The 57,671-nt window shown below is 38.9% G+C and carries 52 protein-coding genes and 1 pseudogene (2 of these 53 running past the window's edge); 34 read left to right on the forward strand and 19 right to left on the reverse strand.

Annotation, left to right across the window (positions count from 1 at the left end; all coding sequences use genetic code 11):
* Positions 1-853 carry the 3' portion of a Dyp-type peroxidase gene (locus I6F43_RS10170; protein WP_197102117.1) on the forward strand. It extends 47 nt beyond the left edge of the window, so the window shows 853 of its 900 coding nt (coding positions 48-900); its start codon lies beyond the left edge, outside the window; its stop codon occupies positions 851-853.
* Between the two features lie 7 nt (positions 854-860).
* Here I6F43_RS10170 and argR read toward each other — a convergent pair whose 3' ends face one another.
* Complete coding sequence (argR, locus tag I6F43_RS10175) at positions 861-1,328, reverse strand: transcriptional regulator ArgR (RefSeq protein WP_002957753.1); 468 nt, start codon at positions 1,326-1,328, stop codon at positions 861-863.
* A gap of 225 nt (positions 1,329-1,553) precedes the next feature.
* Between argR and mdh the strand changes: the two genes are divergently transcribed.
* The gene (gene mdh, locus I6F43_RS10180; RefSeq protein ID WP_007586102.1) at positions 1,554-2,486 is read left to right on the forward strand and encodes a malate dehydrogenase; all 933 of its coding nucleotides are present in this window, start codon (positions 1,554-1,556) and stop codon (positions 2,484-2,486) included.
* A gap of 86 nt (positions 2,487-2,572) precedes the next feature.
* Here mdh and ispB read toward each other — a convergent pair whose 3' ends face one another.
* The gene (gene ispB / locus I6F43_RS10185; RefSeq protein WP_007586099.1) at positions 2,573-3,544 is read right to left on the reverse strand and encodes an octaprenyl diphosphate synthase; all 972 of its coding nucleotides are present in this window, start codon (positions 3,542-3,544) and stop codon (positions 2,573-2,575) included.
* Positions 3,545-3,966: 422 nt separating this feature from the next.
* Between ispB and rplU the strand changes: the two genes are divergently transcribed.
* The 7 genes from rplU (at position 3,967) to I6F43_RS10220 (ending at position 8,712) form a co-directional block, all read left to right on the forward strand.
* Positions 3,967-4,278, forward strand: coding sequence for a 50S ribosomal protein L21 (gene rplU, locus I6F43_RS10190; protein WP_002957748.1), 312 nt, complete (start codon positions 3,967-3,969; stop codon positions 4,276-4,278).
* 16 nt (positions 4,279-4,294) lie between these two features.
* Positions 4,295-4,552: a 50S ribosomal protein L27 gene (gene rpmA / locus I6F43_RS10195; RefSeq protein ID WP_002957747.1), complete on the forward strand. Its 258-nt coding sequence runs from the start codon at positions 4,295-4,297 to the stop codon at positions 4,550-4,552.
* 140 nt (positions 4,553-4,692) lie between these two features.
* Entirely contained in the window at positions 4,693-5,850 is a 1,158-nt protein-coding gene (gene cgtA / locus I6F43_RS10200; RefSeq protein ID WP_007586086.1) for an Obg family GTPase CgtA, read from the forward strand.
* 73 nt (positions 5,851-5,923) lie between these two features.
* Complete coding sequence (folA, locus tag I6F43_RS10205; RefSeq protein ID WP_197102119.1) at positions 5,924-6,415, forward strand: type 3 dihydrofolate reductase; 492 nt, start codon at positions 5,924-5,926, stop codon at positions 6,413-6,415.
* 78 nt (positions 6,416-6,493) lie between these two features.
* Entirely contained in the window at positions 6,494-6,871 is a 378-nt protein-coding gene (locus I6F43_RS10210; RefSeq protein WP_007586082.1) for a DUF3718 domain-containing protein, read from the forward strand.
* 294 nt (positions 6,872-7,165) lie between these two features.
* Entirely contained in the window at positions 7,166-8,050 is an 885-nt protein-coding gene (gene galU / locus I6F43_RS10215) for a UTP--glucose-1-phosphate uridylyltransferase GalU (RefSeq protein ID WP_024593607.1), read from the forward strand.
* A gap of 188 nt (positions 8,051-8,238) precedes the next feature.
* Positions 8,239-8,712: a peroxiredoxin gene (locus I6F43_RS10220; RefSeq protein ID WP_007586078.1), complete on the forward strand. Its 474-nt coding sequence runs from the start codon at positions 8,239-8,241 to the stop codon at positions 8,710-8,712.
* A gap of 104 nt (positions 8,713-8,816) precedes the next feature.
* Here the strand turns inward: I6F43_RS10220 and I6F43_RS10225 are convergent, their stop codons facing one another.
* Positions 8,817-10,943 carry a S8 family peptidase gene (locus tag I6F43_RS10225; RefSeq protein ID WP_197102121.1) on the reverse strand — a complete coding sequence of 709 codons (2,127 nt, stop codon included), beginning with the start codon at positions 10,941-10,943 and terminating at the stop codon, positions 8,817-8,819.
* Positions 10,944-11,271: 328 nt separating this feature from the next.
* Here I6F43_RS10225 and I6F43_RS10230 point away from each other — a divergent pair, with 328 nt between their 5' ends.
* Positions 11,272-12,456: an NAD(P)/FAD-dependent oxidoreductase gene (locus tag I6F43_RS10230; RefSeq protein ID WP_024592809.1), complete on the forward strand. Its 1,185-nt coding sequence runs from the start codon at positions 11,272-11,274 to the stop codon at positions 12,454-12,456.
* Between the two features lie 661 nt (positions 12,457-13,117).
* Positions 13,118-14,298, forward strand: a protein-coding gene (locus I6F43_RS10235) for an IS3 family transposase (RefSeq protein ID WP_152995679.1) whose coding sequence is annotated in 2 segments (ribosomal slippage) — positions 13,118-13,376 and positions 13,376-14,298 — 1,182 coding nt in all. Because the reading frame shifts where the segments join, the coding sequence is not laid out codon by codon here.
* Here the strand turns inward: I6F43_RS10235 and I6F43_RS10240 are convergent.
* Entirely contained in the window at positions 14,291-15,016 is a 726-nt protein-coding gene (locus I6F43_RS10240; RefSeq protein WP_197102122.1) for a hypothetical protein, read from the reverse strand. The genes I6F43_RS10235 and I6F43_RS10240 overlap by 8 nt on opposite strands.
* 276 nt (positions 15,017-15,292) lie before the next feature.
* Here I6F43_RS10240 and I6F43_RS10245 point away from each other — a divergent pair.
* Positions 15,293-15,565 (forward strand): annotated as a pseudogene (locus tag I6F43_RS10245) (MarR family transcriptional regulator); the annotation flags it as partial.
* Between the two features lie 239 nt (positions 15,566-15,804).
* On the opposite strand, the gene I6F43_RS10250 reads toward I6F43_RS10245, so the two are convergent.
* From I6F43_RS10250 to coaBC, 3 genes are all read right to left on the reverse strand, one after another.
* Positions 15,805-18,573: a S9 family peptidase gene (locus I6F43_RS10250; protein ID WP_197102124.1), complete on the reverse strand. Its 2,769-nt coding sequence runs from the start codon at positions 18,571-18,573 to the stop codon at positions 15,805-15,807.
* A 140-nt stretch (positions 18,574-18,713) separates the two neighbouring features.
* Positions 18,714-19,301: a nucleoid occlusion factor SlmA gene (gene slmA / locus I6F43_RS10255; RefSeq protein WP_007581932.1), complete on the reverse strand. Its 588-nt coding sequence runs from the start codon at positions 19,299-19,301 to the stop codon at positions 18,714-18,716.
* Positions 19,302-19,412: 111 nt separating this feature from the next.
* Positions 19,413-20,606 carry a bifunctional phosphopantothenoylcysteine decarboxylase/phosphopantothenate--cysteine ligase CoaBC gene (coaBC, locus tag I6F43_RS10260; RefSeq protein WP_165725159.1) on the reverse strand — a complete coding sequence of 398 codons (1,194 nt, stop codon included), beginning with the start codon at positions 20,604-20,606 and terminating at the stop codon, positions 19,413-19,415.
* A 144-nt stretch (positions 20,607-20,750) separates the two neighbouring features.
* Here coaBC and radC point away from each other — a divergent pair, with 144 nt between their 5' ends.
* The 3 genes from radC (at position 20,751) to rpmG (ending at position 22,103) form a co-directional block, all read left to right on the forward strand.
* Complete coding sequence (gene radC / locus I6F43_RS10265) at positions 20,751-21,425, forward strand: RadC family protein (RefSeq protein WP_007581936.1); 675 nt, start codon at positions 20,751-20,753, stop codon at positions 21,423-21,425.
* A 274-nt stretch (positions 21,426-21,699) separates the two neighbouring features.
* Positions 21,700-21,936, forward strand: coding sequence for a 50S ribosomal protein L28 (gene rpmB / locus I6F43_RS10270; protein WP_004335549.1), 237 nt, complete (start codon positions 21,700-21,702; stop codon positions 21,934-21,936).
* Between the two features lie 11 nt (positions 21,937-21,947).
* Positions 21,948-22,103 (forward strand): 50S ribosomal protein L33, encoded by a 156-nt coding sequence (rpmG, locus tag I6F43_RS10275; protein ID WP_004335545.1) that lies wholly within the window; start codon positions 21,948-21,950, stop codon positions 22,101-22,103.
* A gap of 135 nt (positions 22,104-22,238) precedes the next feature.
* Here the strand turns inward: rpmG and I6F43_RS10280 are convergent, their stop codons facing one another.
* The gene (locus I6F43_RS10280) at positions 22,239-23,165 is read right to left on the reverse strand and encodes a manganese-dependent inorganic pyrophosphatase (protein ID WP_007581938.1); all 927 of its coding nucleotides are present in this window, start codon (positions 23,163-23,165) and stop codon (positions 22,239-22,241) included.
* Between the two features lie 118 nt (positions 23,166-23,283).
* On the opposite strand from I6F43_RS10280, the gene I6F43_RS10285 reads away from it, so the two are divergent.
* The gene (locus tag I6F43_RS10285) at positions 23,284-23,799 is read left to right on the forward strand and encodes a hypothetical protein (RefSeq protein WP_007581940.1); all 516 of its coding nucleotides are present in this window, start codon (positions 23,284-23,286) and stop codon (positions 23,797-23,799) included.
* Complete coding sequence (gene mutM / locus I6F43_RS10290; protein WP_197102126.1) at positions 23,799-24,608, forward strand: bifunctional DNA-formamidopyrimidine glycosylase/DNA-(apurinic or apyrimidinic site) lyase; 810 nt, start codon at positions 23,799-23,801, stop codon at positions 24,606-24,608. The genes I6F43_RS10285 and mutM overlap by 1 nt, the downstream gene beginning before the upstream one ends.
* A 359-nt stretch (positions 24,609-24,967) precedes the next feature.
* Here the strand turns inward: mutM and I6F43_RS10295 are convergent, their stop codons facing one another.
* The 4 genes from I6F43_RS10295 to I6F43_RS10310 are packed head-to-tail and all read right to left on the reverse strand — an operon-like array spanning position 24,968 to position 28,515.
* Positions 24,968-25,468 carry a DUF3299 domain-containing protein gene (locus I6F43_RS10295; RefSeq protein WP_197102128.1) on the reverse strand — a complete coding sequence of 167 codons (501 nt, stop codon included), beginning with the start codon at positions 25,466-25,468 and terminating at the stop codon, positions 24,968-24,970.
* A 14-nt stretch (positions 25,469-25,482) separates the two neighbouring features.
* On the reverse strand, positions 25,483-26,742 hold the full coding sequence (locus tag I6F43_RS10300; RefSeq protein ID WP_197102130.1) for an ABC transporter permease: 1,260 nt from the start codon (positions 26,740-26,742) through the stop codon (positions 25,483-25,485).
* Positions 26,739-27,437: an ABC transporter ATP-binding protein gene (locus tag I6F43_RS10305; protein WP_197102132.1), complete on the reverse strand. Its 699-nt coding sequence runs from the start codon at positions 27,435-27,437 to the stop codon at positions 26,739-26,741. Before I6F43_RS10305 ends, I6F43_RS10300 begins: the two co-directional genes overlap by 4 nt.
* A gap of 7 nt (positions 27,438-27,444) precedes the next feature.
* A complete protein-coding gene (locus I6F43_RS10310; protein WP_197102134.1) occupies positions 27,445-28,515 on the reverse strand; it encodes a CDP-glycerol glycerophosphotransferase family protein in 1,071 nt (356 codons plus the stop codon).
* A gap of 178 nt (positions 28,516-28,693) precedes the next feature.
* Between I6F43_RS10310 and I6F43_RS10315 the strand changes: the two genes are divergently transcribed.
* The 7 genes from I6F43_RS10315 to I6F43_RS10345 all read left to right on the forward strand — a co-directional run bounded on the left by I6F43_RS10315 (position 28,694) and on the right by I6F43_RS10345 (position 36,231).
* A complete protein-coding gene (locus I6F43_RS10315; protein ID WP_010553317.1) occupies positions 28,694-29,797 on the forward strand; it encodes a phosphoribosylaminoimidazolesuccinocarboxamide synthase in 1,104 nt (367 codons plus the stop codon).
* Between the two features lie 122 nt (positions 29,798-29,919).
* Positions 29,920-30,582: a methylamine utilization protein gene (locus I6F43_RS10320; protein WP_197102136.1), complete on the forward strand. Its 663-nt coding sequence runs from the start codon at positions 29,920-29,922 to the stop codon at positions 30,580-30,582.
* Entirely contained in the window at positions 30,575-32,890 is a 2,316-nt protein-coding gene (locus tag I6F43_RS10325; RefSeq protein WP_197102138.1) for a bifunctional diguanylate cyclase/phosphodiesterase, read from the forward strand. The genes I6F43_RS10320 and I6F43_RS10325 overlap by 8 nt, the downstream gene beginning before the upstream one ends.
* Positions 32,877-33,710 carry a DUF3034 family protein gene (locus I6F43_RS10330; protein ID WP_197102140.1) on the forward strand — a complete coding sequence of 278 codons (834 nt, stop codon included), beginning with the start codon at positions 32,877-32,879 and terminating at the stop codon, positions 33,708-33,710. The genes I6F43_RS10325 and I6F43_RS10330 overlap by 14 nt, the downstream gene beginning before the upstream one ends.
* On the forward strand, positions 33,710-34,129 hold the full coding sequence (locus I6F43_RS10335; RefSeq protein ID WP_007581961.1) for a group I truncated hemoglobin: 420 nt from the start codon (positions 33,710-33,712) through the stop codon (positions 34,127-34,129). Before I6F43_RS10330 ends, I6F43_RS10335 begins: the two co-directional genes overlap by 1 nt.
* 198 nt (positions 34,130-34,327) lie before the next feature.
* Complete coding sequence (locus I6F43_RS10340) at positions 34,328-35,401, forward strand: capsular polysaccharide export protein, LipB/KpsS family (protein ID WP_225913214.1); 1,074 nt, start codon at positions 34,328-34,330, stop codon at positions 35,399-35,401.
* Positions 35,401-36,231 carry a sulfurtransferase gene (locus I6F43_RS10345; RefSeq protein WP_197102142.1) on the forward strand — a complete coding sequence of 277 codons (831 nt, stop codon included), beginning with the start codon at positions 35,401-35,403 and terminating at the stop codon, positions 36,229-36,231. Before I6F43_RS10340 ends, I6F43_RS10345 begins: the two co-directional genes overlap by 1 nt.
* Before the next feature lie 259 nt (positions 36,232-36,490).
* On the opposite strand, the gene I6F43_RS10350 is transcribed toward I6F43_RS10345, so the two are convergent.
* Positions 36,491-36,850: a DUF5522 domain-containing protein gene (locus I6F43_RS10350; protein ID WP_197102144.1), complete on the reverse strand. Its 360-nt coding sequence runs from the start codon at positions 36,848-36,850 to the stop codon at positions 36,491-36,493.
* A 43-nt stretch (positions 36,851-36,893) separates the two neighbouring features.
* Between I6F43_RS10350 and I6F43_RS10355 the strand changes: the two genes are divergently transcribed.
* Entirely contained in the window at positions 36,894-37,217 is a 324-nt protein-coding gene (locus I6F43_RS10355; RefSeq protein WP_197102146.1) for a hypothetical protein, read from the forward strand.
* Between the two features lie 69 nt (positions 37,218-37,286).
* On the opposite strand, the gene I6F43_RS10360 is transcribed toward I6F43_RS10355, so the two are convergent.
* The gene (locus I6F43_RS10360) at positions 37,287-38,255 is read right to left on the reverse strand and encodes a class 1 fructose-bisphosphatase (RefSeq protein ID WP_197102148.1); all 969 of its coding nucleotides are present in this window, start codon (positions 38,253-38,255) and stop codon (positions 37,287-37,289) included.
* Positions 38,256-38,409: 154 nt separating this feature from the next.
* Between I6F43_RS10360 and I6F43_RS10365 the strand changes: the two genes are divergently transcribed.
* Positions 38,410-40,839, forward strand: coding sequence for a zinc-dependent metalloprotease (locus tag I6F43_RS10365; RefSeq protein ID WP_197102150.1), 2,430 nt, complete (start codon positions 38,410-38,412; stop codon positions 40,837-40,839).
* Between the two features lie 98 nt (positions 40,840-40,937).
* On the opposite strand, the gene I6F43_RS10370 is transcribed toward I6F43_RS10365, so the two are convergent.
* Entirely contained in the window at positions 40,938-41,711 is a 774-nt protein-coding gene (locus tag I6F43_RS10370) for a YggN family protein (RefSeq protein WP_007581974.1), read from the reverse strand.
* A gap of 335 nt (positions 41,712-42,046) precedes the next feature.
* Entirely contained in the window at positions 42,047-44,941 is a 2,895-nt protein-coding gene (gene rapA / locus I6F43_RS10375; RefSeq protein WP_197102152.1) for an RNA polymerase-associated protein RapA, read from the reverse strand.
* A 305-nt stretch (positions 44,942-45,246) separates the two neighbouring features.
* On the opposite strand from rapA, the gene I6F43_RS10380 reads away from it, so the two are divergent.
* The 3 genes from I6F43_RS10380 to I6F43_RS10390 are packed head-to-tail and all read left to right on the forward strand — an operon-like array spanning position 45,247 to position 51,388.
* Positions 45,247-46,644 (forward strand): PhoH family protein, encoded by a 1,398-nt coding sequence (locus I6F43_RS10380; RefSeq protein WP_197102154.1) that lies wholly within the window; start codon positions 45,247-45,249, stop codon positions 46,642-46,644.
* Positions 46,645-46,695: 51 nt separating this feature from the next.
* A complete protein-coding gene (locus I6F43_RS10385) occupies positions 46,696-50,505 on the forward strand; it encodes a PAS domain-containing hybrid sensor histidine kinase/response regulator (RefSeq protein WP_197102156.1) in 3,810 nt (1,269 codons plus the stop codon).
* A complete protein-coding gene (locus I6F43_RS10390; protein WP_007581985.1) occupies positions 50,489-51,388 on the forward strand; it encodes a diguanylate cyclase in 900 nt (299 codons plus the stop codon). Before I6F43_RS10385 ends, I6F43_RS10390 begins: the two co-directional genes overlap by 17 nt.
* Before the next feature lie 66 nt (positions 51,389-51,454).
* On the opposite strand, the gene I6F43_RS10395 is transcribed toward I6F43_RS10390, so the two are convergent.
* Together I6F43_RS10395 and I6F43_RS10400 are read right to left on the reverse strand one after the other, a co-directional pair.
* Positions 51,455-51,835 carry a DUF3192 domain-containing protein gene (locus tag I6F43_RS10395; protein WP_007586943.1) on the reverse strand — a complete coding sequence of 127 codons (381 nt, stop codon included), beginning with the start codon at positions 51,833-51,835 and terminating at the stop codon, positions 51,455-51,457.
* Between the two features lie 184 nt (positions 51,836-52,019).
* Positions 52,020-52,964, reverse strand: coding sequence for a D-2-hydroxyacid dehydrogenase (locus tag I6F43_RS10400; protein WP_007586942.1), 945 nt, complete (start codon positions 52,962-52,964; stop codon positions 52,020-52,022).
* A 387-nt stretch (positions 52,965-53,351) separates the two neighbouring features.
* On the opposite strand from I6F43_RS10400, the gene I6F43_RS10405 reads away from it, so the two are divergent.
* Together I6F43_RS10405 and I6F43_RS10410 are read left to right on the forward strand one after the other, a co-directional pair.
* Positions 53,352-54,485, forward strand: a complete 1,134-nt coding sequence (locus I6F43_RS10405) for a 1-acyl-sn-glycerol-3-phosphate acyltransferase (RefSeq protein WP_024590668.1) — start codon at positions 53,352-53,354, stop codon at positions 54,483-54,485.
* Positions 54,486-54,590: 105 nt separating this feature from the next.
* The gene (locus I6F43_RS10410; RefSeq protein WP_007586940.1) at positions 54,591-54,836 is read left to right on the forward strand and encodes a DUF1289 domain-containing protein; all 246 of its coding nucleotides are present in this window, start codon (positions 54,591-54,593) and stop codon (positions 54,834-54,836) included.
* Here I6F43_RS10410 and I6F43_RS10415 read toward each other — a convergent pair.
* The gene (locus tag I6F43_RS10415) at positions 54,833-55,531 is read right to left on the reverse strand and encodes a substrate-binding periplasmic protein (protein WP_165722137.1); all 699 of its coding nucleotides are present in this window, start codon (positions 55,529-55,531) and stop codon (positions 54,833-54,835) included. The genes I6F43_RS10410 and I6F43_RS10415 overlap by 4 nt on opposite strands.
* Positions 55,532-55,649: 118 nt before the next feature.
* Here I6F43_RS10415 and I6F43_RS10420 point away from each other — a divergent pair, with 118 nt between their 5' ends.
* The 3 genes in view from I6F43_RS10420 to I6F43_RS10430 are tightly spaced (at most 25 nt apart) and all read left to right on the forward strand, a layout consistent with a single transcriptional unit that may run on beyond the window.
* A complete protein-coding gene (locus I6F43_RS10420) occupies positions 55,650-55,853 on the forward strand; it encodes a DUF3283 family protein (RefSeq protein WP_002962585.1) in 204 nt (67 codons plus the stop codon).
* Between the two features lie 14 nt (positions 55,854-55,867).
* Entirely contained in the window at positions 55,868-56,269 is a 402-nt protein-coding gene (locus tag I6F43_RS10425) for a GNAT family N-acetyltransferase (protein ID WP_165725173.1), read from the forward strand.
* 25 nt (positions 56,270-56,294) lie between these two features.
* On the forward strand, positions 56,295-57,671 hold the 5' end (the start) of the coding sequence (locus I6F43_RS10430; protein WP_197102158.1) for an EAL domain-containing protein. The gene runs 3,126 nt beyond the window's last position; the window shows 1,377 of its 4,503 coding nt (coding positions 1-1,377); the start codon lies at positions 56,295-56,297; its stop codon lies off the right edge, out of view.

The raw sequence follows: 57,671 nt of genomic DNA on the forward strand, positions 1-57,671 counted from the left end.
TTTGCACTTATTTTTTAATGTGTTTGATGGTCAAGATGAATCACTTCGCGCAAAGTTAAAACAAGTAAGCGCTATTGAAGAAGAATTTAGCGATCAATTTTCAGAATCAATGCTCTCTTGCATGGTTGCTATTGGTGCGCAATATTGGCCGCATATCCTCCCTGAATACATCCCAAGCGAATTACAGAGCTTTCCTAATATAAACCATAGCGATCATCAAATGAGCGTACAACCGTGCGATTTATTTGTGCAAATTCGCTCTGACCGTGAAGACGTTAACCATTTATTTGCGCTGCAAATTTTAAAACTATTTGCTCCCGATGTTGAGCTGGTGGAGCAAATTCGTAATTTTCGCTTTTTAGATGGTCGTGATTTTAATGGTTTTATTTATGGTGGCGACACCGCACATGGAAGAAAAAAGCGCGCTACGGCTTTAATTAGTAGCCCTGGCAATTTTGAAGATCAGGGGAGTTATATTCATGTACAACGCTATAAGCATGACTTAACTATGTGGCAGCACTTATCATTGAGCGAGCAAGAACAAATAATGGGACGTACGCGCCTTGATAACACGCTAATTACCCCTGCGATCGAAACCAGCCATGCTTCGCGAAGTGAGCTAAAAGACGAAGACGGACAACCGCTATTATTAAATCAGAGCATGCCTTATGGCGATGTGTATGAGCAGGGAATGTTATCAATTACATGCTCTTGTACGGGCACCGCATTTGAAAAAGTACTTAATAGTCGTTTAGGGGAAGGGGATTGTTACGACCACTGGCTTGATTTTACTCAAGCCGATATGGGTTCTGCTTTTTTCGCGCCTTCAGTCGGGTTTTTAAAACAAATTTAGTTTGCTATTAAACCGTATCAAATAAAATGCGAACACGTTCAAGTGTTACATCTATTTCAGATATTTTAGCAGGAGCGATAAAAATAGTATCGTCGCCTGCAATTGTTCCTAGTACGCCATCTGCTTTACCTAATGAATCTAATAAACGAGCAATAAGCTGAGCGGCGCCTGGACTGGTACGAATAATGATCATCATTTCGTTGTGCATAATGTCGATTACTAATTGGCGTAATGGGCTTTTAGCCGTAGGTACACCCATTTCAGCAGGTAAGCAGTAAACCATTTCTTGTTTGGCGTTACGTGTGCGTACAGCACCAAATTTACTTAACATGCGCGATACTTTACTTTGGCTTATATTGTCAAAGCCTTGATCTTTTAATGCATCAACTATTTCGCCTTGAGAGCCAAAATTTTCTTCTTTTAATAGTGATTTAAATGCTTTTACCAGTGCTTCTTGTTTATCTTGTGGTTGCATAGTCTTTATTCGTTTTTGTTATTTATGCCGCAAATTCTACACAAAAATGAATAATTATGCAGCAGTTGTTTAGTTAACTTGCCAGTTTGATGCGTTAAATCACAAAAGTTTACGACTATGGTCGAAAATATACTTGAAATAGACAGGATAAATTTGTTTTTAGTCGCTAATTTCATTATCTTAAGAGCCACAAATGTTTCCTACCTCAAATTACGGAGAATTCCAATGAAAGTTGCTGTATTAGGTGCTGCAGGCGGTATCGGCCAAGCGTTGTCTTTATTATTAAAAACAGGCTTACCAGCTGGCTCTGAATTATCACTTTATGATGTTGCACCAGTAGTACCAGGTGTTGCGGTTGACCTTTCTCACATCCCAACAGATGTTAAAGTAGCAGGCTTTGGCGCAGACGAATTAAACAAAGCGCTTGAAGGCTCTGACATCGTTCTTATCCCAGCGGGTATGCCACGTAAACCAGGTATGGATCGTGCTGATTTATTTAATGTAAATGCTGGTATCATCAAAACTTTAGCAGAAGGCATTGTTGCTAGCTGTCCTAAAGCGTTAGTAGGTATTATTACTAACCCAGTAAATGGCACAGTTCCAATCGTTGCTGAAGTATTCAAAAAAGCAGGTACTTACGACGCTAAACGCGTATTCGGTATTACTACGCTTGACGTTATTCGTTCAGAAGCATTTGTTGCTGAACTTAAAGGCGTAGACGTAGCAACTGTGAAAGTACCAGTAATTGGTGGTCACTCAGGCACAACTATTCTTCCTCTACTTTCTCAAGTTGAAGGTGTTTCTTTCACTGATGAAGAAGTTGCTGCACTTACTCCACGTATCCAAAATGCGGGTACTGAAGTTGTAAATGCTAAAGCAGGCGGTGGTTCAGCTACGCTATCTATGGGTGCTGCTGCAGCTCGTTTTTGTATGTCTTTAGTTAAAGGCCTACAGGGTGAAGAAGTTGTAGATTACGCTTACGTTGCTGTTGAAAATGGCGATGCAGAGTACTTTGCACATCCAGTACGTTTAGGTAAAAACGGCGTAGAAGAAATTCTTTCTTACGGCGAACTAAGCGCATTTGAAACAAAAGCAAAAAATGACATGCTTGAAACACTGAAAAAAGACATCAAAGAAGGTGTTGATTTCATGGCGTAATAGCCAAAGTAGAATAACAAAAAAGCCTGCATTTGCAGGCTTTTTTATTGCTCAGAATTAATTTCACACTGTGTAACTAGTTAAAACTAGTGGTCGCGGTCAACCGCAATACGAGCAAGGCTTATGAGTGCTTGCTTATAGTCAGACTCAGCTAAAAAGTCTAAACACGCAATAGCTTTGTCAGCTTCAAGCTCTGCTTTTTGCATTGTAAATTCAAGCGCATTAGTTTGCTTTAGTGCCGATAGAATGTCTTCTAAATGCTCCATACCATTACTGTGCTCTATTGCATCACGAATAAGCTGCGTTTGCTGCTCGCTACCATGTTGCATAGCATAAATAAGTGGAAGCGTTGGTTTGCCTTCAGCTAAATCATCACCAATGTTTTTACCCAACTGCTCAGCATCTGCATTGTAATCGAGTACATCATCTACTAGCTGAAACGCAGTACCTAAATGCATACCATATAGGTTTAGTGCATCGAGAGTAGTTTGGTCTTGCTCAGTAATAATGGCAGCAAGCCCTGTCGCTGCTTCAAACAACTTAGCTGTTTTAGAGTAAATAACCTGCATATAACTGGCTTCGGTTGTATCTGGGTCGTTGCAGTTCATTAACTGCAATACTTCACCTTCAGCAATAATGTTTGTTGCATCGGCAAGTACTTGCATAACCTGCATTTTTCCAAGGCCAACCATAAGCTGAAATGAACGAGTGTAAATAAAGTCACCAACCAATACGCTAGCAGCATTACCAAATTCAGCATTTGCTGTAGGTGTGCCACGTCGTAAGTTTGATTCATCTACAACATCATCATGCAATAGCGTTGCTGTATGAATAAACTCAACAATTGTTGCAAGTGTTATGTGATCTTTACCCTGATAACCGAGCGCTTTGGCTGCTAAAATCGCCAGCATTGGACGAACGCGTTTGCCGCCACTGCTAACTATATATAAACCAAGCTGATTAACTAACGCCACATCTGAGCGCATTTGCGCATGTATAAGTTGATTGACGTCATTCATATCGCTTTCGATTAACGCCTGGATAGCTTTTATATCCATTGATCTCCGAGCCAATTTTTATGTGTGAACGGCGCAGATTGTACAACAAAAAATGCACTAGCTCGATATTTTGTGACGATTGATTGAAAAAACACTATTAAAGTACTTAATTTAGACTGAATTAGCCAAGATAACTGATTAATTGATAATCAATATACAGTTTGTGGTGTGCTTAGATATTAAGCTGTGAGGGTCATATTTGAGTACATTAATTTATTTCGACTAAGAGTTAAAAAGCGCTTGGCAAAAGGGCTAATTAATATAAAATGGGGTAAATATTGAATTGCTCTCAAAGCAGCTACTTTTTATTCATTTTAATTACAAAATAGGCTTGCTAGTTATTTCGCGTTAGCGTAAACTTCGCGCCCTATCGAAGAATATTTTAGTTGCGCCGATTTGAGGGTGCACAGACGGAGTTAATTATGTACGCGGTTTTCCAAAGTGGTGGTAAACAGCATCGTGTGACTGAAGGTCAAACGATTCGTCTTGAAAAATTAGACGTTGAAACTGGTGCGGCAGTAGAATTTGATTCAGTACTTTTAGTTGCTGATGGTGAGAAAATCGAGATCGGTGTACCGTTCGTAAACGGTGGCAAGATAACAGCTGAGGTTGTTTCACATGGTCGCGGTGAGAAGATTAAGGTTGTTAAATTTAGACGCCGTAAGCATTCTCGTAAGCAAATGGGCCATCGTCAATGGTTCACTGAAGTTAAAATCACTAGCATTAGCGCTTAATTAGAGGTACTTAGAAATGGCACATAAAAAAGCAGCTGGTAGTACTCGTAACGGTCGCGATTCAGAAAGCAAACGCCTAGGTGTTAAGCGTTTTGGTGGCGAATCAGTTCTAGCGGGTAGCATCATTGTTCGTCAGCGTGGAACTCGTTTCCACCCTGGTACTAACGTAGGTATCGGTAAAGACCACACTATCTTCGCAAAAGCAGATGGTAAAGTTCAGTTTGAACAAAAAGGTCCTTTAAACCGTAAATACGTAACTATCGTAACTGAGTAATCAGTAAGGTAGTTAAAAACCCCGCCTTTGCGGGGTTTTTTGTTTTGTAGTCAGTCAAAATATATACCCAAGCCTGCATTTGTGTTGGCTTGGGTATATAATAGAGTTATTAAACAAGCCAATCCCTAAAGTGAGTAATCATGAAGTTTGTAGATGAAGTAGAAATTCGCGCAGAAGCTGGAGACGGTGGCAGCGGCATCGTGTCTTTCCGTCGTGAAAAATATGTTCCAGATGGTGGACCAGACGGCGGTGACGGTGGAGACGGTGGTAGTGTTTATCTACAAGCTGATGAAAACTTAAATACCCTAATTGATTATCAGTTTGAGCGCTTTCATAGAGCTGAACGTGGTACTAACGGTCGTAGCCGTAACTGTACAGGCCGAAAAGCCGATGACTTATTTGTTATGGTGCCTGTAGGCACGCGCATCATGGATGTTGATACCCAAGAGGGACTTGGCGACTTAACTCAAGATGGTCAACGAATTTTGGTTGCAAAAGGTGGTTTCCACGGCTTGGGGAATGCACGTTTTAAATCAAGTACTAACCGAGCACCTCGTCAAAAAACATTGGGCACACCCGGTGAAGTACGTAACTTAAAGTTAGAGTTACTATTATTAGCTGATGTGGGCTTGCTAGGATTACCAAATGCAGGTAAATCTACGTTTATCCGCAGTGTATCTGCAGCAAGACCAAAAGTAGCTGATTACCCATTCACGACGCTTATTCCTAATTTAGGTGTGGTACGTCCAGAAGCAAATAAATCATTTGTTATAGCCGATATTCCGGGTCTAATTGAAGGTGCATCTGATGGTGCAGGCCTAGGTATCCGCTTCTTGAAGCATTTAGAGCGTTGTCGTGTGTTATTGCACATTATTGATGTAATGCCGGTAGATGGTTCAAACCCTGTTGATAATGCATTCTCGATTATTAACGAGCTACACCAATACAGCCCTAAATTAGCTGAAAAGCCACGCTGGTTAGTGTTTAATAAAATAGATTTATTACCAGAAGATGAAGCAAAAGCGCTATGCGAAGCGATTGCAGAAGAGCTGGGCGAAACTGAAAATATTTATCACATTTCAGCAATTAATAAACTTAATACTCAACCTTTAATCCACAACATAATGACACTACTTGATAGCATGCCTAAAGAGAAGTTTGTACAAGTTGAAGATGAAGAAGTTGAATTCAAGTGGGATACCTATCATGAAAAAGCCACTAAAGGTAAAGGCAATGATGATGATTGGGACGACTGGGATGAAGATGATTACGACGTAGAAGTTGTCTACGAGCGTTAATTAAATAGAATTTATTAAAAAGGAGCTTATGCTCCTTTTTCTTTGTTTAAGAATAAAGTACTAGGTGTTTATTATGATAATTTCAATGATTGCAGCAATGGCAAATAACCGTGTAATTGGCCTAGATAATAAAATGCCATGGCATTTACCTGCGGATCTTCAGCATTTTAAAAAAGTAACTACGGGTAAACCTGTGATCATGGGTCGTAAAACTTTTGAGTCAATAGGCCGTCCTTTACCTGGGCGTCGTAATATTATTATTACTCGAAACAGCGAATATACTGCACAGGGTATTGAAGTGGTAACCACACCAGAGGCCGCACTAGAACTAGTTTTTGCTGTTGAAGAAGTAATGATTATTGGTGGCGGTAATATTTATGAGCAATTTTTACCAAAAGCAGAACGCTTGTATTTAACCTTTATTGATTTAGATATTAAAGGCGATACACAGTTTCCTGATTACAATAAAGTTGCTAATTGGGACGTGAAAGAAGAGCAAGAAAACCTTCCTGATGAAAAAAACAAATCTAGTTATAAATTCGTAACTTTGTATAAAGAACATTAACATTATTGCGTAATTTTTGATAGATTGATATAATATTTGATAGTCTATATAAGAACAAAGTATTATAAAGGGTTTGTCATGTTTAAATTACCAAAGCTAGTTGCACTTACTGCTGTTGTCGCTGTAAGTTCTTTTTCGTATACAGCACCTGCAAATGCTGAAGATCAATTAGCAGTATCTATTTGTGAATATATTGCGGCAGACGATAAAAACCGATTACGCAGCAAGCTTAAAAGCTCTCGTGTAAAAATTCGTAATATTTATGATGCAGTACAATGTAATGGTAATAACTTATTACGCCATGCTGTTGCTAGTAATGCAGTGGATACTGGTGAGTATATAGTTAAAAACTTATCAAAAAGTGCGTTAACAGATGGTGCTGATATTGCTTGGGCTGAAGGCAACTTTGCTAGCTCACCACTTATTGCAGTGATTAAAGATCGCGCTGGTCTTTAATTATAAAAAGGTTTTATAACTCTACCTTCAGTAAGGTATTGTTAAATATTGATTAGTCTGAAGTTGTTATTAATAACAATCTCAGGCTTTTTTATTTAGCTAATGTAATCTCACCCCCCCAACAAAATCATTAATAAGTTCACTATTTACCTATCTATTTTATATTCCCAAAGTGTAGAGTCTTCACTTTAAAAGCAGCTTCAAATTTACTTCTTCAAAAGAGGTAACTTTATTCAGCTGGTATCTATTTTGTATCTGCTAGTTTATTTACAAACTTAATCACTAAGGATAGATATGAAAGCTGTAATTCCAGTAGCAGGCTTAGGGACGAGAATGCTCCCTATGACAAAAGCTATTCCAAAAGAAATGCTCCCTATAGTTGATAAACCTCTAATTCAATATATTGTCAGCGAATGTGTATCTGCCGGTATTAAAGATATTGTATTAGTTACACACAGCTCTAAAAATGCAATCGAAAACCATTTTGATACAAGTTACGAGCTAGAAGCTACTCTTGAAAAACGTGTTAAACGTGCTTTATTAGATGAGATTCGCTCTATTTGTCCGCCTGATGTCACCATTATGAGTGTACGCCAAGGTGAAGCTAAAGGGCTAGGGCATGCTATTTTGTGTGCTAAGCCAATAGTTGGTGACGATAACTTTGTCGTGCTCCTGCCAGACGTGATACTTGATGCTTATACTGCCGATCAAGAAACTGAAAACTTAGCGGCCATGATTAAACGCTTTAAAGAAACTCAAGCAAGTCAAATAATGCTTGAGCCAGTAGCTAAAGAAGACGTTAGTAAATATGGTATTGCTGATATAAACGGTGTTGAGTTAATGCCAGGTAAAAGTGCTGCAATTAAAGCAATGGTTGAAAAACCTGATGCAGATTTAGCACCTTCAAATCTTGCTGTTGTAGGGCGATATGTACTGAGTAAGAATATTTGGCCTCTACTCGCAAAAACGTCTGTAGGTGCTGGCGGTGAAATACAACTTACAGATTCTATTGACGCATTAATGGCACAAGAAACCGTTGAAGCATTCCATATGAGTGGTCGCTCTCACGATTGCGGAGATAAGTTAGGCTATTTAAAAGCAATTGTAGAGTACAGCATGCGGGATAAAAAGTTAGGTAATGACTTTTCTCGCTTTATAAATGATTTGAATTTACCTTAACTACAGAGCAATAAATTTTATGAAAACTATAGAAGCTAAAATAGTTTTCATAAAATGTAGTGAACGCGGTCTATAAACCTTTGCTAGACTACTCTGGGTTACTAAGTTAGTTACACTTTACCTACACTGTAATAGGTTACGTAGTATGATTGTTACTTATTCTGTATTGATCTTTTAAAGGAACCACCATGATTGAGCAAGGCCAAGAATTACCATCGGTTACGTTAACGCAATTAACTGACGACGGTATGCAATCTCTTACAAATAAAGAGTTGTTTGAAGGTAAAAAAGTCGTGTTATTTGCAGTGCCAGGTGCATTTACACCAACGTGTTCAAATGCACATCTACCTGAATTTATTACTCTTGCTGATAAAATTAAAGCAAAAGGTGTTGATGCTATTTACTGTGTATCTGTTAATGACGCATTTGTTATGAAAGCATGGGGCGACTCGCAAAACGCGCAAGAAATTACCATGCTTGCCGATGGCGATGGAAGTTTCACTAAATCGTTAGGGCTTGATAAAGATACCGCTAGTTTTGGTGGTTTACGTTCAACGCGTTACGCTATGATTGTTGAAAATGCAGTAGTAACTGGTTTATTTGTAGAGCAAGACAAAGAGTTTGTTGTAAGCCGCGCAGAATCAGTACTAGAGAAGCTATAACAGTAATAAAGTGTAGGTTCTAGCTTTAATTAATCAGCTACTTACTATTTAAAAACCGATGTTGGAAACAACATCGGTTTTTTATTTACGGCTCAAACTTTAAATTACGGTTGGTATTGTCCGCTAAGTGTTAAACCAGAGAAAGTGCTATAAGCGTTAACACTCAAGTGCCAAGTACCTGCTTGTGGATTGGTAAATGTACATGTTTCTGCGTTGCCATTTTTATAAGGGCGACAATCGTACGTAGTGGTTGTTGGTTGGCTGCCATATTTTACAAATAAGTCTGCATCGCCACTTCCACCCGACGTTGTTACTGTAAACGTACTCATTCCTGCAGGTACATCTAACGTGTAATGTTTCCACTGACCAGTATTGGCTGTCACATCGCTTATAGTGCCGCCGCCAGCTTGTGGAGTGCCTGTACCGCCACCAGACGATGAACCACCAGTAATATTACCTACCAAGCTCACAGCTGAATACGCAGAGTAGCCGTTAAGCATTACGTGGTAAGTGCCTGCTGTAGGGTTATCAATAGAGCACTCTTCGCTATTACCGCCTTTATAAGGGCGACAGTCATAGGTAGTAGTTGTAGGTTTACTGCCCGCACGTACGTATAAATCAGCATCACCAGTACCACCACTCATAGTGAATGTTACATTAGTTGCACCGCTTGGTACGGTCATAGTGTAAAACGCTTGTGCATTTGCAGCCCCACTTAAACCTGTTTTAGCTTCACCATTAATAAGCTCGCTATCGCCACCTGTAGGTGGAGTAGTGCCGCCACTTGCTGCTGCAACAGCTGCGGCAGCATCAACAATACCCGTACCACAGCTAGTACATGTAGCAGGGAACGAACGGGTTGTTGATTTTAAAATACTTTCTATTTCGTCAGGCGTTGCATCTGGTTTTGCTTGCTTAATAAGTGCCGCAACACCTGCTACGTGGGGCGCAGCCATTGATGTACCTTGCGAATAACCGTAGCTGTCGCTTGAAGGTGTAGACGAACCTGAATTGTAAGTTGATAGAACACCTTCTGAGTCGTTTGCAAAGCTTTGCGCGCCACCCGGTGCTGCAACATCAATATTGCTACCGTAGTTTGAGTAATAAGCTCGGCCGCCATTACGACCTACTGATGCTACGTTTACTACACCATTACAGTTACCTGGATTGTAGTTTGCTGAGTTATCGTTATCGTTACCTGCAGCAATAACTACCACAGTGCCGTTACTACGCGCGGTGTTAATTGCATTTTGAGTTGTAGAGCTACATGAACCGCTGCCGCCTAAACTCATATTTATTACATCTGCAGGGTTTGAGTTAGCAGGAATGCCTGAAACACTTCCGCCAGATGCCCAAATAATACCGTCTGCAATATCTGAGGTTAAACCACCACACTTACCAAGTACACGAACAGGCACTACTTTTGCGTTATAAGCTACGCCTGCAACGCCTTCGCCGTTATTGGTTACCGCAGCAACTGTGCCGGCTACGTGCGTGCCGTGCCAGCTAGAGTTTTGTGCACCGTTAGTACCACATTCATTCGCAGCAACAGCATCACCAGGATCACGTGCATCGCTATCGCGACCACCGCCATCGTTAGCTACCGATAGGTTAGAGATCATATCGTAACCCGGTAAAATGTTAGCATTTAAATCGGCATGTGGGCGGTAACCCGTATCTAGTACAGCTACAACTACACCGCTACCCGTTGCGGTATCCCATGCAGTAGGTAAGTTTAAACCACCGGCTTGCTCGTAGTAGTGCCATTGGTCATCAAAGCGAGGGTCGTTAGGAGTTGAAAACGGCTTTAACATTTGATCCACTTCAATGTATTCAACATTGCCAGAATCAACCATTTCTTGCATAAACTCTTGGGCTTCTGCTGTACTTAATTTTTTATCAGCACGCATTACGTGGTGGTTATTAAGTGCCATTGCACGAATATATTTTGCTTTTACTTTGCCTTTTTTAGAAGCGAAGTTTTTGACAAAGCTTTGTGCGCGCTTTTTCATGCTAGACAGGCTTGCGTCTGCAGTTGAGAGGCTTGCCATTTCGTTATTATTTTTATATTTAATAATGAACTGAGTTTCGAAACTGCCTTGGCTTTGTAGTTTAGCCGATGTTTCAGCCATTGAACTTGAAACTGATTGAGCCATGCCAGATGTTGCTGCAAAAAGCGTACTAACTGTAATTGCAATTGCGCATCTTTTAAAAGTTTTACTAGTTGTCATAATTATCCCTAGATTTTTATTTATTATTTCGTGATATAAGATCACGATGCGGGAACAAAAGTAAACGATCTGTTAACCGGGTTAAAATATCAATTTATTATGTACCTCTTTCATTTAGTTATAACCCAGGTTTTTAGCGGTTTACTCGTTGTTTAGTATTTGTCATATAAATTAAAAATAAGCATAAAGGGTTGTTTTATTGTGAGGGTAATTATTCCCTACTTATTACTGATGCGTTTTTGTTGTGTTATTACTAATAATTCAAATGCTGCGTTGTTAGCTATTAAACTTTGCTATAATCGAGCAAATTTTTTAATGAGATAAATAAATGACCCAAGTAGATGTAATTGTAATAGGTGCGGGAGCAGCAGGATTAATGTGTGCAGCGCAAGCTGGATACCGTGGCCGAAGCGTTACAGTACTTGATATGGGGAAAAAACCAGGTCGTAAAATTTTAATAAGTGGTGGTGGGCGTTGCAATTTTACAAATGAAAATGCAACCCCGGATAACTACTTATGCACAAACTCTCATTTTGTTAAATCATGCTTAAGTCGTTATACACAGCATGACTTTATTGAGCTTGTAGACAGACATGGCTTGGCGTATCACCATAAAACACTAGGCCAGCTTTTTTGCGATAACAATGCACAAGACATTGTTGATATTTTACTAACCGAATGTGAGTGGGCCGGAGTAAATATAAAGCTACGCAGTGAAGTGATCAGTGTATCAAAAACCGAAACCGGCTATAGCGTTACCACAGAGCAAGAAACCTTAAGCTGTGAGTCGTTAGTTATAGCATCAGGTGGCTTAACCATGCCAAAACTAGGGGCTACACCAATAGGTTATAAAATTGCAGAGCAGTTTGGCTTAAGCGTGTTGCCAACTATGGCTGCACTTGTGCCGTTTACTTTGCATCAGCACGATAAAGAGCGTTTTGAAGGGCTTTCGGGAATTAGTATTCCATGTGAAGTTTCAAGCGAAGACGGCACCGTATTTAAAGAAAATATCCTCTTTACTCACCGAGGGTTATCGGGCCCTGCAATATTGCAAATAAGCTCATTTTGGCGAGCAGGGCAGGCTGTCACTATAAACCTGCTACCTGAAATTGATTTAAGGCAGCAACTTGCTGATTGGCGTGAAACACAAGCCCAAAAGTCGTTAAAAAACAGCCTTTCGACTATTTTACCTAAACGCTTTATAGAAATACTGCATGAAAGCAAAGCGATACCAGATTGTAATATTAATCAGCTTACACATGCCCAAATAGATGAGTTAGTAAATTACATTCATGCGTGGCAAATTAAACCCAATGGCACAGAAGGTTATAGAACAGCAGAAGTAACATTGGGCGGTGTAGATACCGACGAGTTGAGCTCAAAAACCTTTGAAGCTAAAAAAGCTAAAGGCCTATACTTTATAGGCGAAGTAACTGACGTAACAGGGTGGTTAGGGGGCTACAACTTCCAGTATGCTTGGAGCTGTGGATTTGCTTGTGGGCAGTATGCTTAGTAGTTTTACCAAACTAGAACGAATACATAGAATATTGAATATACATCTAACACCATGACTTGTAAGGGGTTTTTGTATTCGTTTTAGAAAATAGCATGAGTTGATATGAAACAACTCTAGCAATAGTTAAATATTAGTTTGTGAAGCCGACAACATTAATTGCTGGCTTCTTCTATTTAAGATCACTAATGTAATCTAAATCTACTAAGATGAAAGTATTCTAGCGAATAGACTTTGAATGGAACGAATAAGTTTTTATCAAATGTCTAGCTGTGAAAAGGGTAACACTCTAATAAATATATAAAAAACATCAGCAGACTTTACTCGTTTTTATATATGGCATTAATCTTTCATAAATGGTAAGCACCTCTTTATTATTTAATTTATTAAATCAGAAGTTATCAAGAATTAGCTTGTACTAAACCTGATGAGATCGCGTTAATTTTCTGCTGACTTATTCTGAATGTAAATAACGAAAAATGCGTTTAGTAATTATCTACTTTTATCTAACTACCGAGTAGGCTAACTAAGAATCACCAGGTAGGTTACTAGAATCACCAGGTAGGCTAACTAGAACTACCAAGTTGTAGTGGCATAGTTAATTTGGCCACCCATTAAGAAAGAAATGTTATGCTCTTTGCATACAAATTTGGGTGAAAAAATGACGAAATTAAAACGCGCAACGTATTCTGCGGCAATCAAATTAGAAACAGCTCAGCTTGTAGTTGACCAAAGTTATACTCAAGAAGAAGCAGCCAAAGCGATGGGGGTGGGTAAATCAACCGTCAGTAAGTGGGTTACTCAATTAAAGCAAGAGCGGAGTGGCCAGACACCATCTGCTTCGCCAATGACGCCCGAACAAATTGAAATCCGCGAACTTAAAAAGCAAATCCAACGCATTGAATTAGAAAAGGATATATTAAAAAAGGCTACCGCTCTCTTGATGTCCGACTCCCTGAACAATTCTCGTTAATTGAGAAACTAAATCAACGAGAGCGTTACCCAATTAGCGTGCTGTGTAACGTATTCAATGTGCATCGTAGCAGCTATAAATATTGGGCTATACGGGATACAACGCCTACACCAGAGCAAGTAAGGCTAGAAGCTGAAGTTAAAGCCATACATGCAATGAGCGGCGGCTCAGCTGGGGCGCGGACAATCGCGGCAATAGCAACGAACAATGATTTTGAATTGAGTCGTTATCGTGCTGCTAAGCTAATGGTTAAATTAAAGCTTGAAAGCTGCCAAGTACCTCAACATTCATATAAACGTGGTGGTAATGAACACCTTGAAATTCCAAACCTGCTTGATAGACAATTTGATGTTGTTGAGCCAGATACCGTGTGGTGCGGTGATGTGACGTATATTTGGGTAGGTAATCGCTGGGCTTATTTAGCCGTTGTTATTGATTTATTTGCACGTAAAGTCGTTGGCTGGGCCATGTCGTTGTCGCCAGATACTAATTTAACGCTAAAAGCGCTTGAACTCGCGTATGAAAGTAGAGGAAAACCGACAGGACTGATGTTTCATTCAGACCAAGGTAGTCATTATACAAGTTTAAAATATCGTCAACGTTTATGGCGCTATAAAATTACACAAAGTATGAGCAGGCGCGGAAATTGTTGGGATAATGCGCCAATGGAGCGATTTTTTAGAAGCTTTAAAACGGAGTGGATGCCAAAGGTTGGATACGAAAACTTTAAAGATGCTAAATATAGTGTGAGTGATTATATCAACGGATATTACAACAACGTTAGGCCACATCATTATAATGCTGGTTTAGCGCCAAATGAATCTGAGGTTAGATACCAAGATTCTAAAACTGTGGCCAAAATTAGTTGACCACTACATGTGAAGGAGAAAGGATAATTAAAAATTTTCCATTACTTATGCTTTCTGGAATTGAGTTAATCCAGATTTGATTAATGTGATTTTTTCTTTTTTCACTTCTCGTTGAGAATATGCTTAGCTTATCAAATTTGCTCTCTTTTTTAGCGATATTTAAAATATCTCCCATTGTGTAGTCTGGATTTGAGATCAAATTTAACGCTTTATTTTTCCAATATTCAACAAGATTTTTTTGACCAATAATAGCCGGAAAATTTTCATTTGTAATTTGTTCAAGTTCAACATTTGAAATATCATGTTTTCCAAGCCATTCTTCTTCTGATTTAAAAGGAAAGTGTATGCCGTACTTTTCAACAAATGAACTTGGTTTACCTTTTTTTCCTATATCACTATCTATAGAGTTTAGCTTCTTTTTCCGATTGACTTGCTTCTTAGCGTATTTAAAATAATAAAACATTTGTCCATTAAATTCTTCAAACCGATCAATAACTACATGTTTTAAGATATCAGGATTGTTTAGAGGAAAAAGCATACAAGTACCTGGTTGGTATGGTGGTTTGACTTTTACTTTTGCACCATGACATGCGATTAATGCTGATAAATATGGTGTTTTCGAAATCAAAACCGTACACTTTAATACTGATGATTTGAATAAAAAGTTAGATATACCATAAGTAAGTTGGTAAGGAATGGGCAGCTGTTTAAGTTCCACGCTATTAAGTTCCAACAGTACAATCTAATATACGAATTTTTGTTGTTTTTATCATTAAGGATAAAATATCAATATAATTAACGTTTAGATTGTCTAAAATTCTGCTTTTATAAGAGTGAGGTTTCAATAGCGGACTCCTTTCGCTGGAAATATATTCTATACATTCACGATGTACTAATTTATATTTCACGTCAATTAAAATAATCGAGCATGAACTGACTTTATCATTTTAAATCATGATATTGAATTAGTTGATGTATAGTGGTCAATAAAATTTGGCCTGGCGTTGAAGAGTGGTTGTTTAAAGTTCAAGACTCATTTGATTTAGTGGCAACCTGTTGCTCTGCATTATTAGATGCTGAGGCGATTATTATTGGTGGCCATATTCCAAAAGAGTTGGCTGAAAAAGTTATTGCACGAACTGAGGTTTATGCACAATTTAGACGTGGCGCTAAACGCCCTATGCCAAAGCTGGTGGTATCTAATATTGATAATTTTCCGGTATCAATTGGCGCAGCCACATTGCCATTTAGAGAATTGTGTTTGTAGCTTAATACCAATCCGCAATAATACTTAATCATTTTGCGGGGCTAAACGTGTCGCTACCTGCGTTAAAAAATTCTCATTTAGAACAACTAAATAGCAAATTTTTTGCCTAGCTATCAACACGTTTTTCCAGCCTCAAAATAGCTTATTTAATTAAGCGAATTGGTATAAGAAATACAAATTTTAAAAACAAAAAAGCCGATATTGTTTTATGTAATATCGGCTTTTTTTGTGTGGGTTATTTACTCTTTAACGAATGCCTCGCCTTGTGTCATCCACTTTGCAGCTGGTTTGCCTTTTAAGTAATGATCAAAGTACTGCATCATACGTACTGAAAAATCGACCTGATTAGGAAACTTTTTCAAGTGGTGTGGTTCACCTTCGTATTGTAAAAATGTAGCATCTTTTCCTGCACGGCGCAGAGCTAAGTAGTACTGCACGCTCTCATGCCAAGGTACTGCATCGTCTTTGTCGCCAGACATTATTAAGATAGGCGTATTAACTTTGTCTGCAAAAAATACTGGTGAGTTTTCTATATAAAGTTCTGGTGCTTCAAATAAGTTTTTGCCAATACGGCTTTGTCCTGTTTCGTATTGAAATTGACGAGCAAGGCCCGATTTTAAACGTATGCCACTGTAAGCACTTGTCATGTTTGATACTGGAGCGCCAGATACAACCGCTTTAAACATATCTGTTTGGGTTATCATAAACGCACTTTGATAACCTGCCCAAGAGTGACCTTGTAAGCCTATTTTATCTGGGTCGGCTATGCCTAAATCTATTAATTTTTGGGTGGCGTTTATCATGGTTTGCGTTGACGATTTACCAGGGTGACCTATTTCAAAACGAATATCAGGTAAAAATACCGCATAACCGTTTGAGGTAAACATAGGGAAGTTAGGGCGATGGTTTAATTCCATTTTAGGAAAATCAAACATGCGTTGACTCATGTAACGATAAAAATACACAACCACAGGTACTTTATCGCCTTTTTTATAGCCCGCTGGTTTTATTAGTACGCCTTGTAAGTCTTCGCCATCAAAACCTTTATAGCTTATTAGTTCTGGCTTTTCGCCCCAGGCAAAATTACTAATTTGTGGGTTTAGCGTGGTCACTTTTTTTGGTGCGCTAAAGCTAAAATCTGTTTGGTAGTAATCAGGAAATTGGCTATAAGTTTGCGAGGTGAATAAGTACTTGTCAGCCTTTTTGGCTTTTTTAACCATATCAAAGCGTTTATTACCGCTAAGCACGTTAGTTAGTGTGTTAGTGGTTAAGTCGAGCTTTGCAACTTCGCTTTGTTTAGTTTGTAAGTTAATAGCAGAGACAAGTAATGTATCGCCTTTTTTGAAGCCTACTTGGGTTTTATCAAGCTTAATAACACGGTACTGCGTATTACTTTGCTTACCATTAGTTAGGCGTTTAGCTTGCTTAGTTTTTACATCAAACGCCCAAATATCGTATTTACTATAAGCAAGCACTTGGCTGCTATCGGTCATCCAACCAGCAAAACCATAACCAGGTTGGGTAGAAGGGTAGTCGTGTTTATCATCAGCAAAGGTTGCCTGAATCGCTTTTGTAAGCGGTGTTACTTTATTATTTTTTAAATCTTTTAACTGTATTTGGCTATCGCTAAAGTAAGCCGCAAATTCTCCATTAGGTGCAAGGTTCGGTTTAAACGGGTAGTTACTAATAATGGGAGTTTGTTTACCGGTGTTTATATTTACTGCAAAGTAATCAGCAAAAAAACCGCCGTACATTATTTTTTCTAAGTAGGGAATGTTAGATGAGCCAAGTAAAGACACATCTCGCTCAGGGTTTAGTGCAACCTCAGGCATGTTTGGTGTACTAAGTTGCGCAACTTTTTGCGAGTTAACGTGATATACCGCGCTGTAATGGCGGTTTTTATTAACTTCGTTCCATTGCTGTTCTTCACGCGGTTTTATTTGCGCATCGTTGTTGTGCCATACATCTAAACCTTTATGTTCACGTATGGTATCAAAGTCGTACAATGAGGCTTCGTCGGTATATTCTTTGGCTTTTACTTTAGCTGCTAATTTTGGATGGTTTTCAAAATATAAGCGCTCGCCATTTTCTGACCATTTAAGGGATGCTGTTTTACCTAAAACCCAGGTTTTATCAGGTGAGGCTATTGTTGAAAGTTTATCGTTTTTATATAGCTGTAAAGTGTAGCTTCGACGGCGCGTGTCATCATTTACATAATTACCTAATGTAAATGCTGCAATATTGTCAGTTGGGTGCCACGCTATTTTATTTGCGATTACGCCTGGTTCATCAATTAATACGCTGCTATTAAAGTCACTTAGCTCAATTAACGCTATTTGGTTGTTATTACCATCGCTGTAACTTTGACTCACTAATAGCTGGCTGTTGGCTGAGTTAATAGCATAGCTAAATACGTTTTCTATTGTATGGGTGCGTTTATCAGATAAATTTACGATAACAAGCGCATAGCTCTTATCTTTTTTATCGGGCGTGATAGCGTTGTCCTCTTCGTTTTTAGTGCTATCGGTTTTATCTTCTACTTTTGCGTCATCGTCTTTTTTATTCAAACGATAAACAAGCCACATACCGTCATCAGATAACGTGTAATCTTTTACATCAGCAAAGCTTTGTTGGGCACCTGATTGTGTGTTTACGAGTACCAGATTGTTTTTAAGTGTGTCTTTTTTTTTGGTTGTTTCTTTTTCAAGTAAGGTAGGTACTTGTGTAAAAGCGACCCAGTTAGCGGCTTTATTAATATGAGGCTTAGTGCCGCGCTCTACTTCTGCGATGAGAGTATTGCTTTGTAGTGAGTAAACTTGGCCAGTTGCATTTCCACGATACGGCGTTGCACTAAAAGTGAGTACTTGACCATTGTCAGATAGTTGCGTGCTTTTAGCTGATTTAAAACTAAAAACGTCTTTAAATTGTAGCGATTCTTTGGCGTGTATGCCGGTGCTAGTTAAGCTGGCAACGAGTGCCGTGCTTAATAAGGTGAGTTTTGTTTTCATTATTGATTCTCGTATTATGACATTGTTTCATTGTAACGAGTTTGGCTCACAATTCGAGCGGATCAGATAAATGGCAGCTACATACGACAAAACGACCCGTAGGTCGTTTTTTGGTATTTAATTTATTAATTTAGCAAACATTACAGCCAAATTTTTTGTAGCTCAAGCCATTGTTTTTCAAATTGAACACTTGGCTTTGCTTTAAAGTCGCTACGTACAAACTGATTCATTTTGCCTTCAACGTAGGCAAGTAAAAAGTTTGCAAGTGTAAGCTCATCACTTTGAAAGTTTTTACCTTCACGTAATTTACGCTCACGAAGTACTTGTTTAAACTGAGTTTCTAATTTTTCAAACAGACTTTGTACCCGCTCGCGTAAACGTTCCTGCTCACCTTGTAATGCGTCGCCAGTTAAAATACGAGTAATACCTGGGTTTTTTTCAGCAAAGGTTAGAAGTAATAATAGAATGTTATAAATGCGCGTTTGGCTTTCTTTTTCGTTTTCAATAATAATATTTATACGAGATAAAAGGGTATCTTCAATAAACTCAATTAAGCCCTCAAACATACGCGCTTTGCTCGGAAAATGACGGTATAGCGCAGCTTCAGACACACCCACCTCAGCAGCTAGTTTTGCTGTGGTGATGCGTTGTCCTAAATTAGTTTCTAACATTTGTGCGAGTGCTTGCAGTATTTGCTCTTTGCGATTACTTCTTTTTGTCGCAGGCATGAACATTCCTTTTTATTAGTTATTCTTAGTGGCGCAGTTAAGAACCCTAGTCATTTTTTGTTCAAATGATTGGCGTATGTTAATGTTTTATTCAGTTTGTTTCCAGCCTTTTTATAGATGTTTAGCCAGCTGTTCGATCACCTTGCGAGCTATTTCTATTTTACTTGTAGTTGGTAATTCTAGTTGTTCGTTATGCCAGTACAGTGTTAAAGCATTATGATCGGAATTAAACCCTAAGCCACTTTTTGATACGTCATTAGCGCAAATCATATCTAGATTTTTATTCTTTAGTTTACCTTTAGCATAGCTTTCTACATTTTGAGTTTCGGCGGCAAACCCCACAGTATAAGGACGGTTTTGTTTAAGGTTGGCAATAGCTGCAATTACGTCAGGGTTTTTAGTTAAAGTAAGAGTGAGTTCGTCGCCTTGCTTTTTCATTTTTTGAGTCGCAATGTTTGCAGCTCGATAATCTGCTACAGCAGCGCAGCCAATAAATGCATCTGATTGTGGTGCATAGGTAAGTGACTCAGTTAATAGCTCCTCAGCGCTTTCTATATTGATAAGGTTTACGCCAGTAGGGGCTTTTATAGTGACCGGACCCGAAATTAAATTAACCTTAGCACCGAGTTGCAAAGCGGCTTCTGCCAGTGCATAACCCATTTTTCCAGAGCTGTGATTTGATATAAAACGTACCGGATCGAGAGGCTCACGCGTTGGGCCTGCTGTTATTGTAATTGTTTTTCCTGCAAGTAATTGCGGTTGCTCTTTTGCTATACATAGCGCAACTAGCTCATGAGGCTCTAACATGCGTCCAGCGCCTATATCACCACACGCTTGCTCACCTTTACCCGGGCCCCAAATAAGTACGTTACGTGCTTTTAATGTGGCTAAATTAGCTTGTGTTGCTGCGTGTGCATACATTTGCTGGTTCATGGCTGGTGCAACTGCGACTTTTGCAGGCGTTGCTAGCAGTAACGTCGTTAGTAGGTCGTCAGCAATGCCGGCTGCCATTTTAGCAATAATATTACACGTCGCTGGAGCAACTAAAATTAAGTCAGCCCATTTTGCAAATTCAATATGCCCCATTGAAGCTTCTGCAGAAGGGTCTAGTAATGAGTCAGAGACTGTTTCTCCACTAACGGCTTGCATGGTCAGTGGTGTAATAAAGTGTTTAGCTGATTCAGTCATAACTACTTTTACTTCACAACCAGAGTCTTTTAATCGCCTAACGAGTTCTGCACATTTATAAGCTGCAATACCGCCGGTAATACCTAGTACAATTTTTTTGTTTGTTAAGTTAGTCATGGATGTTCATCAGTTTTTATTAAATATTGGGCTTAAAATAACAAATCTTTACCCATACAGCGAAGTTTTTTAATTCGAAATAACAGGCTAAATTTCAAATTTGCATTACATTTATAAGACACTTTCGCCTCTCAAGGATGAATAATGCAACTTACTTCACTACCAAACTCACTTCGACCTCGTGAAAAGCTCATAGCAAAGGGGGCTAAGGCGCTGACTGACGCAGAGCTTCTTGCCATATTTTTACGAACAGGGTTACCGGGAATGAATGTAATTGAGTTGGCTCAGCATTTATTAAACGAGAATAAAACACTTCATAATTTGTTTAATGCCAGCATTGAGGAGTTTTGCTCTCAAAAGGGGTTAGGGACCGCTAAGTATGTTCAGCTACAAGCTGTGTTAGAGCTAAGCCAACGTTATATGCAGGAGCGTTGCCAACGAGACGCCGTGTTTAATTCGCCAAACTCAGTTTACGATTACCTAACAATTCAAATGCGGGGCTTACAACAAGAAGTATTTATGGTGTTATACCTAGATAGCCAAAATAGATTAGTAAAAGATGAAATACTTTTTTATGGCACAATTAATTCTGCCAGTGTTTATCCGCGTGAAGTGGTAAAGGCTGCGCTTAAAAATAATGCAGCCGCTGTTATTTTTGCGCATAATCATCCAAGTGGTATTGCAGAACCGAGCCAAGCAGACAAACTTATTACTAATAAATTGCAGCAAGCACTGCAATTGGTCGACATAAGTGTGCTCGATCACATCATTGTTGGTGGAGAAACGTGTGTTTCGTTTGCCGAGCGAGGCCTGATTTAGCTTTGTTAGATACAGAAGTGTGTTAAAAATGAGCTGTTTAACGTGTTTTGGCAAATTAGTTTAATTTAAATGCAGTTTTTACTTTCCCTAAGGGCATTCGATCTTTATAATTAGCCGCTATCAAATTTACATATATGAGCTGATTGGATAGATCAGTGTTTGATCTTTGCCTGTAAAAGCTGTATAAAGAGCGCCCTTCGATTTATCTCTAGGGCGGAAATACACGGCCTTAGATTAAATTAAGCTCGAGCGAAGTTATTGGAGATATATAGACATGTCTAAAGTATGTCAAGTTACAGGTAAGCGTCCTGCGGTTGGTAATCACCGTTCACACGCGAGAAACGCGACTAGACGTCGTTTCCTACCTAACCTACAAACACACCGTTTTTGGGTTGAAAGTGAAAAACGTTTTGTAACATTACGCACTACTACTAAAGGTATGCGTATTATCGATAAAAAAGGCATCGACACGGTTCTTACAGAAATCCGTGCTCGCGGCGTTAAAGTTTAAGGATCTGAATCATGCGCGATAAAATCCGTTTAGTTTCAACTGCCGGTACTGGTTTTTTCTACACTACTGACAAAAACAAACGTAACATGCCTGAGAAGATGGAAATCAAAAAGTTTGATCCAAAGATTCGTAAACATGTTCTTTTTAAAGAAGCTAAAATTAAGTAATTTTAGTTCTTTTAGAATTTAAAAACCCAGCTTAGGCTGGGTTTTTTGTTTTTAAAAATATGATTAGTGAATTGATATAAAAAAACCTCGTTGGCATAACCAACAAGGCTTTTAAATCAATAAATGAAAACACAATTAGATTTTTGTGAATGCATCTTGTAGTGGTGGTACTACTTGCTTTTTACGGCTTAGTACGCCATCTAACCATACTTTATCATTCTCTGGTTTTACACCGTAAGCCTGCTCAACTAAGTTTGCATCGTCAGATACAATTAGCATTTCTGAGCCTTCTTTCATTATATCGGTAAGCAGTAAAAATACAGAGTGGCGATTACCCTCAACTTTTAGCTTAGCAATATCGGCTGCAAGGTCTGCTTTAATGTCGTCAAAAACAGCAAGGTCGATTACTTCTAGTTGGCCAATGCCTACTAGGTTACCGTTCATGTTGAAATCTTTAAAGTCACGCATTACTAAATCACGTGCTGGTGTGTCTTCTACCGCAGATTTAACACGGAACATATCCATACCCAGTTCTTTAAAATCTTCTACGCCTGCAATTTCAGCTAGCGCTTCAACACATTTAATATCGGCAGTGGTACATGTTGGTGATTTAAATATGACTGTGTCGCTTAAAATTGCACACATCATAATACCCGCGATGTCTTTAGGGATTTCTACGCTGTAGAAGTCGTACATCATTTTAATAATGGTGTTTGAACAACCAACAGGACGAATCCAGCATTCAAGCGGAGTAGATGATGTTAAGTCACCTAATTTGTGGTGATCTACCACGCCAACAACGCGAGCTTGGTCGATATCATCGGGTGCTTGTGTTTTTTCTGTGTGATCTACAATATACACATCTTCACCCGCGTAGCTTAATTTAAGCTCTGGTGCTTCGAAGCCAAATTTATCAAGGATAAATTGAGTTTCAGGTGAAATTTCACCAAGACGAGTTGGAATTGCAGGCTCATCGATTTGGTTTTTTAAATAAGCCAGTGCAATTGCACCACAAATAGAATCTGAATCTGGGATTTTATGGCCCACTACATACATAGACATTGACGGAACTCCTTTAAATTTGCCGATATTCTAACAAAGTCTGCGGCCTTTAACATATAGACAGCGCAATTAAGTTTTAGTTACACTTTAAAATCTTGAATTTACTAGGTGTATTAATATGCGACTGGGCCGTAAAGGTTGGAACAACGTTATAATATTTTCGATGTTGATTATGATCTTCTTCTTAAATGGCTGGCATAAGCAACTTTTGGGAGGGGAGGATAAACCAACATTACAAGCCGTACTCCCCCAGCAAAGTTTTGTACTGACACTGCAATTTGTTGATCAAAAAATTGAGCGAATAGGAACAAGCTGGCGTACAACCCCACTACAAAAAGACATACCGCTTGTGTGGCAAGCATCTGAGCAGCAACTTAGTGATTTAATTAACCAATGGCAAAGCGCGCAGTTAATGGGCGTTAACGAATCTGTTGTTTTTAATCCTAATGCGCCTTTATATGTTGCTACATTTGAGTTGGCTGGCGAGAGTTTACCTTGGGTTTATTTGCTTTATAAAGGCGATGGTCAATATTACTTACTCGAAAAGAGTAGCCAACGAATACTCGCACTCGATTTAAAAACTGCACAGCAGTTATTTCCTAGTTTTGATTTTTCACAAAGTGAGTCTAATTAATGCCTGAATTACCAGAGGTAGAAGTGAGCCGAATGGGCATCACTCCCCACGTACAAAACCAAGTAGTTACTAAGGTAAATATTTACAATGCCAGTATGCGCTGGCCAGTGCCTGATGACGTGTATCAGCTTGAAGGGCTAATTGTTACTAGTATTGAACGACGAGCTAAATACTTACTTTTACACTGTGAGCTTGGGAGCACTATTCTACATTTGGGTATGTCAGGCAATTTACGTGTTGTAGAAAAAAGTGAGCCGCTTAAAAAGCATGACCATGTAGAGTTTATTTTTGGCAACGGTAAAGCACTGCGCTTAAACGATCCTCGTCGCTTTGGTTGCTGCTTATGGCAAGAGCCTGATGAAGTGCATAAACTACTCTCTAAGCTTGGTCCTGAGCCGCTTACTGATGACTTTTTTGCTAAACGCGTGTACGAACAATCGCGCAATAAAAAAGTACCCGTAAAGCAATTTATTATGGATAACGCAGTGGTGGTTGGTGTTGGTAATATTTACGCGAATGAATCGTTATTTAAAGCGGGTATACATCCAAAGCGAGAAGCGGGAAAAGTATCGCTCAAACGTTATCAAGCACTTATCCCTATTATAAAAGACACGCTTGCTGCGGCCATTATGCAAGGTGGTACAACGCTTAAAGACTTTGCACAAAGTGATGGTAAGCCTGGGTATTTTGCTCAAGAGTTATTAGTATATGGGCGCAAAGGCAAGCCATGTATGACGTGCGAAAACGAATTAGAAGAAATTAGATTGGGGCAGCGCAGTACTATTTTTTGCTCAAATTGCCAAAAGTAGTTATCTAGGGCGTGTTGACCTTTCGTGATTGATTTTGCAGCAGACTGTTTGGTATTTAGGCAAGGCAGAGCCTATGTAGTGTGGTTATTCCCCATAAATTGGCGATAACGCAGCATAAATACCAAACATGCGCTGCCCTTTGGGTTCTTTCTAGGGGCGATTAACTCTTTGTTGCTCGATTTTTACTTAGCCCGCTAGGTTACAAACCTCGCGCCGCGATTAAATCGCCCCTAGATTGAACAAATTTCAATCCACAAAGTTCAACACGCCCTAGTTATTTGAATATTCAGTTATTTGAATTTTATCAATTCTAAACTTAATGAGATTTAAGGGCCAGCTTTAAAAGCGGGCCCTTAATTTTAAAGCTCAAACGGTGCTACACCGACCGCTTTCATTTTATATCCTACCTGCGCGATTTCGCCTGACCATGTTTCTGTACTTATTATTCCGGTTACAACGATTGCGTCGTACAAGCTATCTATAGGCACGCCACCTTTAATCGTTACATGGACTATTTGATTTGGCGGTGGCGGTGGTACGTGTATACAGGCGCCAAAATAAGGAACGAGTAAAAACTCGGTAATTACTTCGCTATCGCCCTCAAGTGGCACAACAAAACCAGGCAAACTCACCGATTGGCCATCAAGTGCCTTTACCACTGGAGCATCTAAATCGGGTTGCCCCCAGTTTTGATCGCTGCCTTCGTGATTAGCTTGTGCTTGAGTGTCTATTTGCACGTGGTTTTTAGGGATTAAGTCTTCCCAAAAAATTTCTTTTGGTGGATTAGCATAACTCGCTACGCTTATAAATAATAAGCCAATAGCAGCGATGTACTGAAAAGCTGTTTTAAAAAATGTCATAAAATCCCTAAAAATTATGCTTTTATACTCATACCATCGCTGAGTGAATAAAAATAAGCGCGAGTAGCGGGTATTAAGCCAATAATAAAACCGGCTGCCATAATAACGCCGATTAAGCCCAGTTCATAGTAAGAGAGTATTGTGATATTTACGCTTATACCGGCATGGCTTTGTAAGTAACCGCCGGCTGAAAAAATAACTAAATAGTAAAGTACACTACCTACTAGGCAACCAAGTAAAGTGGTCAGTAGTGACTCAATACTTATAAGTGTAAATAAATGCCAAGGGCGAGCGCCTACCGAACGTAATATAGCAAGTTCGCGACGACGCTGACTCAGGTTTGCGAGCAATGTCGTTAGCATGCCAAGTAGGCTAATTAACACGACAACAGCTGAGAATAGCAAAAGTATTTTTTCTACTATGGCGAGCATTTCCCATAACTCTTTAAGTGTTACGGTTGGCATAATCCCAAGCAAGGCTTCTGGCTTATATTGATTTATATTACGCCTAATTTGTAGTGTGTATAAAGGCGAATTAAATCCCATTAAAAATGCTGTAATTTGTTTTGGATGCCCAACTAGGTTGTTATGTTCGTCATGCTCATGCTCATGCTCATGCTCATGCTTAAGGCTAGCTTTACCGCCGTGAATTAAATCGATTGCAGCCAAAGGAATATGCAGCGTTTTATCAACAGGCGTGCCAGTAGGGTTTAAAATACCAACGACTTTAAATGGGTTATCGTCATGATGATGAAAGCTGGTATTACCCATACCGTGCGATATAACAATAGAGTCGTTAAGTTTATAACCTAATTTATTTGCAACTTCACTACCTAGCACCACTTCGTTAATTGCAGCAAAAGGGTGGCCTTTGTTAAAGGTTAAATTTTGTTTTTTTGCAAAGCGATAATGGCTAAAGTAATCAAGTGTTGTGCCTAGTACCGCTTGGCCTTTATGGCTGTCGCCTAGGCTTATAGGTATGCTCCATTTTACGCCTCGCTGACTTGTTATGTATTCATAACTTTTCCAGCTTACGCCGTTATTAGTATGGCCGACTCTAAATACTGACGAAAGCAGCAACTGTATGTCGCCGGTACGCGCACCAACAATTAAATCAGTGCCCGAAATAGTATTACTAAAACTACTTTTAGCATCAATTCGTACACGCTCAATACTTAAAAGTAACATTACACTAATTGCGATAGTAAATAATGTAAGCAGTACACTTGCGCGGCGGTTTAATAAGCTTTTGTAAGCAAGTTTAGCGAGAATCATACTTGTTCCTGCAAGCTTATAAGGTCAATGGAGCGGTCAAATAAAGGCTTTAGTGTTTCATCGTGGCTCACAAATACCAGCGTACTATTAGATAACTTTGCTTGTTCAAACAGTAGCTTTATAAAGCTCTCACGGTTATTTGTATCGAGTGCAGATGTGGGCTCATCAGCAATTATTAATTCAGGGCTGCCTATAAATGCGCGAGCTGCAGCAACGCGCTGTTGCTGTCCAATACTTAATGTCGCTACATCTTTATGGTGATACTGCGCAGTAAGGCCTAAAGCATTTAATAACCGCATCGCTTCTTTTTGTAAGGCAGAGTTTTTATTTGATGATTGCTTTAATATTTTTTGTTTTCGACTTTTTGAAAACTCACACCCAAGCGTTATATTTTCAATAGGGGTTAAATAAGGAAGCAGGTTAAAGTTTTGAAAAATGTAGCCAATGTGATCCGCTCTAAAAACATCACGGGTAGTATTGCTTAATGTAGTTAGGTTTTTGTCTAAAATTGATACCTCACCGCTAGTTGCTGTATTAATGCCAGCAAGAATCGCTAATAAGGTCGATTTACCTGAGCCACTAGGACCGTGTAAAAAAATATGCTCACCTTTTTCGATAACTAGCTCTTTTATGTTGAGCGTGGGTGAGCTATCGCTTTTATGCCACTTAAAAGTTACGTTTTTTAGGTTTATCATTATCTTGTTACCAACCCCAGTAGTTTAGATCTTTGCGCATTTTTAGCTGTCTTATTATATTTAATGGCTTGGGTTTTAGTTTTTCGTTACTTTGTAAAAATTCATTAGCTGCATTTAATACGCGTTGGCTAGATTGACCATCGGTATACGGATGAAGTTCCTGGCAATAGCTTTTAATATTTTGCATTAAATCACTAGGTTTAGTAAGCGCGTGTTCAATAGCTGCTTCTACTTCATCTGCGTCGGTAATATCAAGTAAATGAGGAAGTGGTTTTTGATTACAAAACGTGACTACCGGTTTACGTAGTAGTAAAAACATTAAAAGAACTGACGATGTATCGCACAGCATAACATCGGCAGCTTGCAGTAACGGCAAAACGTTATCGGTTTCAATAAATGTTAGATTTTCGTTACTCAGCGCTTTATATTTATTAACCCATTCGGCAGGCATTTTAGGATGAAACTGCATCAAAATACGCCACTTACCTTGTTCACTAAAATGTTTTATTTGCTCATATAATTTAGGAGCAAGTGATAGCTTTCGTGAGAAAGTAGAGCATATAAGTAAAGTAGGGCGAGGGTCGTCACTTACATAAGGATTATTTGAAGTATTGCTAAAAAGTGGATCGAGTGTTGGCCAGCCAGTTTCAGTTACTTTAAAGAAACCATGCTGCTTAGCTAGCTCTTTAAATCGGGTTGTTGTATTTGGGCCTTGCGTACAATATAAATCGTAACAACCACGAATAGTAAAATGACCACGATTACCTTCAGAGCTACGCTTTTCAGAATTAAAACCATGAAATACAGCTACTTTTTTACCCGGAATAAAGCTAGGTACTATATTACCCGGTATAAATGTAATGTTTGGAATCCAGCTTTTAACATCTTTTATGGTATGTAAACGCTGCTCGTTTGTGGTTAAAAAATCGGGGTTTACTTCGCTACCAGCTAAAAACCAGCGTACTTCACCACCATGTGCCAATATTTGCGCCTGCAAAGGTCTCAAGATAGCGTATGAATAATTCTGAGAAATATACATTAAGTATTTTTTATTTTTAGTGGCAGTTAAGTAGTTCAAGCTATCTCCTCAGGCTGGTTAGCACATTAAGTTTACCCCATTGCGACTCGCTTATAAATATATGCCTTTATTTGTTTTAAGCATCCGATTGAGCTTTGAGGTTGGCTAGATTATTATACAATCCATATAACCCCATACCATACTTTGCTCAAAGAGCATCCCTAACCCCGGAGATAGCATGACTAGCTATAAAGTTTTAGACGTAAACGATGATTTACCCATTCGTACCAAAGGTGAAGTACACAGCGGTAAAGTTCGTTCAGTTTATTGGTTAACTGATGAAGACAGCGCACGATTAATTAAAGACAAAGGCTACCAAGTACCGACAGGTACTGAGCTTGCTATTATGGTTATTTCAGATCGAATTTCTGCATTTGATTGCATTTGGCAAGGCGAAAATGGTTTAAATGGCGTACCGGGTAAAGGTATAGCTTTAAACTCAGTGGCAGCCCATTGGTTTAAGTTATTTGATAAAGCAGGCCTTGCGGGTAATCATATTGTTGATATTCCGCATCCGTATGTGTGGATTGTACGCAAAGCCAGTACAGTAAAAGTAGAGGCAATTGCTCGCCAATATATTACGGGTAGCATGTGGCGTGACTACGCTAAAGGCATACGTAACTTTTGTGGTATTGACTTGCCAGAAGGCTTAAAAGCGAACCAAAAGCTTGATAACGTTTTAATTACGCCATCAACAAAAGGTATTATTGAAGGCGTTGCTGATATTCCGCCAGTTGATGATGTAAATATAACTCGCGCTAACATTACTAATAACTTAGATGTATTTAACTTTAAATCGGCAGATGACGTAACCAAATACGAAAAACTGTTAGTTGAAGGTTTTAAATTAATTAGTGATGAGCTAGCGAAGCTTAACCAAATTTTTGTAGATACAAAATTTGAGTTTGGTTATGTAGAGGATTTAAATGGCGCGCAACAGCTTATATATATTGATGAAGTAGGCACGCCTGATTCGTCACGTATTTGGGATGAAGCAGCATACAAAAATGGTAAAATTGTTGAAAATTCTAAAGAAGGTTTTCGCCAATTACTTATTAATAATGTGCCAGAGAGCGACGTATTATTAAATAAAGATCGCATGAGTGAGCGTGAGCAATTAGCAAAAGATTATATTTTACCAGAATCAGTAATGCTTGAAGTGTCAAATACCTATGTTGGCATAGCGAGCAAAATTGTAGGTAAAGATATTGTGATCCCAGAGAATCCTCGCCAAGAAGTAATTACTATTTTAGATAATGATTACGGATTAATTGTTAAATAGCAGCACTTAAGTGCTAACAAAGCTAGTAACTAAGTCTTTATTTTTAGTTACTGGGCTATAATTCTTGCAATTAGTGCTCGTCTCTAATTAACTTAACCTAACATTAATATTTAGGTGTTGTTATGTTTGAACGGGCATTTCAAAAGTTTGCTAAAAGTCATTACTTTTTAGCTATAGGTTTGTTTTTTAGTCAGTTTGCTTTAAGTGCGAATCTTGAATTAGTAATAGAAGATCAACACGGCCAAAAGTTATCAGGTGCAGTGGTTGAGCTTAATATTGCTGACAAACAAGCCACACCATCAAATTTGCCCATTGCTATAATGGATCAAGTCCATAAGCAGTTTTTACCCGAATTATTAGTTGTACAACAGGGTCAAAAAGTTAACTTTCCTAACAGCGATAATATTCGCCATCATGTTTATTCTTTTTCACAAGCAAAGCCTTTTCAACTAAGGTTATATTCAGGGCAACCAAAAGAGCCCATTACGTTTGAGCAACAAGGGGTTGTTGTTTTAGGGTGTAATATTCATGACTCTATGGTTGGCTATATCTATGTAGCGAGTAGTGAATCCGTATATAAAACAGATAAAAAAGGCTATGTTAGTTTGCCTATTAATACGCTGCCTGCACAAGTGAGTGTGTGGCACCCTTTACAAACAGCGCCATTGGAGAATAAAAAAATGATAACAATCAATTCTCAAAAACAGTTACAGATAACAGTAAACACATCAACCCCAGCACCTAGAAATACCTTTGGTAGTAAGTTTAAGGCTGGTAATGACTAATAGTTTACGAAATCGCATAACCATTTTATGTGTTGGCTTAGTGTTATTAACCACTATGGTCAGCTTGTTTAGTTTTTGGTGGTCTACGAGTAAGTTTCAAGAAGAAAAAGTAAATCAAGACATTACCGTAGCGCAAAATGTTTATAAGCAATATTTAAAATCAAAAGAAAGCCTACTACTAACCGCAGCAAAAGTACTCACCTCCGACTTTGGTTTTAAGCAAGCTGTAGCAACGCGAGATGCCGGGACAATAAGCAGTGTGTTGTTTAATCATAGCCAACGTATTGATGCCGAATTAATGCTGCTACTTGATTTATCGGGTAAGCTAATTTCCGCCAATACTGACGAAGACGCTTTTGCACATAACTTAAAGCCGTTAATGGAAGAGCTTTTAAGTGCGCCAGAAGAGTCTAGTTTTGTGGTGCTAAATAACGAGCTTTACCAAATTATTTTATTACCCGTAAGAGCGCCACGTACAGTGGCCTATAGTTTGGTGGGTTTTAAAATTGATGACAATGTAGCCCATGAACTAAAAAGCTTAACAGGCATGGATGTGAGCTTTATAGGTAGCGCTGACGATATTGTTATTAGTTCATTAGCTAATCGCCCTGAGCAATTTGAACCTGTTAGCTATTTTAGTACCGTAACCACATCGCGTTTTTTTGGTGAGTATTTGGTGTATCGTAACCGAGATATAGATTTACCATCGTTGTTGACCCATCCTATAATTATTTTACTGAGCGCCGATTTAACACAAAGTTATAGTGACTTCGAAAAACTTCTTTTTACACTTATTATTTTAGCTATTTTAACTATGTTTGTAGGTGTTATTACGAGCAGCATATTTGCAAATAACTTAACTACGCCACTTACTCAACTAGCTGTAATAGCAAGGCAATTTGCACAAGGTAATTATGCTTTTGAATTTAAAGGGCGAAGGCAAAGTACCGAAATAGACACGCTAGTCGCAGCGTTTGATAGCATGGGTAATGATATTAATCAGCGCGAGCAACAAATTAGCTTTCAAGCCAGACACGACTCCCTAACAGGCTTTTATAACCGCTCAGCCATGCTTGAGGTGCTTGATGAAGAGTTAGATTCATCAGCCGAGTATACGCTCGTTGCAATAGACATAAAAGGTCTTCGCCATATAAACGATAAGCTCGGTCCGCGCATTGGTGATGACTGCCTAAAGGCGGTTGCTTGCAGAATAAGTGAGTTTTCGGATGAGTTAGGGGGCTTTCATGCTCGTATTGGCGGCGATGAGTTTTTAACTGTGTTTCCGACTGCGGCAGCGCGCGAACACAAAAGCGGTATTGTTGGCTTAATGGCACAATTACAAGCGTGCTACACCATTCAAAAACTAAAAATTAACTTACGCTTTAGTGCGGGCATTGTGCAGTATCCTACGCAAGGAATTGCAAGTGATGACTTAATGCGCCGCGTGCTAATTGCTGTTGAAAGTGCTGCAAACACACAAGAGAGCATACATTATTATCAAAATGGTGAAGACGAGGCGCACTTAGAGCGCTTAATAATGCTTGATGAATTAAAGCAGGCTATTAGTGATGACGATGGTCAATTGTTTATGACTTATCAGCCAAAATTACATTTGAAATCGCAAAAAATAGATAAAGTTGAGTCGCTTATTCGCTGGCAGCGAAAAGATGGTAGTTGGGTTAATCCTGAACTGTTTATTGACTTAGCTGAGCAGTCGGGCCTTATTGTTGAGCTTACAGGGTGGGTTGTTAATACGGTTGTAGCACAAGTAGCGGATTGGCAGTCTAAAAATATAAACTTACAGGCTGCAATAAATGTATCTGCGCAAGATATAGCATTTCCGGGCTTTCATGCTGCATTAGTTCGTACGCTTAAAAAGTACAAAGTAGATCCTAAGCTGATTACTATTGAGCTTACTGAGCGCGATATGATCGAAAACGAAGAAAAAGGTATTAAAGCGCTCGAAAACCTAAAGGCAATTGGCGTTAAAATATCATTAGATGATTATGGTGTAGGGCAAACATCACTTGGTCGATTAAAAATGTTACCGATTGATGAACTTAAGCTAGATAAGTGCTTTATCCTAAAACTTGATGAATCGCAAAAAGATCAATTTATAGTGCAATCATCAATTACGTTGGGGCATCAGCTAGGTTTCTCGGTTGTAGCTGAGGGGGTTGAAACACTTGGCTCATTAAATTTACTTAGAGGTATGCAGTGCGACCATGCACAAGGTTATTATTTAAGTAGGCCTTTAAAAGCAGAACTATTAGAAGAGTGGCTGGAGGAATACTATGAAAAAAATTAAATGCTTATTAGCAAGTTTGTTTTTAATAAGTAGTTTACCTAGCATTGCAAGTAATGGAAAACTGCTAGCTACGCCGGGTGTATCTCAAATAGAGGGTAGCGGCGGCGGCGGAATTGTACCGTGGGCGCAGCTTGCCGGATATGCCAGCGAGGATGAGTTTTCTGTAAATGGTTTTTGTAGCCGCGCAGATGTAACCGACTACACACTTGACGTATGTGGTGCACAACTTAATTTATTTAATCGCGTTGAGCTCAGTTATGCCCAACAGCGCTTTGATGTACCAGCACTTGATGCTGAAATAGAGCAATCAATTACAGGTGCTAAAATACGTTTATATGGCGATATTGTTTACAGTGATTGGCCACAACTTAGCTTAGGTATTCAGCATAAATCACTGGATGATGGCAGTATTGCAACACTTGTAGGCGCAGAAGATACTAGCGGCACTGACTACTACCTCGCTGCTAGTAAGTTACATTTGGGGGCTATTGCTGGTTATAACTGGTTTTGGAACGTAACCACACGATACAGCGAAGCTAATCAACTTGGTTTGCTTGGCTACGGTGGAGAAAATGGTAGTGGTAAAGTGCTATTTGAAGGCAGCACAGCACTATTTTTTAGTCGTGAAGTCGCCGTAGGTGTTGAGTATCGTCAAAAATCAAATAACTTAAACTTAGGCGAACAAGATTGGAAAGACTTATTTGTAGCATGGATGCCTAATAAGCACGTAAGTGTGACAGCGGCTTACCTTGATTTAGGAAGCATTGCAGGAGCTGACGATCAAACAGGTTGGTATTTATCGGTAACAGGGTATTGGTAATGAAAAGCGTTGGTATTTTTATAGTATGCGTAGGATTGCTTTGTAGTTGTGCTAGCTCAACACAATTATCGCTTTATCAAAAGCTCGATGGTAAAGCGGGGATAGGCAGAATTGTTGATAGCTTTATCTATCAAATAGGTAATGACGAGCAGATAATTCATTACTTTGAACACAGCAATATAGCGTACTTTCGCCAAGGGTTTATTACTCATATGTGTATGTTAGTAGAAGGCCCATGTACATACGATGGCGACTCTATGGTAGCAATCCATACAGGTATGCATATTACAGAGAAAGACTTTAATCATGTGGTTGATTTACTTATAAATGCAATGAATGAGCAGAACATTAGCCATAGTTTGCAAAACGATATTCTCTCTAGAATGGCACCACTTCGTGGTGAAATTATAAAAATGTAGCCATAAAGGCTTTAAAGTAATTATTAAGTAAAGGGAACCTTGCTTTGATGTCATTGTCCACTTAGAATTATTTCATAAAAACAATAATTGGCAAATATAGCTTGTATGGCTTACCTATTTATCTCTCGCAAAAATGTACACGCAAAATACTATAGAAAAATAATCAAAAAATTGTCGATGGATTGCCAATTACATATCATGGGAGCCCCTAAGCTTTCTGCTGTTAAGTATTTAAAAGATGCGTTTCAAGTTAATTTTACTGATGTAGTTAACTCTCAGCTAAAACGCAAAAGAGCACGTAATGCTATCTGGAATAGTCCTATTATTACTGCTGTTTACAGTGCTGGGTTAGTTTTATTTGAACGATTACGATACGCTAAGTATTTAGCCTTATTAACCGAGACTAATCCTGACTGCATTGTTATTTGGAACGGCAATAAACTTCCAAATACGACCGTTGCTATGGCTGCAAAAGCATTAGGTGTTAAGCAGTTTTATTATGAAAATGGTTTACTACCCGGTACAAGCAGTTTAGACCCTAATGGTATTAACTATAATGCGTCGTTAAGCCGTGACCCTTCTTTTTACCTAAATTTTGACCCACAAAATAAGCTAAATTTTTGTGCGCCGGATTTAATTCCAAGAGCTGATCATAAAAAGCGCTGTGAATTTGAATGCGCCGATGTGCCAGAACGCTATATATTTGCGCCTTTTCAAGTACCTCATGATACTCAATTAGCTAGCTTTTCTCCGTGGATAAACTCTATGGACATGTTTTACGACGAGGTGATTAAAGCGGTCAAAAGCTTAAACGATCCAAGTTTAAAAGTGGTTTTTAAAGAGCATCCGTCGTGGCATAAACATTACGCTCATCTTTATGAAAAAGATCCGATTGCAATTTTTGCTAATGGAAATCAAACAAGTGATTTGATTAAGTGCGCTGAAGCCGTATTAACGATTAATTCAACGGTCGGCTTAGAAGCATTGCTGCTCAATAAACGAGTTTTAACTCTTGGACAAGCCTGTTACAACATTGAGGGTTTGGTAAAGCATGCAAGCACTGCAGAGCAGCTAGCAGAGAATATGAACGAAGTAGTGCAGGGCTGGCAACCAAATACATTATTAAAGGATAAGTTTTTTAGCTTTATTGAACATGTATATTGTATTCCTGGCGTTTGGAAACACACTGAAGATAAACACATTAAAGCGATTGAAGCGCGTTTTACGGGTAATGACGAGTTTGCTAAGTATCATGGTGATAAGGAATCGTAGTGAAAAACCTAATTAGCTGTCAGCAATTACACGATCAACTTAATAATCCTGCATTAGTGATATTTGATGCAGGTATGCTGCGCCCAGGTGTTTTGGGTGCTTATTCGCCTCAAGCAATGCTGCCTAGCGCTAAACGTTTTGACATAAAAAACGAATTGGCCGATAGATCAAATCCCTTACCAAGTATGGTATGCAGCGAGCAGCAGTTTACCCACGTGATGCAAAATGCAGGTGTAAATAACGACTCGTTTATAGTTGTATACGAAGATGGCGGTTTATTTAGCGCAGCAAGAGCGTGGTGGATGTTTAAAGCTATGGGGCATCACAATGTTAAAGTACTCAGTGGTGGCCTTAAAAAGTGGTTAGAGAGCGATTACGCCACACAACAAGGTTATAGCAAAGCATTAGGTAAAGGTGATTTTACAGCAAACTATAATTCTGAGTATTTTATTAATAGCCAACAAGTGGTTGACGCAATCGATGAGCCTAACACTGTATTGCTAGATGCACGTGCTTATAAACGTTTTACAGGCGAAGAAAGTGAACCCCGAAAAGGCATGCGTAGTGGGCATATCCCAAATAGTCGCTCGTTGCCTTTTATGAATTTACTTAATAAAGGTGAAGCAAAACCACTTACTGAAATTAAAGCGATATTTAATGACGTGGTCGGGGATGCACAGCAGCTACAATTTAGCTGTGGCTCAGGTATTACAGCCTGTATTTTAGCGTTATTTGCTACCGAATGTGGTTACAGTAATTTAAGCGTTTATGATGGCTCGTGGAGTGAGTGGGGCGCAAGTAACTCGCTGCCTATTACCAAACGTGAATAAGTTGAAATAGTACAGCAGCAAATTTATTGTAGGCGCTTTGCTTGCTAGCGCGCTTAATTTACACATGGTTATATTAACAATCTTTTGCGTGAGCAAGCTTCACGCCTACGTGGAGGTAATTTTAAACATTGATTACCACTGAGAACACCGAGGCGCTTTGCGCTACACAGAGGGAAATAATAATATTTGTAAGTCGCTTCTGCTGAATTTTTACTTACCTTATCTGTGGTGAAATAATACGAAAGCGCATTAAAACTTTTTACAGTTTGTATCCATAAGGGCAATTTTTACAACCATTTTTGCAGCACGAACCACGCTTTAAAAAAAACCACTTACTAAATACCATGTAGCCATTTTGCATGGTGTAGTCGAGTTCTTCGATTAAATTGTCGTTACCTCTAAATTGTTTTGCAAAGTCTATTTGGGTTTTAATAGGTTGTGTATAAACACCCTCTAAAAAAGTATTTATTTTATTAAGTGTGCACCTGCGGCATAAACAACTTGTTGCTGAGGTGTCTAGCGGTAAAATAGCAGGCAGTTCGTTGCACCAACATGCCGATATATTATCTACATTACACGTTACAGTGGTATGGCATTGAGTGCAGTTAAGTTGAGTCATTATAATTCTTTTTAGTAACAGTGAGCCAAGAATAACAAATATTATGAATACACAAAAAGCATTAGCTGAATTTATTACGTTTGGCGAGCAAAGGGACGAAGCTATATCGGTTATTGTTTCAAGCCCTGCTGATAGCGATAAAACTCATTATACTCTCTCAACCGAGATTTTAATTGATGTGTTAAAACGTTGTTTAAGTAACGAAATAGACTTGGATGATTTAGAGCTTTGGGCAAACGTAATTGAATCGCGGGATGATATTGATTGTGCTGAGCACGAAGGTTTTATTTATGCGCTCAGTAATAGTGAGCAAATGGGAGAGCTTAATAAGCAAAAGTTAATACAACTTCTTGCTTTGATAAGCTAATTTATTTCCGTACAAAAAAATCGCGCTGTTGTAAGTGCGATTTTTTATTTTACTAAACTGACAACGTGTTTACTTATGATATCCCAAACACGTTTCTACTTCGTTTTTAGAGCCTAAAATAACGGCTACTCGCTGGTGGATTGCATCGGGTTGAATATCCATAATACGCTCGGTACCGGTTGAAGCGATGCCGCCAGCTTGCTCTACTAGCATAGCCATTGGGTTTGCTTCGTAAAGTAGGCGCAGTTTATTAGGTTTGTTTGGATCTTTAGTATCGGTAGGGTAAGTAAAAATACCACCACGGCTAAGTACGCGATGAACATCGCCCACCATTGCTGCAATCCAGCGCATATTAAAGTTTTTAGCACGAGGGCCGGTATCACCCGCTTCTAGGTCATTAATGTAGCTTTGCATTGCTGGTTGCCAATGGCGTTGATTAGACGCGTTAATAGCAAATTCGTTAGTATCAGCAGGAATGTCAGCAAAATCTTGTGTTAGTAAAAAGCTGCCTTGCGTTTTATCAAGGGTAAACATGCGCGTGCCTTTACCTGTGGTCAGCGCAAGCATAGTTGACGGGCCGTAAAGTACGTAACCTGCTGCAACTTGTTTGTGCCCTGGCTGCATGAAAATGCTTTCGTCAGCGGCGTCAGAACCTTCAGGCGCTTCCATAATAGAAAATATGGTACCGACAAGCGAGTTAATATCGGTATTTGACGAGCCATCTAATGGATCAAATGCCACTATAAATTTAGCGTCTGGGTTACCTGCTACTGTGTAGTCTTCTTCTTCAGAGGCGATTGCTTTAACCGTACCTGATTCCAGTAAAATATCTTTTAACAGCTGATTAGATAATACATCGAGCTTTTTTTGAGTTTCACCTTGAATGTTTTCATCAAGGGTTGAGCCTAATACGCCAGAAAGCGCGCCTTGACCAACGCGAAACGAAATTTCTTTACATGCCGCTAAAATTGTTCGAATTAATGATAAAAGTTCTCTTGAACAACCATCTTCAAGTAATACTGGAGGGAGTCTACGCATTCTATTTTCCTGATAACGTGTTAAAACCAATCATAATGTGAGAGAGATTAGCTTAGAGCGCTGAAATTCGTCTTAAATAACTGTATTGTTTAAATAGCACCCTATAATGGGACCACCTAATCGTACTTAAAACACAAATAACAAAGATAAGATTATGAAAAAAATACCACTACTAAGTTACATATTCTTTACTGTGCTGTGCTCTATCATAACTCAAGCGCACGCAGCAATTAAGTCAATTGATGAATTTACTACGCAAATGAATCATTTTCCGGGCTATTATTCGTTTTTTTACGATACCCAAAACGGAAAAGTATATTTAAAAGTAGATAAGTTTGAACAACAATTTTTACTGCAGCAAAGCTTGCCTTACGGTATTGGCTCTAACGACATAGGCCTTGATAGAGGTCAGCTTGGTAATACTCACCTTGTGCAGTTTGAGCGTTTTGGCGACAAAGTAATGCTGCGGGCTGTAAATACTTACTATCGTGCCAACACAAGTAACAAGGCCGAACAGCAAAGCATTAAAGAGGCGTTTGCATCAAGTATACTTGCTGGTTTTAAAGTGGTCGCAGAAGATAAAGCCACAGCACTTATTGATTACACACCTTATTTATTAAGTGATGTACACGGCGTAAGCCGAACGCTTGCGGCGCGTAAGCAAGGTAACTTTAGCCTTGATGAGTCACGTAGCGCCGTTTATATGAATCGCTCAAAAGCATTTGTAAAAAACACCGAGCTTGAAGCCGTACTTACATTTAAAGGCACAAAACCAGGTGAATTTGTTCGCCAAGTAAGTGCCGACCCTTATGCGCTTACTGTTCATATGCATCATTCACTTATTCAATTACCAGACGATAACTACACGCCCCGTAAGTTTAATCCGCAATCAGGTTTTTGGAGTATAGAACATAAAGATTACGCAGCGCCGCTTGGTGACTCTATGTACGTGCGTTATATACCGCGCCATCGTTTAACTAAAAAGGATTCAAGTTTACCTATTAGTGAGCCTGTTAAACCAATTGTATATTACCTTGATCCTGGCGTACCAGAGCCCGTTAAAAGCGCTTTGCTTGAAGGTGGAAAGTGGTGGAACGACGCATTTACGGCGGCAGGATATAAAAATGCATTTATAGTAAAAGTGCTGCCAAGTAGCGCCGACCCTATGGATATTCGTTACAACGTCATTCAATGGGTACACCGTGCAACGCGTGGTTGGTCATACGGAAGTTCGGTGATCGACCCACGTACAGGTGAAATACTTAAAGGGCATGTAACACTCGGCTCATTGCGTGTTCGCCAAGATATTTTAATAGCTGAAGCACTCGCTGCTCCTTATTTAAAAGGTAATGAAGTTGCTAAAAACTTGCAAGCAATGGCGCTTGATCGTATTCGCCAATTAAGCGCACATGAAATTGGCCACACGTTAGGTATTTCTCATAACTTTGCAGCATCGGTAGGGGATAGATCCTCAGTAATGGATTACCCACATCCGCTACTTAGTTTTAATGAACAAGGTAAGCTTGATGTAACGCGCGGCTATGCAACAGGCATGGGCGTGTGGGATACCCAAGTAATTAAATATGGCTATAGCGATTTTACTAACCAAGATGAAAGCGCAGAACTTGCTGCTATTTTAAAAGAGAACAAAGCCAAAGGCCTTGAGTTTATATCAGATAGTGATGCTCGTGCTAAAGGTGGCGCGCATCCAACAGGCCATTTATGGGATAACGGCACTAATCCTTCGCAGGAGCTTTTACGAGTACTCGACGTACGTAAAAAAGCGCTTTCGCAGTTTGGTATTAATAATATTAAAACGGGTGATTCATTATCGCAATTAGAGGAAAAACTAGTCCCGCTTTATCTGTTTCACCGTTTTCAGGTTGAGGCTGCGGTTAAGCTTATTGCCGGTGTTGATTACGAATACGAAACACGCGGTGACTCACCCGTAAAAGGCGCACAAGTCGTTAATAAAAAAACACAGCAAGAAGCGGTAAACGCTATTTTTGCAACGCTTAAGCCAAGTAACTTATTACTTCCTGAATCTGTGTTATCGCTAATTCCGCCAAAAGCATATGGCGAGTCTAAATCGCGCGAGAGCATAGTTGGGCGCACAGGGTTAACGCTCGATGCAATGGCATTACCCGAGGTTGCAGTGCAGCACAGCTTGTCGCTTTTATTAAATGCACAGCGTTTAAATCGCTTAGCGCAGCAGCAAGCGCGTAGTAATGACTTTTATAGTTTAGATGAGTTACTTGAGGAGCTATATAGCCAAGTGTTTAACGTGTCATCACCTAATACAATGACAGGTAAAATCACTCAGCGCGTGCAATTTTTAACAGCAAAAGCTATGGCTGATTTAGTAGCAAGCGATAGTGCAAGTCCTGAAGTGCAAGCGCAGTTACGTTACTACCTAGTTAAGTTGAGTGAAGACTTTAACCAAAACTCAATGCTGAGCCATACAAGTACTGGCGAGAGTGCGTTTAAGCAATATTTAGCTGAGCAAGTAAATCAGTTTTTAATTAAAGGGCAATGGCCAAACAACTTTAAAGTGCTGCCAATCCCACCGGGCTCACCAATTTAGAATAAAAAGTAGAAGCGCTTATTTTTAATCAATCATAAAGCAAAACACCGAGTATATTTATACTCGGTGTTATTTTATTCTAAAAACGAATACGTACACTAAGACTTTATTTGCACTAAATCGTAATCGGCCATACCAGGTACTATTGCCTGTAAGCGAGACTCGGTTACATCGAGTGCATTTAAACATTCGCAATACTCAGAAGCTTTAAGCTCTAATTGATGCGCCTTTTTTTGTAGCGACTTATCAATTTCTCTTGAGATAATATCCATGCGTTGCCCCATGTCGTTAATGCGATCTTCTATATTACCTTCACGCGATTTGAACGCATCTCCGAGTGATACCAAAATAGCACCTAACGATCCATGCACTGCAGAGTGAATTTGCTGGCTGATCTCTTTAGTAAAAAAATCATCTATTTGCGAAAGTGATTGAGGGGCTATAAAAAAGAAGTCATCGCCGCGCTTAAACTTATCCATTAGCGCGCGCTCTACATACTTTAGTTGTGTTTTAAGTACTTCAGGCTCTTTATCTGACATACCTTCAACTACGTGTTCAATAGCGCTTAAACCTAAGTTAACACCATCGGTAGCAAGGTTTACTAATTCGGGGACTGTGTGGCGAATACCATTACTAAACTGTTCGAGTACTTTGCTTTCGTCATCGCTTAAATCAACCCAATAACCGCGAATAAATAGTTGGTTATTGTTATTAATTTGTACACGAGTCTGGCCTTTATCTAATATGCGAATCGCATCGTCAGTGATAATTAAACCATGACGTAATTCAACATCGCATTGGGCTTGAGCAAAGACACTGCTGCTTGAGAGCGCTATGGACAACGCCAATATCGAACGAGATAGAAACGCCATAAACACCTCAAAAAGACTAAAATGGAAGGCGAGTAGGTTAACAAAAAAACAACTTTATGCAAGGGAAAATAAACCTATCAACTATCTCACACAATAGCTGTATAGAGCGCAGCTTGAGTTTTTAGATACGGCTATGTTGAGAAAAATCAACAGTACAACAAAGGACTTAGTATAAAGCTAAAGAGGTAGGGTTAGCTTACATTTAAATAAGAACACGTGGTTTTTAAAATGAAGTTTAAAAAGATACAGCTATTTAGTTAATTAAGCTTCTAATAGCTGACTCCAAATTTACTCTGGAGTCAGCTTAAAAGACTAGCGGTTAAAAGCCAAAATTTCTAGTGTGAAACTACTATTAATCGAATTGCATCAAGTTGTAACTGCGTTTTTTCAATATACGTAGTTAGGTCGTTGCGTTGCTTATCGTAGAAGGTAATTTCTTCTTGGCGAATATTTGGGTTAATTTGCTTAAGGGCAACAAGTCGTTCTTGCTCGTCACTGAGTGACGTTTGCATTTTAACAAGCGACGCTGCGCGAATAACTTCAAGCTTTTCTTGTGCCATATCTTTAGCGGTAGTAATCATAGGGTGAACAGCGCTTTGTAGTGCACCTGCAAGTTTACTTGCTGTTTGGCGGCCAACGGCTGATAACTGCTGATTAAAGCCTTCAAATGCCACATTCTCACCTAAATTATTACCTGCTTTATCAAGCAATATACGAATTGGTGTAGGCGGTAAAAAGCGACCAACCTGTAATACTTTTGGTGCCATTGCTTCTGCAACAAAAATAAGCTCAACAAAAAAGGTACCAGGCGGTAACTTTTTGTTTTTAAGCAATGCAACCGATGCGCTACCAAAGTCGTCGTCACAAATCATATCCATGGTGCCTTGCACCATTGGGTGATCCCAACTAACAAAGTGCACGTCTTCTTGCGAAAGTGCCGTGTCGCGATCAAAGGTAACGGTCATACCGTCTTCTTTAAGCGATGGGAATGATGGGTTTAACATATGCTCAGTTGGCTTTAAGATAATGGTATTTTCGCCTTTATCTTCTTGGCTTACGCCAAATGTGTCGAACACGTTGATCATGTAGCTTGGTAATTCAAACTGATTGTCGAGTTTTTCGATTTCAGCTACAAGTGAATCTGCAGCACCTTGACCCGATGAATGTAGCTCTAGTAAACGATCTCGTCCGCTTTCCATTTTTTTACGCAATACGGCATTTTGCTGTGCTACTTGCTCAAGTAATGGATCGAGTTCGTCTTCATCGCAGTTATGCGCAGAAATATATTCAAGTAGATCATCACGGAACTCTTTATAAAGCATTTGGCCTGTTGACGAGGTAGATTCGAATGCATCTAGACCTTCGTTGTACCAACGTAGCAATACTTCTTGAGCGGTGTTTTCAAAATATGGCACATGAATGTTCACATCTTGCGTTTGACCTATACGGTCTAATCGACCAATACGCTGCTCTAGTAAATCTGGGTTCAGTGGTAAATCAAACAGTACTAAGTGATGCGAGAACTGGAAATTACGACCTTCTGAGCCAATTTCTGAACACAGTAATATTTGTGCATTATCGTACTCGTCTGCAAAAAATGCAGCAGCGCGGTCACGCTCAATAATAGACATACCTTCGTGGAATACCGACGCTTTAATTGCTTCGCGTTCACGCAGTATTTGCTCAAGGCTGATAGCTGTTTCAGCTTTAGCACATATAAGTAGTACTTTTTCGCGCTTAAGCGTTTTAAGAGTGTCGATTAACCAATCTACACGTGGGTCAAATAAACCCCAGCTTGCGCTTTCGCCTTCAAACTCTTGAAATATTTTTTCAGGAAAAAGAGCGCGGTGTGCACTTAGTTCAGGGTTTTGAATGCCGCCCATATTACCGAGAACCGACATAGCCGTTTTATACTGTTTTGGCAGTGCCATAGGGTAGGCGTGTAATTTACGACTTGGGTAGCCATCAATGCCGCTGCGGCTGTTTCGAAATAATATGCGACCCGTGCCGTGGCGATCGAGCAGCATGTTAAGTATTTCTTTACGTGCTGGTAAATCACCTTGCTGTGCTTTTTCAAGAATATCAGTAATATCGGTTTCTTTTAATAGCTCAATTAGCGTGGCTTTGGCTGTGTCGTCTAGCCCTTGCTCTTGCAGTAATTGATTTGCAGCTTCAGCAACGTCTTTATAATTTGCTTCTTCTTCTTTAAACACGTCGTAGTCGTAAAAACGGTCAGGATCGAGTAACTGTAAACGTGCAAAGTGACTGCTGTGACCAAGTTGATCAGGCGTTGCGGTAAGTAAAATAAGGCCAGGAATATCTTGGCTAAGCTCTGCCATACGTTGGTATTCTGAGCTTGGCTTGCCGTTATTTATACTTAGGTGATGGGCTTCATCTATAACTAGTAAATCCCAATCAGCAAGTGTTGCTTGTTCAAACCAGCGTTTTTTCTTGGTTAAAAACTCAAGACTGGTAAGTACTAGTTGCTCTGTATCAAACACGTTTGGAGAATCTGCAAACGCTTCGTCGCAGCGTTCTTCATCAAAAATAGAAAAGTGTAAGTTAAAGCGGCGTAGCATTTCTACTAACCATTGGTGCTGTAGATTCTCTGGTACAACAATAAGTACGCGGCTCGCACGACCACTAATAATTTGTTGATGTAAAATCATGCCTGCTTCAATTGTTTTACCAAGGCCTACTTCATCTGATAAAAGTACGCGTGGTGCAAAACGTTTACCCACTTCTTGGGCAATATAAAGCTGGTGCGGAATAAGATTAGCACGTTGACCAATTAAGCCTTTAATAGGCGATTGTTCACGTTCAAATTTATGTAACCACGTTTGGTAGCGAAGTGTATAGCGATCAAAACGATCGACTTGGCCCGCAAATAAACGATCTTGTGGTTTATTAAACTTAATAAAATGATCTAAAAAGGTTTCTTTAAGCTTGGCAGTTTCGCCGTTATCAACACGGGTGCCGTGATAACACAGTAACTCGCCTTGTACTTCAATAGACTCTACTTCTAATTCCCATTCTTCAACGCTTTTGATCACATCGCCAGGATTAAATGCCACACGGGTAACAGGTGCTTCTGCCGAAGAATAAACACGGCTCTCACCACTGGCAGGAAATAATATGCTGACCTGACGGCCTTCAATGGCAACAACGGTGCCTAATCCTAAATCTGACTCTGTATCACTGATCCAACGCTGACCTAAGGAAAAATTCATGTATGTCTCGTCTATGATGAAAAAGGCGGCTATGTTACCTGTAAGCTAACACCACTGCAAGGCGCTATTTGGCTCACTTTTAATTAATTTTGTAAGTGTTAATTATTACTATTAAAACAACTTGTTTATGACTCTTTTTTAGGTAAATCAAAACTAATTACAGTTTGTAATAAAACGGACTTTTATGACAAATAGACTAAACTTACATTATGCCTTGGCAATTAAGTATTGCAGGTTTAAGTTTTGCCCGTTTTACTTAGTTATTTTGGTATAGCATAAAAATCATAAAACGTAAGGAAAGTGCTATGGAAAAAGCTTCGAACCTTGAAAGTAAAATGTATGTGCTAGATACCAACGTACTACTTCACGAACCCCTCGCTTATTTGTCTTTTCAAGAACATGACGTTGTAATTCCGATGACAGTGCTTGAAGAGCTTGACCACATAAAAGACAGAAAACACGACGTAAGCCGCGATGCGCGCGTCGCTATTCGTGGATTAGATGAAGTACTTAAAAATGCAACGCCTGAACAAATGCTACAAGGCGTGGCGCTGCCGAGTAACAAAAAGGCAAAAGCGAGCTCTGCAGGTACCCTCATTATTGTAAACGACCATTTATTTGCCGACTCCATTTCTGGTTTGCCTGGTAACGAAAACGACCATCGTATTATTAATTGCGCCGTGTATTTACAAAAGCAGCACAGTGATTCAAAAGTTATATTAGTAACAAAAGACATAAACATGCGTTTAAAGGCCAAAGGCGCAGGGCTTAAGTATGTTGAGGATTACCGTACCGACCAACTTATTGACGATATCAGCTTACTCACTAGTGGTTATAAAAAAATTGAAGGTGATTTTTGGGACCATGTAGGGGAATGTAATACGCAGCAACACGGACGCGATACGCTTCATCATGTACCTAAAAACTTAATACCTGATGTATTTTGTAATGAATATTTACTTGATGGAGGGGATCAGTTTGCGGCGCGTGTTAAATCGTACGATAACGAGCACATAACGCTAAAAGATATTGGTGTTGAGCGTTTAATGCATCAACAAGCATGGGGCGTTAAGCCCAAAAATATTTATCAGGGAATGGCGCTTGATGCGCTGCTAGATACAAGTATTGAACTTGTTATTTTAACAGGACCAGCAGGGTGTGGTAAAACCTTGTTAGCACTTGCCAGCGCCCTTGAGATGGTCATCGAAAAAGGTATTTACGATAAAGTAATAGTAACTCGTAATACCCCAGAAATAGCAGAGTCCATTGGCTTTTTACCAGGCACTGAAGAGGAAAAAATGGCGCCGTGGCTTGCAGCCATTACCGATACGCTGGAGGTATTGCACAAAGGCGACGAAAATCCGATATCAAGCCGAAACTACATTATGGAGAAGGCTAATGTTCAGTTTAAATCGGTTAACTTTATGCGTGGGCGTAGTATTCAAAATGCGGTGGTAATTTTAGATGAGAGCCAAAATTTAACGGCATCTCAACTTAAAACGATTATTACCCGCTGCGGCGAAGGTACTAAATTAATTTGTACGGGTAACTTGGCGCAAATAGATAGTAACTATTTAACGCCAGTAACATCGGGCTTAACGTACATAGTAGAGCGCTTTAAAAACTTTGAAGGCAGCGCAACTATAAACCTCAACGGTGTTGTACGTAGTCGCTTAGCGTCATTTGCAGAAGAAAATTTATAACTTGCGCTTAACAAATTGGCTCGATAGTCTATCGATTGATTTTCGAGCCAAATGGCAGGCAGTACATTGAATTTTTTACCTCTGAAGCATTATTATCGTTCATTATTTATTGCGCTTTTAGTGCCATTGATTGTCGCTTTTTTACTGTGCTTGCACTTATATAATATAAAGCTTGAGCGGGCGGTTGAAAAACGCGAAGCCGATTTTACGAATGTTTCAGCACAGGTTACTCACGGGATGGAGTCGGTGAGTAATCTACTCACCACCATGTTTAGCTTATACGAACAAACGACCTATCCAAAAATAAACCAAAGCTTACTTGAGGGCATAAATCAATATGATGGTTACTATTACCGTCACTTTAGTGAGCAAGGCACTGAAATTGTAGGTAAGGGGGAGTTTGCGTTATCTACTAAGGCATTAATGCAGTGGCAGCAGGCTATTACATTAGGGCCTTCGTTTAATACAACGCTTGCATTAATGCAGTCGTTGTCTGCTGTAGCATATGTTGATAATAATGGTTTTGCTTATGTAAGCAGGCGAAACAAAAGCCAAAGTTTAATGCTTACTGAAATTCTAAATGGAAAATTTAAGCCAAAATTTTCACCAAACAAACTTACTTCAAGTCCCATTGTTAAAGTGAATGATAAATCGTATTTTGCTATTGGCCGACAACGAAGCACTGGCTCAGCCGATTACATTATTTTGATTTATGATGTTCAGGCAATTTCTGGGTGGTTAAAAAAGGTTTCACCGAACAGTGGTGAATACGTTTTTATGAACCAATCACATCAAGTTATCGCCAGCTCTAAACAGTTAATAGAGCAAGCAACAGCATTAAAAAATTATTGGCCTGATTTGGCCCAGCACCATAGTAAAAAAACAGTCTTAACTAGTGATAGTAATTACTTTATGCAGCCAATGGATGAGTTACCTATTCACGCAGCATTTTACGAGCACAAACCCCAACTAATAAGCCCAATTAAGTATGAAATACTATTAGAGTTTGCATTTTTAACGCTATTTTTAAGTATTATGTTTGGCGTGTTTTTTTGGTTAAGTCAGCGCATTTTTATTAAGCCAATGACTCACTTAATGTCGTACCTTGAGAGTAACGGTACACAGCAAGAAGTGCAGCTCGATTATAAAGTACCGCTGAGCTGGCAGCCTTGGTTTTCTAAAGTGAAGCGTGTATTTACTAAAAACAAACAGTTAGTTGATTCATTACAAAGTGCAAATAAAGCTCTGGACGACCAGGTTCAGTTGCAATCAGAAAAACTAAGCCGCAGTTACGAAGCAAAAGAGCGCCACTTGGCTTTGCTCAACACTATGCTAAACAGTGTGCCAGATCTTATTTATTTTAAAAATATTGATGGATCATTCTTAGGATGCAATAAAGCATTTGAGGCGTACATCGGTAAAGATCAAACTGCATTAGTCGGTAAATATGTAGATGATTTAGGTGATAACGATCAACAAATAAATACGCTTGAAAAACAAGTATTACAAAATAGAAACAGTGTTGAACAGCGAATAGAAACCGATAAAAAAACGTACCAACTGACTATTGCACCTTTTTATAACGAGCACCAACATCTGTTGGGGACTATGGGTATTGGTCGCGATATTACCGAGCAGCAACAAGCATTATTGGCCTTAAAAGCATCAGAATCTAAATTTAGAAGTGCGATTGAATTTGCGGCTAACTGCGTGGTTTTACTCTCGCTTGAACACACAATATTACAAGTAAATAAAGCGGCAAGAAAGCAGTTTTCTGAACAGCCAGTACTGGTTGGTGAGCAGTTAAAAGCATTGTTTGACGATACTCAATGGCAGCAAATAAAAAGCACTTTAGCGCAATTGCTAGATGACAAAAAACGCGTATACCACTTAACGCTTGCTCAAGGGCGCTTAACAAGTTGGTTGCAACTGAGTGTATCGCTTGTATGGGATGAAAACCGCGACCCAGCTTATTATGTTATTCACATTCAGGATGTGAGCGCATTAACTAAATCAAAACTAGATGCCGAACGAGCAACCCTTGCTAAAAGTCGCTTTATAGCCAATTTAAGTCATGAAATACGCACTCCTCTTAACGCTGTTTTAGGGTTGCTTGATATGCTTATTGAGCAAGGATTAACGCAAAAGCAATTACAACAAACGGATCAAGCTAAGCATGCAGCACAAAGCTTGTTGCTAATGCTCAATAGAATGCTTGATTTTGCACGCATAGAAAGTTCGCAAACCGATTTAAAACAAGCATCTTTTAGTATGGTTGAGCTGGTGGATATTTGTGAAAGTTTAACGGCTCCATTGTGCGAAGGAAAAGGTATTGAATTTGTTATTGATATTGACCCGTTAATAGCGCCTGATTTGATATGCGACAGCATTCGTTTACAGCAAATATTAGGTAACTTATTAACAAATGCTGTTAAGTTTACGAAAACAGGTTCTATCACTTTAAAAATGGAACTTATTGAAAGCGATAGCCTAGAGCAACAGCATATTTGCTTTAAAGTAATTGATACCGGTATGGGCATAGATGAAGCCGATCAGAGGCGTTTATTTGACGCCTTTACGCAAGGTGATGAGTCTTCAACACGTATACATCATGGTGTTGGGTTAGGTTTAGCGATTGTTAAACATGCGGTGTCATTAATGGGAGGGGAGATTGCTTTAAAGAGTAAAAAAGGCCATGGCTGTGAGTTTTACTTCAGCGTTAGCTTTTTGGTTGATACCACTAAAAATACGATGTTACCGACTAATACATTAGCTATTTTATCGGATCAAAGCAAAGAGCTTAAGCAAGTAACAAATGCTTATACAGAGCTTGCTAATATTAATTTAGATGAAGTACTCAAATACCCAATTAAGCTCTCCAATACTCAGCAAATAATAATCGATGCGGCCGACTTACCTGCACTTTTAAATATTGAAGCAATTAATGATTCGTTATCAGCTAAAGAAACCTCGGTAATTATTATTAATCATCAGCACACCCTTAATTTACCAACAAGTGAGCATTTAGCTGCGCATCACGTTAAAGCATCGGCATTGGGGCAAAGGCTATTTAGCTTGAACTCTCAGCAACAGCCTAAAGCTAGTACCAATGCCGTAATATATAATACTGCTGAAACTAAAGTTGATATATCGGGTCTACTTGTATTAGCCATTGATGATAATCAACTTAATTTAGAAATAATTAGCAGTGTATTACGCCAAGCAAACGTAAGTGTTGTTACCGCTTTAAGCGCATCTATCGGCATGGAATTATTGCAAGTTTTAAAGCCTGACTTAATATTAATGGATGTACAAATGCCGCAAATAGATGGCTGCCAAGCTACGGCTTTAATTCGTCAACAGTTTGACGCAAAGCAACTGCCTATTTTTGCTTTAACGGCTCATTGTGAACCCGCTGATATTGAACGTTCTTTAAAGTGCGGTATGAATAAGCATTTAACTAAACCAGTTGTTGCTAAGGTACTTATTGATGCAATTGCCGATTTAAACTTAGTTAAACCAAGCTTTTTTGAAAAATCATTCGCATTAACGCAGTTTAGTATGGATGAAAAGCTCCTCAATACAATGATTGGTAAATTTGCTAATTTATGCGAAACCCAGCTATTGCAAATAGAAGAAACAACCAATAAGGATGATTTGGTACGCTTAGTGCATAGTATAAAAGGTGTAGCAGGTAATTTAGGTTTTAGACGATTGTCTCACTGCGCTTTATTGTGTGAAAGAACACTTAAAACAACTAACAAGCCTGTTGAAATAACACTGAAAGAGCTTATTATGCAGTTAGAACAGGTAATTGTTTTTATAAAAGGGGTAGGGGCTAGGGATGTCGAAAAGAGCTAAAGTACTTATTGTAGATGATGATCCAATCAACAGATTAGTACTTGAAAAAACACTTAAAGTAGAACACGACGTATTCTTAGTTGAAAGTGGTGAAAAAGCACTGACCTTTGTAAAAACTGCGCAAGTTGATTTAATTATCCTTGATGTGATTATGCCAGGAATTGACGGCTATGAAGTGCTTGTGCAACTTAAAGAAAATCCGATAACTCAATCGATCCCCGTTATATTTATATCAGCTAATCGTAGCCATGACGACGAAGCTAAGGGCCTAGAGCTCGGTGCTATGGATTATATCACCAAGCCATTTAGCCCTTCTATTGTGCGTGTTAGGGTTCGTAACCAATTACTTATAAAGCAAAAAAATGATCTGCTAGAAATGTTAGCCTCAATCGACGGCTTAACTGAAATCCCAAATAGACGCTACCTAGACGAAAACTTAGCTCGTGAATGGCGCCGAAGTAAACGCAGTGGAACCCCGCTATCGGTGTTACTTATGGATATAGACCACTTTAAGCGTTACAACGATTGCTACGGACATCGTGCTGGCGATGAATGTTTAAAGGATGTTGCACAAGCACTCGCAGCTCAATGTGAACGTGGTAGTGACTTTATAGCTCGTTATGGTGGTGAAGAATTTGCAGCTGTATTACCTGGAATGAATAGGCATGAAGCTATGGAGTTTGCTAACAAATTACGCAATGCTGTAAATGCTTTGAATATAGAACATAAAGGCTCATTAAATGCAGACCACATCACTATTAGTATAGGTATTGCCACTACTCAAAGTGGTAAAGTGTATGCTGAGCAAGCGTTATTAGAAGAGGCCGATTTAGGCCTATATGCCGCTAAAGATGCAGGGCGAGATAGAATAGTTGCACTCTAAAAACTTAATATACAAAAACGCCAATATTCATATATTGGCGTTTTTGTATCAAACATTTTTTATTGGTTACTGCGTGATCATACCTAAAGCGGTTTCACCAATGCCCACTAACTTATCATTTTTGAATACAAGTGGCGTACATTCATCTTTCGTTGTTTTAGAATCTGAATGCTTGCTATGGGTTACATAAAAAAGTACTTGGTATACATCGTCATCTTTTTTTAATAGCTCTGTGAAATTAGGCGTTTTTAATTGCGTCAAAACAGATTGGTAACTGCTATCCATTTTTAGCTCTGATATAACTTCACGATTATTTTTATGTTGTGCTTGCCAGCTAGATGAATTCTTACCAGCCCAATGAGTCTCAGCTTCACCATCTGATACGGCAATAACACAGCCTGTTAAAAATGGAGCGATTAAAGCGGCTGCTAAAAGTGATTTTTTCATTTTTATTTACCTTAATAAGATTTTTAATTGGTTATTAGCTGTATTAAAGCAAAGAGTAGACCATATTTATAAGTTGTTATTAATCAGTTTGTTAAGGGGGTAAGCTGTTTTCATCTAATAAAATATTAAATGTATTAGTAAAAACAGCCATTTTTTAGCTTATTTGATTACTACAATAAAATCACTACACCAAGCGGTTGCGTGATTCGCCTTTATTAAATGCAGCAATATTTAAACTTACTTCATTAATTAAACGCACAATAGATTCGGTGCTTGCCCATGCTATATGTGGAGTAAGTAAAAGGTTATTACCTTTGTAATTAGCAAGTGGGTTTGAAAGCTCAGCTGGTTCTTTAGTTAGTACATCAACACCGGCTCCAGCAATTAGGTTTTGCTCAAGCGCTGTAGCTAAGTCGGATTCGTTAATAATTCCACCACGTGCTGTATTAATAATTATAGCGCTTGGCTTCATCATTTTAAGCTCATTAAGTGCAATTAAATCACGTGTTTCATCTGTTAGCGGGCAGTGTACGCTGATTATATCGGCTGTTTTAATGACGTCTTCAAAAGGCGTACGACCGTCGCGACATTTAACACCTTTGCGCTCTGCAACAATAACATTTGCGCCAAATGCCTCAGCCACTTTAGCAACGCCTTTACCTAGCGTACCACCGCCTATAATGGCAAATGTTTTACCTTGTAAGTCGTTAAAGCTGTAATCGAGTATGCAAAACATTTCACTTTTTTGCCACGCGCCTTGCTGGCAATCCGCCTGATAGCGGTGTGTGTTACCCAGTAAGTTAGTAATTAAAGAAAATGTATGTTGAACAACAGAAGGTGTTGAATAGCCAGCTACATTAGTTACGGCAATACCAAATTCTTTAGCGGCTTCTAGATCAACATTATTAGTACCAGTTGCACTTACGCAAATTAATTTAAGCTGTGTAAGTTTGCTAATAGTGTCGCGATTTAAAACGGCTTTATTAGTGATTAATACATCAGCGCCTTGGCAATGTTCAATAACTTGCTCTGGGCTAGTAAGTTCATAAGTCGTTAATTTACCAAGTTGTTCAATACCAGTAAGAGACGTTTTAGCTAACGTTGCGTTATCAAGAATAGTAATGTTCATTATGAGCCCTAAAATAAGTGGATCTGAAAGAGTTAAAATCGTAAAAAGATGCCTACGATCCATCAAAAATCTAAAATACGAGCTTAAGGTACTACGAAAGAAAGGCTTTGTTAATGGTATTACTACCAAATGATTAGAGGGCTTTGTATTAGTGGTCTGCCCACTAGCAGATTGAGAACATGGTATTTTGCTAGACTGATCAGATTTTTGCACTTTTAAGCAAGCTCATGGTCATAGAAGGTAATTAAACTCGGCTTTAAAACAAGTTGCTAAAAATAAAAATCGTTTTTTTGGTTATTTCGCATTTTAGATTGGCTGAGTTATAATCGGATATAGACATAAACGGTGCGCTTTGGCGTACCGTTTTTTAACATTGTAGATGTAGTAATGAGTGAATTAGAAGATAAATACGCAGATATACGCCCATACAACGACGACGAAGTTGCGGCGTCGCTTACACGTTTAATTAACGATGATGCGTTTATTGATGTAATAGCAAAGTATAATTTACCGCGCTTTTTATCGGCAGTGCCTTTTATTGCGCGTCCAATGGTAAGAAGTCAGTTACGCAAAAAATGGGGCAAAGTAAGCACCGTTGAAGATGTGCAAAATGAAGTGGCACAATACTTAGATAAACTAGTGAAGCGCACCACATCAAAAGTTACCTTTTCTGGGTTAGAACAGTTAGATGCTAACCAGGCCTATTTATTTATTTCAAACCACAGAGACATAGTGCTTGATCCTGCATTAGTTAACTGGGGTTTATACCAACATAAAATGAAAACAGTGCGTATTGCTATTGGCGATAATTTATTGCAAATACCTTACATTACTGAGCTTATGCGTCTAAATAAAAGCTTTATAGTTAAGCGCTCTGCTAAAGCACCAAAAGAGATGTTAAAAGCACTGACTCAATTATCGTCATACATTTACGATTCTGTGGTCGGTGGAAATTCTATTTGGATTGCGCAAAAAGAAGGGCGTGCAAAAGACGGTTTTGATCAAACTGATCCTGCGCTTTTAAAAATGCTGCAATTAAATGGGCGTAAACAAAAGAAAGAGTTTGGCGATTATATTAAAGAGTTAAAAATAGTGCCTGTTTCTATTTCTTATCAATATGAGCCGTGTGCAATTGCTAAAGCCAAAGAGCTTTACCACAAGCAACACCATGGTGAGTACGTTAAATCGGCTGGTGAAGATATTGCGAGCATTGTTGAAGGCTTTAGTACTGCTAAAGGGCACGTGCATTTAGCATTTGGGCAACCAATTGAATCTAAATGTGATAGTGCTGAAGAGCTTGCTAAAACAATTGATAGGCAAATTGTTGATTCGTTTTATTTACACCCAGGCAATTACATCGCTGGTGGTTGTAAAGATGCGGTAATAGACTCTCCTGATACAGCGACATTTGAACAACGTTTAGCCTGTGTACCTGAAGAGTTAAAACCATTAGTGCTAGCTATGTACGCTAAGCCATTTCACCGTAAAACAGAGATAAATACTAATAGCTGTGAACATTAATACTCACAGCTCAATGAAACTAAGCAGCAATTAAATTGCTGCTTTTTTTTTGCTCAAAAATAACGCTATACTAATACCTCCTCTTCAACTGGGCGGTACTTATGCATGCAACAAATTGAAATATTTGATATTCCAAGTCCTTGCAAGAGTATTTGCTTAGTTAATAACAGAGGGTATTGCAAAGGGTGTTATCGTAGTCGGGATGAACGCTTTTCGTGGAATACCTTAACCAACGACCAAAAAAAGAAGGTGCTTAGTTTGTGCCAGCAGCGCTACAAACGTTATCTTCAAAAAAAGCAGCAAAATGCAGTGCCAAGCACACAGGCGCAGCAGCAAGGGTTCGACTTTTAAAAGCTTAATCCATACTTGGCTCTTAGTGCGTACACAGTGCCATTGTTAGTTAAGTTAATTAATGACATTTTAAGCTTTTCTACCAAGTTTTCATTACGCTTATTTAAATAATGATAAAGCGGATAAGTATTCAGCACTTCTTTTACAAAGCAACCTTGAGGTGACGGGAGCTCATTGTTTTGCATTATAAAATTAATCATTAAAGCTCCCTGTACTTTTTTCTGAGCAAGCAAATTAAGTTGGGTATTCATGCTTTTAACTTTAATAATATTCCCTGCAAACTGTGTGCTTGCTAAATAATGTTCTTGGACAGGGTAGCCATCAACAATTGCGACGCTATCGAGCTGTTCTAAACTGCTAGGTAAACAGTTTTTATACAATACTAAGTCAAACTTAAAGAGCTCATAATCGACCCTAATTAAGTTTTCGTAATTTTTTTCAACGCTTGCATCTCTTCCTAACTGCCCATCAAGTACGCCATTATTTGCAGCTAGCAAAGCATTTTGGTGGCTAAAATCGATTATATGTATTTTAAAACCGATATCTGCGTATGCTAACTTTAATAACTCTAAGGCATAATCAGCTTGTGGTGTACTTTGCGGACGATTAAAAGTGAGGTTGTATTGATGACTAAAACAAGAGGCACTAAAAAATAAATTTACCAATAATAACAAGATACTAAAATGTCTATTCATTATCAGTTCCAATTACTACAGAAATAAATAAAATAAGACGCGTATAATAACAAGGAGATTACCTCTTGCCCAGTTTCGGGGTTAATCAAATAATTTTAAAAGCGAATGAGGAAGTATTGTGAGTTTTAATTTATGCCTATTGCCACGTGAAGAAAAATACCAAATTCAGTTAGATTATGAAGCGTCTTTTTGGGCGTATCAAATTAAGCGAAATAAAAAAACGAGAGAGCAAGTTTATAATACAATCCATAGCCGTCCAATGGCTGAACAAATGGTTTTGAAGCAAAAATTTGAGCAATATTTAGCGCTAATGCTTAGCTAAGTGTTGATATAAAAATGTATACAGTTGAGTTGCTGGATGGGCTAAAAGTTCCACTCGTTAATAAATTTTATAAAAAACATAATGTAAGAGGGCGGGCTAATAAACAAGATAAGGTATGGGTTACTTACTATAATAATGAAATAGTTGCAGCATGTAGGCTGCAAGATAAGACAGAGTTCTTATTTTTATCTACCGTGTTTGTTGCGCTGGAACATCGCGGTAAAGGTGTTGCTAAACAGCTATTATCAACACTCTTAAAGTCGCAAGATAAGGTGATTAATACCTTCGCATATAAAAACGTAGTTGATTTATATTGTGCTATTGGTTTTAACCAGGTGTTAACATATACTCTTGCTTTACAAGTACTTTTTGATACTTACAAACATCGAAATATAGTCGCTCTAGAGTACCCATAATAATAAATAATAATATGGAATAAGCATGAGTAAATGCGTTAATGGGATCATTAGTTGCTTTGTAGTTTTAATAACTATCCTAAGTTGCCAAGTAGGCGCACAAGTAAAACGTTTATCTCCAAGCGAAGGCTTATCGCAAAGCTACGTTAATACAATGCTTATCGACACTAATGGTTACCTTTGGCTTTCTACTGAGGCTGGGCTTAATCGTTATGATGGCTATCAAGTTATTCCAATAAACGGCCCTAATGGTGAATTAGAAGAAGCGATCATTGATCGTATTTACCAAGACCCTCAAGGGCACATTTGGATAGCCTCTTTACTTGCAGGCCTATTTAGATACGACCCCGTAACAGATTCATATCAGCAATTTCTAGAAAAACCTACCAGTGAAGAAGAGATTATCAATCAGTCTGTGTTTAGTATGGTGGCCGTTGATAAAAAAACACTTTGGATTGGCCGAGGCCGCGATTTTGCAAAGCTTGATATCGCAACCGGAAAAATAACAACTATTTTTGAGCTGCCTGCTAAATATAAAAATACTCTTGTGAGAAAGCTGTTTGCTTACAATGGTTATATATTTATAGGTACAAGCCATGGCGCATACGTATTTGATATTGCCACAGAGCAAGTTAGACCCCTGCAGCATTTAAAAGGTGAAGCTGAACATATTTACCAAAATAATGTTAAGTCTTTCGCATTAGGTGAAAATAAACAGTTGTTAGTAGGGGCGGTACAAGGCTTATACGAAGTTGATATTAGTAATTTATCAAAAATGTTTGAACGCCCAGATTTACCTTTTAAAAGTAAAGTATTACTAAGTGACCTAAATGTTTGGAGCATAGTAAACGAACACGGAACAATAGATTTAGCTACCGACAAAGGCTTGTTTAAATTTGATTTAAACACCGGGGAGATGATTAAAAACACTCGAATAGCCCAAAGTAAGTACACACTTGCCGATACCAGTATTATTGATATGGCAAAAGATAAATCGGGTGGTACGTGGGTTGCGACTAAGACTGATGGTGCGTTTTATTTATCTCATGACAGCTATCATTTTAATAATGTCGATGGCACTTTGCTCGGGGGGGATGGTTTATCGCATCACTCTATCTGGGGGATTACCGAATATAAAGACAAGCTTTGGCTTGCAACGCATAACGGTATTACCGAGGTTGATTTAAAAACAAATATTGGTAAAGCTTATTTAAAAGATTACAAAGTCGACTTACTCACCACTGAGTTTACCGTATATGAAATAACGCCTTATAAAAATAATTTATGGCTTTATACGAACCGTGGTTTGTTTATTTTTGACCCTGTAACGCATCAAGTTAGCGAACCTAAAGTGCATAACCCTGCTAATCAGGAGTTAATTACCGGTAGGGTACATGGCGTT

Source organism: Pseudoalteromonas sp. NZS71_1, assembly GCF_015864305.1.
GTDB lineage: Bacteria > Pseudomonadota > Gammaproteobacteria > Enterobacterales > Alteromonadaceae > Pseudoalteromonas > Pseudoalteromonas arctica.

Bases quoted from the DNA above. Each gene is read 5' to 3' on its own strand.
- argR (WP_002957753.1), bottom strand. From the start codon at position 1,328: ATGCAACCACAAGATAAACAAGAAGCACTGGTAAAAGCATTTAAATCA.
- mdh (WP_007586102.1), top strand. From the start codon at position 1,554: ATGAAAGTTGCTGTATTAGGTGCTGCAGGCGGTATCGGCCAAGCGTTG.
- ispB (WP_007586099.1), bottom strand. From the start codon at position 3,544: ATGGATATAAAAGCTATCCAGGCGTTAATCGAAAGCGATATGAATGAC.
- rplU (WP_002957748.1), top strand. From the start codon at position 3,967: ATGTACGCGGTTTTCCAAAGTGGTGGTAAACAGCATCGTGTGACTGAA.
- rpmA (WP_002957747.1), top strand. From the start codon at position 4,295: ATGGCACATAAAAAAGCAGCTGGTAGTACTCGTAACGGTCGCGATTCA.
- cgtA (WP_007586086.1), top strand. From the start codon at position 4,693: ATGAAGTTTGTAGATGAAGTAGAAATTCGCGCAGAAGCTGGAGACGGT.
- folA (WP_197102119.1), top strand. From the start codon at position 5,924: ATGATAATTTCAATGATTGCAGCAATGGCAAATAACCGTGTAATTGGC.
- I6F43_RS10210 (WP_007586082.1), top strand. From the start codon at position 6,494: ATGTTTAAATTACCAAAGCTAGTTGCACTTACTGCTGTTGTCGCTGTA.
- galU (WP_024593607.1), top strand. From the start codon at position 7,166: ATGAAAGCTGTAATTCCAGTAGCAGGCTTAGGGACGAGAATGCTCCCT.
- I6F43_RS10220 (WP_007586078.1), top strand. From the start codon at position 8,239: ATGATTGAGCAAGGCCAAGAATTACCATCGGTTACGTTAACGCAATTA.
- I6F43_RS10225 (WP_197102121.1), bottom strand. From the start codon at position 10,943: ATGACAACTAGTAAAACTTTTAAAAGATGCGCAATTGCAATTACAGTT.
- I6F43_RS10230 (WP_024592809.1), top strand. From the start codon at position 11,272: ATGACCCAAGTAGATGTAATTGTAATAGGTGCGGGAGCAGCAGGATTA.
- I6F43_RS10250 (WP_197102124.1), bottom strand. From the start codon at position 18,573: ATGAAAACAAAACTCACCTTATTAAGCACGGCACTCGTTGCCAGCTTA.
- slmA (WP_007581932.1), bottom strand. From the start codon at position 19,301: ATGCCTGCGACAAAAAGAAGTAATCGCAAAGAGCAAATACTGCAAGCA.
- coaBC (WP_165725159.1), bottom strand. From the start codon at position 20,606: ATGACTAACTTAACAAACAAAAAAATTGTACTAGGTATTACCGGCGGT.
- radC (WP_007581936.1), top strand. From the start codon at position 20,751: ATGCAACTTACTTCACTACCAAACTCACTTCGACCTCGTGAAAAGCTC.
- rpmB (WP_004335549.1), top strand. From the start codon at position 21,700: ATGTCTAAAGTATGTCAAGTTACAGGTAAGCGTCCTGCGGTTGGTAAT.
- rpmG (WP_004335545.1), top strand. From the start codon at position 21,948: ATGCGCGATAAAATCCGTTTAGTTTCAACTGCCGGTACTGGTTTTTTC.
- I6F43_RS10280 (WP_007581938.1), bottom strand. From the start codon at position 23,165: ATGTCTATGTATGTAGTGGGCCATAAAATCCCAGATTCAGATTCTATT.
- I6F43_RS10285 (WP_007581940.1), top strand. From the start codon at position 23,284: ATGCGACTGGGCCGTAAAGGTTGGAACAACGTTATAATATTTTCGATG.
- mutM (WP_197102126.1), top strand. From the start codon at position 23,799: ATGCCTGAATTACCAGAGGTAGAAGTGAGCCGAATGGGCATCACTCCC.
- I6F43_RS10295 (WP_197102128.1), bottom strand. From the start codon at position 25,468: ATGACATTTTTTAAAACAGCTTTTCAGTACATCGCTGCTATTGGCTTA.
- I6F43_RS10300 (WP_197102130.1), bottom strand. From the start codon at position 26,742: ATGATTCTCGCTAAACTTGCTTACAAAAGCTTATTAAACCGCCGCGCA.
- I6F43_RS10305 (WP_197102132.1), bottom strand. From the start codon at position 27,437: ATGATAAACCTAAAAAACGTAACTTTTAAGTGGCATAAAAGCGATAGC.
- I6F43_RS10315 (WP_010553317.1), top strand. From the start codon at position 28,694: ATGACTAGCTATAAAGTTTTAGACGTAAACGATGATTTACCCATTCGT.
- I6F43_RS10320 (WP_197102136.1), top strand. From the start codon at position 29,920: ATGTTTGAACGGGCATTTCAAAAGTTTGCTAAAAGTCATTACTTTTTA.
- I6F43_RS10325 (WP_197102138.1), top strand. From the start codon at position 30,575: ATGACTAATAGTTTACGAAATCGCATAACCATTTTATGTGTTGGCTTA.
- I6F43_RS10330 (WP_197102140.1), top strand. From the start codon at position 32,877: ATGAAAAAAATTAAATGCTTATTAGCAAGTTTGTTTTTAATAAGTAGT.
- I6F43_RS10335 (WP_007581961.1), top strand. From the start codon at position 33,710: ATGAAAAGCGTTGGTATTTTTATAGTATGCGTAGGATTGCTTTGTAGT.
- I6F43_RS10340 (WP_225913214.1), top strand. From the start codon at position 34,328: ATGGGAGCCCCTAAGCTTTCTGCTGTTAAGTATTTAAAAGATGCGTTT.
- I6F43_RS10350 (WP_197102144.1), bottom strand. From the start codon at position 36,850: ATGACTCAACTTAACTGCACTCAATGCCATACCACTGTAACGTGTAAT.
- I6F43_RS10355 (WP_197102146.1), top strand. From the start codon at position 36,894: ATGAATACACAAAAAGCATTAGCTGAATTTATTACGTTTGGCGAGCAA.
- I6F43_RS10360 (WP_197102148.1), bottom strand. From the start codon at position 38,255: ATGCGTAGACTCCCTCCAGTATTACTTGAAGATGGTTGTTCAAGAGAA.
- I6F43_RS10365 (WP_197102150.1), top strand. From the start codon at position 38,410: ATGAAAAAAATACCACTACTAAGTTACATATTCTTTACTGTGCTGTGC.
- I6F43_RS10370 (WP_007581974.1), bottom strand. From the start codon at position 41,711: ATGGCGTTTCTATCTCGTTCGATATTGGCGTTGTCCATAGCGCTCTCA.
- rapA (WP_197102152.1), bottom strand. From the start codon at position 44,941: ATGAATTTTTCCTTAGGTCAGCGTTGGATCAGTGATACAGAGTCAGAT.
- I6F43_RS10380 (WP_197102154.1), top strand. From the start codon at position 45,247: ATGGAAAAAGCTTCGAACCTTGAAAGTAAAATGTATGTGCTAGATACC.
- I6F43_RS10385 (WP_197102156.1), top strand. From the start codon at position 46,696: ATGGCAGGCAGTACATTGAATTTTTTACCTCTGAAGCATTATTATCGT.
- I6F43_RS10390 (WP_007581985.1), top strand. From the start codon at position 50,489: ATGTCGAAAAGAGCTAAAGTACTTATTGTAGATGATGATCCAATCAAC.
- I6F43_RS10395 (WP_007586943.1), bottom strand. From the start codon at position 51,835: ATGAAAAAATCACTTTTAGCAGCCGCTTTAATCGCTCCATTTTTAACA.
- I6F43_RS10400 (WP_007586942.1), bottom strand. From the start codon at position 52,964: ATGAACATTACTATTCTTGATAACGCAACGTTAGCTAAAACGTCTCTT.
- I6F43_RS10405 (WP_024590668.1), top strand. From the start codon at position 53,352: ATGAGTGAATTAGAAGATAAATACGCAGATATACGCCCATACAACGAC.
- I6F43_RS10410 (WP_007586940.1), top strand. From the start codon at position 54,591: ATGCAACAAATTGAAATATTTGATATTCCAAGTCCTTGCAAGAGTATT.
- I6F43_RS10415 (WP_165722137.1), bottom strand. From the start codon at position 55,531: ATGAATAGACATTTTAGTATCTTGTTATTATTGGTAAATTTATTTTTT.
- I6F43_RS10425 (WP_165725173.1), top strand. From the start codon at position 55,868: ATGTATACAGTTGAGTTGCTGGATGGGCTAAAAGTTCCACTCGTTAAT.